Below are 55,790 nucleotides of genomic sequence, written 5' to 3'. Positions count from 1 at the left end.
CGCCCGAAAGCTGTTTTCAACCTGCGCCGCATTGGCGCCGTTGGCGAGATTGTCGATCGCGCTCTCCTCCCGCCCGTCACAGGCGGAAAGGAGAAGCAGCGACAGCATTGCAACAGCGGCACCCCGCATCAATCACGCCGACCCCAGCCGCGGCGCGAACGTCCGTCACCGCCGGATTGGGTCCCCCATCCGCGCTCCTTGCTCCAGGTGGCTCTTGGTGCAGTCATATCCGATCGTCCCCTTTCTGACGGAGCCGCCTGAGTGTTCGGCCGAGGGGCGACATAGCCGCCCGATCCGTCCGAGCCGCGACGCCCGCTCCAGCTTCTACGGGAACGGTCATTATCGTTTCCTGCCCGTTCACGCCAGGATTGACGTGGCGCGGTGCCGCTCCACGCGGGCCGGTCACGATCGTTGCGCCGGCCCTCCCAATAGCGGCGCTGCCCATCGTTCCACCGATGGCGGCGCCCGCCACGGTCGTAAACATAATAGCCGCTGCCGGGGTAGTAGAAGCCATTATACCAGCCGCTATAATAGCCGGGGTTGTAATAGCCCGACCCGTAATAGCCCGGGCCATAATAATCATCATAATAGCCGCCGCCATAATAGCCCGAGCCGACACTCACGCCGCCATAATAGCCGTCGTCATAGGCACAGCCGCCGAGGGCGAGAGCCCCGGCAAGGCCGATCGCAGCCAGGAACTTCTGCCCAGTCCACGTCATCGCCTTTCTCCTCATCATCCAGATACGTTGAGCTTAACGCACGCCGGTTGAATTGGTTGTGAATGGCGACGACATGACGTCAGCCGCTATTGCGCAGCGCGGTCGCGATTGCGTTGATGGACAGTTCGATGCCTTCCTTGATGCGCGGATCATCCTCCCCGCCGCGATGGCGCTTCATCAGTTCGACCTGCAGCAGGTTGAGCGGCTCGATATAGGGCAGCCGCAGGCGGATGGAGCTGTCGAGCTTCGGGCTCTTCTCCAGCAGGCGCGCCTGGCCGGTCGCGACCAGCAGGCCGTCATGCGTCTTGTCCCAGCCGTCGCGGATGCGGTCGAAGATCGTCTGACCACCCGCCTGATCCTCCACCAGCGGCAGATAATGCGCGGCGATGCCGAGGTCGGACTTGGCGAGCACCATCTCAAGATTGGCGAGCGCGGACTTGAGGAACGACCAGCTCTGCGCCATGTCGGTGAGCAGGGCCTTGTCCTCGAACGCCGCGAGCGCATGGCCGACGCCATACCAGCCGGGCAGCATGACCCGCGCCTGCGCCCAGCTGAACACCCAGGGAATGGCGCGCAGATCCTCGATCCGCGTGCTCTTGGTGCGGCTGGCCGGGCGCGATCCGATCTTGAGGCCGGAGATTTCTTGGATCGGCGTCAGTTGGCGGAAGAATTCCTTGAAGCCTTCCGTGCCGTAAACCAGGTCGCGATAGGCGGTGAAGGCGGTCTTCGACAGTTGGTCCATCGCCGCGGCGAAACGAGCCGCATCGCGGTCCGAAATCCCCTCCGGCTCCAGGCTGGCGAGCAGAGTCGCGCTGGTCATCGCCTCCAGATTGGTCATGGCCGCGTCGCGGGTACCGAATTTGGCCGCGATCACCTCGCCCTGTTCGGTGATGCGGATGCGGCCCTGCACCGTTCCCTTGGGCTGCGCCTGGATCGCCGCGAAGGAGGAGCCCCCGCCGCGCCCGACCGCGCCGCCGCGCCCATGGAACAGCTGCATCGCCGTCCCCGCCTCGGCAAAGACGGGGGCGAGCGCCTTGCTCGCCTGATGCAATCCCCAGGTCGAGGTGATGTAGCCGCCATCCTTGTTACTGTCGGAATAGCCGATCATCACTTCCTGATGACCGCGCTGCCGCACCACACCGCCAATCTCCGGCAGGCCGAAATAGGCCGACATGATCTTGGGCGCGGCCTCCAGGTCGGCGATGGTTTCGAACAGCGGCACCGCCATGATCGCGGCTTCCGGCGGCGCGCCATCGCTGCCGGCGCGCCACAGGCCCGCTTCCTTAAGGAGGATATTCACCTCCAGCAGGTCGGACACGCTCTCCGCCTTGGAGATGATATAGTGGGTGATGCAGGCGGGGCCGTAGGTGCGATGAGCCTCTGCCGCGGCCTGCACGATCGCGAGTTCGGAGGCGGTCTCCTCCGTATATTCGGAAAAGCGGGTGCCGAGCGGGCGATTGATCGCCAGTTCCCGGCGAAGCAGCGCGATGCGGGCATATTCGTCAAGAGCCGCATAGTCTCCCTCGACGCCCGCTACTTTCAGCAGTTCGGCCACCACGCGCTGGTGGACATCGCTATTCTGCCGCATGTCGAGCGTTGCGAGGTGGAAGCCGAACGTCTCGACCGCGCGGATCAGCCGGCCCAGCGCGCCGCCGGTCGCCAGCGCGCCGCTGCCTTCGCTTGCCAGCCCCTGCGCGATGGTGACGAGGTCGCGGCGCAAGTCGGCGGGCATCGCATAGCCCTCCCCCTTGAGCGTCGAGGGGCGCGGCGGCTCCTTGCCCGTCAGCGTGCGGTAGGTCGCCGCGAGCCGCGCATAGATGCCCGACAGGGCGCGGCGGTAAGGCTCATCCTGGCGACTGCGCGACTGGTCCCCACTGCCGTCGGCCAGGTCCAGCACCGCCTGCGGCACATGGGCCAGTTCGGTCGAAAGCGACAGCTCGGCGCCCAGCGCGTGCACCGCCTCCATATAATAGCCGAGCGCCGCCTCGCAGCCGCGCGCCAAGGCGGAACGCAGCTGCGGCGCCTGCACGAAGGGGTTGCCGTCGCGGTCGCCGCCGATCCAGTTGCCGACCCGCAGGAAGCTTTGCGGGCGTGCGCCCAGCACTCGCTCCCAACGCGCGTAAAGGGCGGGCAGCACGGGCAGGAACACGTCGCGGAAATAGGTCAGGACATTGTCGATCTCGTCCTGCACGAACAGCTTCTCCCGCCGCAGTGGGCGGGTCTGCCACAGCAGCGCGATCTGGCGGGAGATCGCTTCGTCCAGATTCTCGCCCTCGTCCGTATCGCTGCGGCCGGCATCCTTCAGCAGCATGAGGTCGGCGATGCGGTTCTTGTGATCGATCATGCTCTTGCGCCGCACCTCGGTCGGATGCGCGGTGAGCACCGGCACGATCAGCGCATGGGAGAGCAGGTCGAGAACGGCGGCCTTGTCGATCCCGTGCGATTCGAGCCGGGCGACGACCGACGCCAGATCGGCGCCCGGCTCGGCCTCCACGCCCTGCCGGTCTTCGGCAAGATTGGCGAGCATCGAGAAGAGCATGAAGCCGCGCACGAAGGAGAGCGTATCGTCCAGGCTGAGCGCGCCGAGCCCCGTATCCACCAGGTCCGCACCGTCGATCCCCCGCGCCCGGTCGACGGAGGCGGAGCGGATATATTCCGTCTGCTTGTAGAGCTTCTCGCCCCCATAGGCCCGGATCACGTCGCCAAGGAGACGGCCGAGATAGCGGATGTCAGGATTTTGCGTGACCGCGGGCGCGGAACCGGATGCAAGAGTCGCCATGATGATCGATGCTGCGCCGCAACAATCGCCGGGTCAAGAGTTTCGACAACTTGGCCGATCAGCATGCCGTGATCCTGCGGAGAGAGGAGCACAGGGCGCCGTTCTGAGGCTTGCGCGAATCCCTCCCCATGGGCCAAAGGACATCCGTGACAGCCAGCATCAGCATAGGAAATGACAGCAACGGCAACGCCGTTCTGGTCGACGTCGAGGAATTGCTTGCCACCCGCCTGCTCGTCCAGGGCAATTCGGGGTCCGGCAAGTCGCACCTGTTGCGTCGGCTGCTGGAGGAAAGCGCCGCCCTCGTGCAGCAGGTGGTAATCGACCCAGAGGGCGATTTCGTCACGCTGGCCGACGAATATGGCCATGTCGTGATCGACGCGGGCGACTATAATGAGCGCGAGATCGTCAAGATGGCCGCTCGCATCCGCGAGCATCGCGCGTCGGTGGTCCTCAGCCTCGAATCGCTGGAACTGGAGGCGCAGATGAAATGCGCCGCGACCTTCCTTTCGACGCTGTTCGACGCGCCGCGCGACCATTGGTATCCTGCGCTGGTGGTCGTGGACGAGGCGCAGATGTTCGCGCCGGTCGCAGCGGGCGATGTGTCGGACGAGGCGCGGCGGCTCAGCCTGGCGGCGATGACCAACCTCATGTGCCGGGGGCGCAAGCGCGGCCTGGCCGGGGTGATCGCGACGCAGCGCCTTGCGAAGCTCGCCAAGAATGTCGCGGCCGAAGCGTCAAACTTCCTGATGGGGCGGACCTTCCTCGATATCGACATGGCGCGCGCCGCCGACCTGCTAGGCATGGAGCGGCGACAGGCGGAGCAGATCCGCGATCTGGAGCGAGGCCGGTTTCTGGGGCTGGGCCCCGCGATCGCGCGCCGGCCGGTCGCGGTGAAGATCGGAACGGTGAAGACCGGCACGCGCGGCGGTACGCACAAGCTTATGCCGCCGCCGGTTGCTGCGACGGGTGATTTGCAGGAATTGCTGTTTGCCGGCGCAGGCGACGAGGAAGTGCTGCCCGCTCCCGCTCCGCGCGCCGACCCGCCGCCTCTTCCCGCCGAGGAATTGATGCGCGCGCTCGCAGCCGCGCCTTCCGCCAAGCCCGCCGCGCCGGAACTGGATTTCGGCCAGAATGAGCCGATCGTCGTCGCGGTGCTCGAGGAGATCGTCGCCGACCTTGGGGAGGCGCAGCCCAGCGTTTCGACCCTCTATCAGGATTTCGGCGTGCGCTGCCGGATGAAGGGCCTGCGCACCCCGCCGCTCGACCTCCCCGCCTTCCGCAAGCGCTTCGCCATGGCGCAGGCGGGCATGTTCGATGCCGACGACCCGCGCTGGAGCGACGCTATGAAAGCGGCCGAGCCTGTCCCAGAAGATATGCTCGCTCCCTTCCTGCTGATCGCGCGCGCCGCAATGCAGGGCCTGCCCTGCCCCGACGACGCCGCGCTCGCCCGCGCCTATGGCACCAGTTCGCCCGGCAGGGTGCGCCGCCTGATCGATTATATGGAGAAGCTGGGCGTCATCGTCGCGCGCACGGATTTCGGCGGCAGGCGCTCGATCGGCGTGCCGCAGCTTGGTCTTAGCACAGCGGCGGCGGAAGGATGAGCATGTCCGTCCTGTTCGTCTGCCTTGGCAATATCTGCCGCTCGCCACTCGCCGAAGCCGCGTTGCGCGCTGAGGCGGAGAAGGCCGGCATCGCGCTCGAACTGGACTCGGCCGGCACGGGCGACTGGCATATCGGCTCACCGCCCGACCGGCGCGCGCAGGCCGTGGCGCTGGGGCACGGCATCGATATCTCCTCCTATCGCGGCCGGCAGGTGAGCCCAGAGGATTTCCGCCGCTTCGACCATATCTTCGCGCTCGATGCGGAGAATCTCAAAAACCTCCGCCGCATTCGGCCCGCTGACGGAAAAGCCGACCTGCGCCTGCTCATGGACCTGGTGCCGGGCCGCGAAGGCAGCGATGTCACCGATCCCTATTTCGGCGAGGATGCCGGGTTCGACAGGACCTGGGGCGACGTCACCCGCGCCGGCCGCGCCATCGTTGCGATGCTGCGCAAATAGGACTGACGAAGCGCGGCTTGCCCCGCCCCGGACTGCGGGCCTATAGGCGCGGCCATGACCAGCGAACCCTTCCGCTCTCAACTGGCGGCGCTTGAGAAGCGCGGCCGGCTGCGTCGGCTGGTCCCGCGCGCCGGCCGGGACTTTGCCTCGAACGATTATCTCGGCCTCGCCTCCGATCCCATCATCGGGCAGGCTGTGGCCGACGCCGTCGCGCGCGGCGTGCCGGTGGGCTCGGGCGGATCGCGCCTGCTGCGGGGCAATGCGCCCGAACATGAAGGGCTGGAGGCGAAGGCTGCCGACTTCTTCAAGACGCAAGCCTCCTTGTTCCTCGCCAACGGCTTTGCCGCCAATCTCGCGCTCTTCTCCACCTTGCCCCAGCGCGGCGACCTGATCGTCGCGGACGAGCTTATCCACGCCAGCGTCCATGACGGCATCCGGATGTCGAAGGCGGTTGCCGTCTTCGCCCGCCATAGTGACGCGCAGAGCTTCGCCGACCTGATCGCCGCCTGGCGTCAGGAAGGCGGCAAGGGGCGTGTCTGGATCGCGGTCGAGACGCTTTATTCCATGGACGGCGACATGGCGCCGCTCAGCGACCTGGCGGCGATCGCGGCACGACATGACGCCATGCTGATCCTCGATGAAGCCCATGGTACGGGCGTATTCGGTCCCTCCGGACGCGGCCTCTCGACCGGGCTCGACGGGCTGCACAATGTCGTGACGCTGCACACCTGCGGCAAGGCGATGGGCGTCGAAGGCGCGCTCATCTGCGGTCCGCGCATCATCATCGATTATCTGGTGAATCGCGCCCGCGCCTTCATCTTCTCGACCGCACCCTCGCCCCTGATGGCGGTTGCCGCATCGGCCGCGCTCGATCGGATAGAGCAGGCCGGCGACCTGCGTACCCGGCTCCAGACTCTCCGCGTGGATGCGGCGGAGGCGATCTGCGCCCCGCTCGGCCTGCCCGCGCCACGCAGCCAGATCATCCCCGTCATTTTGGGCGAAGACCGCCGCGCCATGGCCGCCGCCGCCGCGCTGCAGGAGGCAGGGTTCGACATACGCGGCATCCGCCCGCCCACCGTACCGCCGGGCACCAGCCGCCTCCGCATCTCGCTGACGCTGAACGTCGGCCGGGCAGACATCAGTGCCTTGGGCAGCGAGTTGCAGCGGGCGCTGGCATGAGCCGCTTCATCGTCACCGGAACGGATACCGACATTGGCAAGACGGTGTTCGCCGCCGGCCTCGCAGGAGCGCTGAAGGCTCATTATTGGAAGCCGGTGCAGGCCGGCATCGAGCCGCAGGGCGACCGCGAAACGGTCGCCTGCCTGTCAGGCCTTCCCGCCTCGCAGATCCTGCCCGAAGCTTACCGCCTCACCACCCCCGCCTCGCCCCACCTGGCCGCGCGGATCGACGGGGTGGAGATCAGCCTCGACCGCCTCGCTTTGCCGGAGGTCGACGGCCCGCTGGTGGTGGAGGGCGCGGGCGGCCTGCTCGTGCCGGTCAGCGAAACGCTGCTGATGGCCGACCTCTTTGCCCATTGGGGCTTGCCCGTCATCCTCTGCGCGCGCACCGGACTCGGCACCATCAACCACAGCCTGCTCAGCATAGAGGCGCTGCGGTCGCGCGGCATCGCCATTGCCGGCATCGCCTTCATCGGCGACCCGCATGATGAAAATGAGCGGATCATCCCCGCCCTGGGCAAGGTGCGAAGCCTCGGCCGCCTGCCCCTGCTCGACCCTCTCACCCCCGAAACGTTGCGCGCGGCCTTCGCGGCCTCCATCCGCCTGCCCTGATTTTTTCGGCTGCAGACATGGACTTCCTCGTCCGGGCGCGCTCAAATCCTGGCGATCGATGAAGCAAGGGACGGCTTTCATGAAATATCTCTTCTTCGGCGCGGCGGCGATAGCGCTGGCGGCCGGCGTTTCCGTCGCCCAGACCAGCCCGGCCGAACACGCCGCAGCAAAGCCCACCTATGGCAGCTATGGCTTCGACACCAAGGGCATGGACCCGTCGGTCAAGCCCGGCGACGATTTCTATCTTCATGCCAATGGCGGCTGGGCAAAGGCCACGCCGATCCCGCCCGATAAATCCAATTACGGCGCCTTCAACGTGCTGGACGATCTGTCGCGGGAGCGCACGAGAGGCATATTGGAAGCAGCCAAGGCCGACCCTGCCAGCAAGATCGGCGCGGCCTATGCCAGCTACATGGACGCGGCAAAAGTCGAGGCCAAGGGCCTCGCCCCCATCAAGCCGTGGCTGGCGAAGATCAGGGCGGTCAAGGACAAGGCCGACTATGCCCGGCTGGCCGCAGAGGCGGCGCGGGCGGGGATCAGCGGCCCCTTCTCCTTCAATGTCGGGCAGGATGACAAGGATCCGGAAAACTACATCCTGATCCTGCGCCAGAGCGGGCTCGGCCTGCCCGATCGGGACTATTATCTGGAGCCCGATGAGAAGATGGCGGCGATCCGCACCGCCTATGTCGCTCATCTGGAAAAGATGCTGGTGCTGGCGGGCGAAGCGAATGCCAAGGCCCGCGCCGCCGCGCTGATGGCGTTGGAGACGGAGATCGCCAGGGTCCACTGGACCCAGGTCGAGAGCCGCGACGCCGACAAGACCTATAACAAGACGACGCTGGCCGACCTGCAAAAGTCCGCACGCGGCTTCGACTTCACCGGCTATTTCGCCGCCAACCGCCTGAAACCCGCCGCGCTGCTGGTGTCCCAGCCAAGCGCCGTGACGGGTGAGGCTGCTCTTATCGCCCGCACGCCCCTTGCCGTGCTGAAGGACGCGCTGCTCCTGCGCAGCCTGCACGCCTATGCGGACTATCTTCCCGACAGCATCGCCAATGCGGACTTCGCCTTTTACGGCACGACGCTTTCGGGCACCCCGCAACGGGAGGAGCGGTGGAAACGCGGGGTCGATTTCCTGAAGGGATCGATGGGCGATGAGGTCGGCAAGGCCTATGTCGCCCGCTACTTCCCGCCGGAAACCAAGGCGGCGATGGACCAACTGGTCAGGAATGTGATCGCCGCCATGGGGCGCCGCATCGAGGGGCTGAGCTGGATGAGCGATGCCGCCAAGGCGCGGGCGCACAAGAAGCTTGCCACCTTCACGCCGAAGATTGGCTATCCCGACAAGTGGCGCGATTATAGCGGCCTAACCGTCAAGGCCGACGACCTGTTCGGCAATGCGCAGCGGTCCAACGCCCATGAATTCGACTATCAGATGGGCAAATTGGGCAAGCCGATCTACCGCTGGGAATGGCAGATGACGCCGATGGAGATCAACGCCTATGCTGATTTCGGCATGGTGGAGATCGTCTTCCCCGCCGCCATCCTGCAGCCGCCCTTCTTCGATCCCCATGCCGATCCGGCCGTCAATTATGGTGGCATCGGCGCGGTTATCGGCCATGAGCTCAGCCATCATTTCGATGATCAGGGCGCGAAATATGACGAAACAGGCAAGCTCAACCAGTGGTGGAGCGATGCCGATGTCGCTGCTTTCAAGGCCCTCACCGACAAATTGGTCAAGCAATATGACGCCTATGAACCCTTGCCCGGGGCGCATGTGAAGGGCGCCTTCACATTGGGCGAGAATATCGGCGATCTGGCCGGCGTCGCGGTGGCGCTGGACGCCTATCACGCCTCCCTGGGCGGAAAGCCCCCCCCGGTGATCGACGGCACGACGGGGGATCAGCGTTTTTTCTTCGGCTGGGCACAGGTCTGGCGGCGGAATTATCGCGAGCCCAATCTGCGTCAGCGCCTGGTCACCGATCCACATGCGCCTTCACAATATCGCGCTGATACCGTGCGCAATTTCGATCAGTGGTATTCCGCGTTCAAGCCTGAGACTGGGGGCAAAATCTATTTGGCGCCAAAGGATCGGGTGAAGATCTGGTAACGCTTTGCAGCGGGCAGACAGACATTCGGCCGCGCCATTTCGAAACCGCAATGATTCGGCCCGTCGATCAATTGTTCATTTGAGCCGGCAAACTGCTGTTTCCTTGTTGACTGTCTCTAAAATGCAACGCTTTGCCGGAATGAACTTTTCTCTCCCGTCGCGCTTTAACAGCTTGGCTTCATCAAGTTGAGGAGAAGCGTTTTGACGGGTTTGAATTCCATCTATCTGAAAACGGGTATTGCATCCATCGCCCTTGCCTTTGCTGGTTCGGCTCTGGCCCAGGCCGCTGCGGCTCCTGCTGCTCCGGCAACGGCAGCCCCGGCTGCACCAGCCGCTGGCGCGTCCAATTTCTCGGATGCGGATATCAAGCTGTTCGCGGCTGCTGCGGTCGAGGTGACGAAGATCCAGTCGGACGCGTCGATCGCGGAAGCGGAAAAGCAGCCCAAGATGCTGGCTGCTCTCCAGGCTTCGGGTATTGCACCGGAAAAGTTCAACCAGATCGGTCAGGCTGCGGCGGCTGATCCCGCGCTCCAGCAGCGAATCCAGGCAGCGGCCCCGGCTTCGCCGGCCGCGCCCGCCGCTCCGGCAACGCCTGCAGCGCCCGCTACTCCGGCCAAATAAGCGCCGCTTACTCAGGGGAGGTTCTTGGCCTGGCGCGCCTGACGCTCTAAGCCTGCGCCATGACCTCCCCTGTCTGGCACCCCTTCACCCAGCATGGCCTGAACGAGCCGATCCCCCGGGTCGAGTGCGCGGAAGGCGCCTTGCTGCACCTCTCCGGCGGCGGCACGCTGATCGACGCCATTTCCAGCTGGTGGGTGACGACCCACGGCCACTGCCACCCGCGCATCGCCGCCGCAATCGCAGAACAAGCGGGCAAGCTCGACCAGCTCATTTTCGCCGGTTACACCCATGGACCCGCCGAGGAGGTGGCCCGCGGCCTGATCGATCTCGCGCCCCGCGCCCCCGGCTGCGATCCGCTGGCCCATGTCTTCTTCTCGGACAGCGGCTCGACGGCGGTCGAGGTCGCCCTGAAGATGGCGCTCGGCTATTGGCATAATCTGGCGCTCGACGGACAGGCCGAGGCGCGCCACCGCATCCTGGTCCTCCAGCACAGCTATCATGGCGATACGATCGGCGCGATGTCGGTGGGCGAGCGCGGCGTTTACAACGCGGCCTGGTCGCCCCTGCTGTTCGATGTCGGCACCATTCCTTTCCCGGCGGAGGGCAAGGAGCAGGCGGCGCTGGACGCGCTGGAGACCGCATGTCGGGAAAAGCCGGCTGCCTTCATCGTCGAGCCGCTGATCCTCGGCGCCGGGGGCATGCTGATCTACCCGGCTTCTATCCTGCGCGAGATGGCGGCGATCTGCGCCCGGCACGACGTGCTCTTCATCGCGGACGAAGTCATGACGGGCTGGGGCCGCACCGGAACGCTGTTCGCCTGCGAGCAGGCTGGCATCGTGCCGGACATCATGGCCGTGGCCAAGGGGATCACGGGCGGCGCCATTCCGCTGGCCGCGACACTCGCGACCTCGCCCATTTTCGAGGCGCATCGCTCGACCGATCGCGCCCGCCTCTTCTACCACTCGTCCAGCTACACCGCGAACTCGATCGCCTGCGCCGCGGCGGCGGCCAACCTTGCCATCTGGCGGGAGGAGGATGTGCTTGGCCGGATCGCCGCGCTGGGAGGCGGCCTCTCTCAGCGAATCGCCTCGCTCGCCGCCTCGCCCGCCTTCGCCAATCCCCGGCAGCTGGGGACAATCGCCGCCATCGACCTGATTGCGCCGGATGCCGGCTATCTCTCCGACATCGCGCCACGGCTGCGCGCTTTCGCGCAGGAAAAGGGCCTCTTGCTGCGGCCGCTCGGCAACACCATCTACCTCATGCCGCCCTACTGCCTTGACCCAGATCAGCTGGATCACGTCTTTGCGGTCCTTCAAGAAGCGGGAGAAAAGTTCGGTCTTTCGGCCTGACTTTCTTTTTCAGCATTTTGGCGCTATGGCGGCGCGATTTTTCGGTTTCCCAGGATATTATGGCAAAAGAAGAACTGCTTGAAATGCGCGGACAGGTTGTGGAGCTCCTCCCCAACGCCATGTTCCGCGTGCGGCTAGAAAATGATCACGAGATCCTCGGCCACACCGCCGGCAAGATGCGCAAGAATCGCATCCGCGTACTGGTGGGCGACGAAGTGCTGGTCGAACTCACCCCCTACGACCTGACCAAGGGTCGGATCACTTACCGCTTCAAATAAGCCGCCTTTTTCGATGCGGCTCATTCTTGCTTCGGCTTCCCCCAGACGGTGTGAACTTCTGGGCCAGATCGGTGTGTCACCCTGTGCGGTGGACCCCGCCGACATTGACGAAACTCCTCTCAAGGGTGAGTTGCCCGCCGCCTATGCCGCGCGCGTAGCCGCCGACAAGGGGGTGCTGGTGGCACGGCGTCACCCCGGCGCGTTGATATTGTCCGGCGACACCGTCGTAGCAGCCGGCCGCCGCATCCTGCCCAAGGCGGAAAGCGAGGGGCAGGCGCGCAAATGTCTCGAACTCCTCTCCGGCCGCCGGCATCGCGTCCTTAGTGCGATCACGCTGATCGACGCAGAAGGCAAGGCCCGCCACCGCCTCTCCACCAACATCGTGATCTTCAAACGCCTCGAACGGGCGGAGATCGACGCCTACATCGCTTGCGAAGAATGGCACGGCAAGGCAGGCGGCTACGCGATACAGGGCCGCGCCGCCGGCTTCATCCGCGCGATCCAGGGCAGCCACAGCGCGATCATGGGCCTGCCTCTCTACGAAACCCGCGCGCTGCTCAAGGCAGCGGGCTATCCATTGGACTGACCGAGTGATTTCAAGGGAAATGGCACATTTCCCGGCTCGGAAATCGCGATCAACAGGAATATGCTCATGGCCGAATGGCTTTATGAAGAAGGCATTGGCGAGGCCCGCGCCGCGCTGATCGAAAAGGGCAAGCTGGTCGAGGCGCAGATTGAGCGGGAAAGCGATCTTGCCCGCGCCGGCGCCGTGATTCAGGGCAAGCTCGTTCGAACCGTGATCCCCAGGAAACGCGGCATCGCCCGCCTGATCTCCGGCGAGGAAGTGCTAGTCGAACCGATCCCGCCCAAGATTGCGGAAGGCGCGACCGTCCTGCTCGAAATCCTGCGCGAAGCCATTCCCGAGGAGGGCCGCGCCAAATTCGCCAAGGCGCGCATCGCCCAGCCCGGGTCCAAGGCGCATCCCGCTCCCAGCCTGCTCCAGCGGCTGCGGGCGACCGCCATTCCCATCACCCCCTGCCCCGCGCATGAGGAAGACCGTTTCGAGGCCCACGGCTGGAGCGAACTCATGGAAGAGGCGATGTCAGGCGAGATCGGCACGGAGGAAGCCGCGCTGCGCGTCTTTCCCACCCCGGCGATGATCCTCATCGACGTCGATGGCTCCCTGCCGCCGGCCAAGCTGGGTCCCAAGGGCGCGAAACTGGCGGCGCAGGCGATCCGCCGCATGGGCCTGACCGGCTCGATCGGGGTCGACCTGCCGACGATGAACAACAAGGACGAACGCGCCGTCGCTTCGGCCCAGATCGACAAATATCTGCCACTGCCCTTCGAGCGCACGGCCGTCAATGGCTTCGGCTTCATCCAGATCATCCGCCGCCGCGAGCGCATGAATCTTATGGAACTGCTGCGCGCCGACCCGGTCGAAACCGCCGCGCTGGCGCTGCTCCGACGGGCAGAGCGGCATGGCAACGGCGGCCCCGCAACGATCACCGCCGCGCCTGCCCTCATCGACCGTCTGCACAAGGCGACCGACTGGATCGAACAGCTCGCCCGTCGGCGTGGCGGCCCGATCAGCTTGAAGGCGGACGCGGCGCTTGCCATATCAGCAGGCCATGTCGCCTAAAGCTTCCGCCTGCCCGGTCTGCGGCCAGCCTTCGCACCCGGAGACGCGCCCGTTCTGCGGCAAAGCCTGCCGCGATCGCGACCTTCTGCAATGGCTGGGCGAGGGTTACCGCGTGCCAGGCACGCCGGCCGCGGAAGAGATGAAAAAAAGCGACGATTATGGGCTGGACAGCGACGCGGATTGACGCCTATAGGCACGCCTCTCGAAGCAGCCAGTGGTTCTCACCGGCACGCGCGCCCGGGTAGCTCAGTTGGTAGAGCATGCGACTGAAAATCGCAGTGTCGGCGGTTCGACTCCGTCCCCGGGCACCATTTCCCTGATCATTTCGACACTCAGCGGCGCCTGACGAAGCGGTAGCCCATCGCCGAAGCGATGAGCTAGCTTGCTTTTCGATCAGCCGCCGTGGGCGAGGGCTGCTAGCAGCAGCAGGGCCACGATATTGGTGATCTTGATCATCGGGTTGACGGCGGGACCGGCGGTGTCCTTGTAGGGATCACCAACTGTGTCGCCCGTGACGGCGGCTTTATGCGCCTCACTGCCCTTGCCGCCATGATTGCCGTCCTCGATGAACTTCTTGGCATTATCCCATGCACCTCCGCCCGAGGTCATGGAGAGGGCGACGAACAGGCCCGACACGATCACCCCCAGCAGCAGCGCGCCGAGTGCCGCAAAGCCGTTGGGGGTACCCGCCACGGCCGAGATCGCGAAATAAACCGCGATTGGCGCCAATACAGGAAGCAGGCTGGGGATGATCATTTCCTTGATCGCGGCGCGAGTGACGAGATCGACGGTGCGGGCATAATCGGGCCGCGACGTGCCTTCCATGATGCCGCGATTGGTGGCGAACTGTTCGCGAACATCCTTCACCACGTCGCCCGCCGCACGGCCAACGGCGGTCATTCCCATCGCTCCGAACAGATAGGGCAGGAGCGCGCCGAGCAGCAGGCCGACAATGACATAGGGGTTGGAGAGGCTGAAATCGACCGGCTCGGTCAGGCCGAGGGCGGAGTTGTAGAATTTCAGATCCTCCGTATAGGCACCGAACAGCACCAAGGCGGCAAGGCCGGCCGATCCGATCGCATAACCCTTCGTCACCGCCTTGGTCGTGTTGCCCACGGCGTCGAGCGCGTCGGTCTTGACCCGGACGCTGTCGTCAAGATGCGACATTTCCGCGATGCCGCCCGCATTGTCGGTGACCGGGCCGTAGGCGTCGAGTGCTACGACCATGCCCGCCAGGGCCAGCATGGCGGTCGCAGCGAAGGCAATGCCGATCAGGCCGGCAAGCTGATACGCCACGATGATGCCGACGACGATCACGAGCGTGGGCAGCGCGGTCGCCTCCAGACTGACCGCCAGCCCCTGGATGACGTTGGTGCCATGGCCGGTTTCTGAAGCCCGAGCGATGCTGCGCACCGGGCGGTAGTTGGTGCCGGTATAATATTCGGTGATCCACACGATAAGGCCCGTCACCGCCAAGCCCACCATCATCGCCCAGAACAGTGCCATGCCGGTATAGCCGCCCTGCCCGTCCAGATCGGTGCCGAAGCGCGCGTTGAGATCACCGAGCGCCCAATGGGTGACAGCATAGAGGGCGGGGATCGACAGGATCGCCGTGGTCCAGAAGCCCTTGTAGAGCGCGCCCATGATCGACTGGCTGGAGCCCAGACGCACCATGTAGGTGCCGATGATCGAGGTGATGATGCACACCCCGCCCACGATCAGCGGCAGCGACATGAGCTGCATCAGGAAGGCGTTGTCCACCCCCTTCACCAGCAGCGCGGTGAGCACCATGGTGGCGCCAACGGTGACGACATAGGTTTCGAACAGGTCCGCCGCCATGCCGGCGCAGTCGCCCACATTGTCGCCGACATTGTCCGCGATGACGGCGGGATTGCGTGGATCATCTTCCGGGATGCCGGCTTCCACCTTGCCGACAAGATCGGCGCCGACGTCCGCGGCCTTGGTGAAGATGCCGCCCCCCAGACGCGCGAAGATGGAGATGAGGCTTGCCCCGAACGCCAGTGCGACAAGCGAGTCGATCACCAAACGGTCATCGGGCGCATGGCCGGCTGGCCCGGTCAGGTACCAGAAAAAGACGCTGATCGCGAGCAATGCCAAGCCCGCCACCAGCATGCCGGTGATCGCACCCGCACGAAAGGCAACCGTGAGGCCGCTTTGCAGCGTACCCCGCGCGGCTTCGGCGGTACGCACATTGGCGCGAACCGAGATGTTCATGCCGATGAAGCCCGCTGCGCCCGACAGCAGCGCCCCGATCAGGAATCCAATGGCCGATGTCGCGCCCAGGAAGAAGAAGACCAGCGCCGCGACGACGACGCCGACCATGCCGATCGTCGTATATTGGCGGCCGAGATACGCCTTCGCCCCTTCCTGGATCGCCCCTGCGATCGCTTGCATGGTTTCGTTGCCGGCGGAGGCCGCCAGCACCTGTCGACTGGTGAACAGGCCGTAGAGCACGGCCAGCAGGCCGCACCCTATGGCAATTGAGACAATCTGCATGAATGTTCCTCTCCCCCTGTTATCCCTGTCATCGGCCGCTCCGCAGGGAATGACGGGCGGGCGAAAGGCGCACAGGCGGGCGACCGGGATTCACGCATCCGGCATCAGGCACCGCGTCAATCAGCATCAGGCTCACGCGCATCATGCGCTCCAACCAGCTGAGAATAGGAGTGGATCAAGCTACAGGGCGGATGGGCGACGTCAACCCGTCACGATATTGAGGCAGATCAGCCCGCTTCAGCCATGTTCCCAGCCGAGCCGGTCCGGGAGTGGCACGGCAACCCCGTCGATCAGCAAGGTGAGCCCGCTTCCTTCGGAGAAATAACCAACGGGTATGGCGCGCACTGGCGGCTTGGCGGCGGGGGGCAGCGTAAAAAGCAGTTCGTAATCGTCTCCAGCGCGGGCGGCAGCGATCTGAACCGCATTGCTGGCACCCCGGACCTGCTCCAGCGCCGGCGACAGGGGAATATGGTCGATGGTGACGGCAAGACCACTCGCCGCCGCCATGCGCGCCGCATCGATCAGCAGGCCGTCCGACACGTCCATCATCGCATGAACCCGCGGGGCCAGCAGCGCCCCTTCGGCCAAACGGGGGCGCGGACGGCGATAGGCATCAACCAGCGGCCCCGACGCGCCGCGTGTCGAGCGCAGCAGTTCCAGGCCGACGCCCGCATCGCCCACCGGGCCCGTGAGATAAAGCCGGTCGCCCGCTCTTGCGCCGCCGCGCACCGGGATCGGCCCGCTTGCTTCGCCCAGGGCGGTCAGGCTGTAGCTGCGCGGCGCGCCCATGGGCATCTGCACCGTGTCGCCGCCCAGCAGGGGCATGGCGTGCCGCGCCAGGGCTTCCCCCAGCCCTTCTAGAAAAGCGGCGTCCCATGCATCATCGCCGGACAATGCGTAGTTGAGCAGGCAGCCGATCGGCTTCGCACCCTTGGCCGCTAGGTCGGACAAGCTCACCGCCGCCAGCTTCCAGCCGATATCCGCCGGCGGATCAGCGGCCAGATAATGCACTCCCTCCACCATCGTATCGCTGGTCAGGATCAGGCGCGCGCCACCGACTGACAGCACCGCCACGTCATCCTGAAGCCCCTGCGCGCCAGGATCATTCGCCAGCAGGCGGAGCAAGGTCAGGAATCGCGATTCAGCGGACATGTTTTTTGAGACGCCGTGCTCCTGCGGAGGCAGAAACCCAGACCCACGGTCTGAACTGGGCTCCTGCCTTCGCAGGAGCACGGCGATAATGCTGCGCTATTTCCGCACATCCTTCGCGACGGCATCGAGCAGGCCATTCACGAATCCCGCCTCGCGCTTGTCGTAAAAGGCGTGCGCCACATCGACATATTCGCTGATAACGGTGCCCGTCGCCACATCCTTGCGGGCGAGCAGTTCATAGGTTCCGGCGCGCAGGATCTGCCGCATGGGCCTGTCGAGACGTTCAAGGCTCCAGCCGCTGGAGAGCCGCGTCGTGATCAGGCCGTCAATCTCTCCCCGGCGACGATCAACGCCCTGCACCACATCGTCGAAGAAGCTCTCCTCGGCCTGCGCATAGGTCACGTCCTCGATCGTCGCACCCAGCCGGTGCTGGTGGAATTCATGCAGGAGCAGATGGAGCGGTGTACCCTCCATTTCCAGCTGATAGAGCGCCTGAACCGCAGCAAGGCGCGCGGCGGAGCGGGATTTGGAGCGGTCGTTCATAGGTGCCCCCTACTCCGTTCGGTTCGAGCTTGTCGAGAACTCTGCACGATGTTCTCGACAAGCTCGAACCGAACGGCTGTTGAGTCAAGACAGCCGCAAAGCCACTGAAGCGGCATGCGCTGGCAGCCCCTCCGCTTCCGCCAGAGCGACGGCGGCAGGACCGATGGCATCGATCCCGGCCTGGTCAAGGCTCAGGAAGCTGGTCCGCTTCATGAAATCGAGCACCGACAGTCCCGAGGAAAAACGGGCGCGGCGGCCGGTCGGCAGCACATGGTTCGGCCCGGCGACATAATCGCCAACCGCCTCCGGCGTCATGCGGCCAAGGAAGACCGAGCCGGCATGGCGGACTTGAGCGAATAGGCGATCCGGGTCGTCCACCGCCAGTTCCAGATGCTCGGCGGCCAGTCGGTCGACCAGCGGCATCGCTTCATCCAAGTCGCGCACGATGATGATCGCGCCATTGGCGTTCCAGCTGGTTCGCGCCACCTGCTGCGTCGCCAGCTGGCCGAGGCGGCCCTCCACCGCTTTCTCGACTTCGGCCGCGAAAGCCGCGTCGTCGGTAAACAGGATCGACTGGCTGGTCGGATCATGTTCCGATTGGCTCAACAGGTCGGCGGCAATCCAGTCGGGATTATTCTTGCCGTCGGCCACTACGACGATCTCCGAGGGGCCGGCGACCATGTCGATACCGACGACCCCATAAAGCTGCCGCTTGGCCTCCGCGACCCAGGCGTTGCCGGGCCCGGTGATGACGTCTACCGGCCTGATCCGATCCGTGCCATAGGCAAGCGCGGCCACCGCCTGCGCCCCGCCCACGCGCCAGATTTCCTCTATGCCGGCGATCTGCGCGGCGGCGAGGACGAGCGGGTTGATCTCGCCATTGGGCGTCGGCGTCACCATGGCGATGCGCGACACGCCCGCCACCTTGGCCGGGATCACATTCATCAGCAGCGAACTGGGATAGGCTGCCCGTCCGCCCGGGACGTAGAGGCCGGCTGCATCGACTGCGTTCCAGCGCGCGCCAAGGCGGATGCCCGCCGCGTCGATGGTGTCGCTGTCCTGCGGCTTCTGCTTTTCATGATAGGCGGTGATGCGCGCCGCCGCGAGTTCCAGCGCATCGCGCAGCCTGGTCGAGAGCGTGTCGAGCGCGGCTCGGGTTTCCGCCGGCCTGACCGCCCAGCCGCTGACGTCAAGATCATGCCCGTCGAACCGCGCGGTATAGTCGGCGAGCGCCGCATCGCCCTCCGCCCGCACCCGCTTCAGGATCGCGGTGACATCACGCGACACATCCTCGTCCGCTTCGCGCCTGGCGTCGACCAGCGCGGTGAAGGAAGCGGCGAAGTCCGCGCTGCGGCTGTCCAGCCTAAGCGGCATCCTTCACCCCCACGGCCGTGCGGAACGCCTCCACCAGCGGCACCAGTTCGGCCGAGCGCATCTTGTAGGCGGCGCGGTTGACGATCAGCCGCGCCGACACCTGCATGATGATGCTGGTTTCGACCAGGCCATTGGCCTTCAGCGTCGCGCCGGAAGAGACAAGGTCTACGATCCGCCGCGACAGGCCGAGCGAGGGCGCCAGTTCCATCGCGCCGTTCAGCTTTACGCATTCCGCCTGGATGCCCCGCGCCTCATAATATTTGCGCGTGAGGTAAGGATATTTGGTGGCGACACGCACATGGCTCATCGCCGCCTCATCCTCGTCCGCAAGGCCGACCGGCTCCGCGACCGACAGGCGGCAATGTCCCATGTCGAGGTCGACGGGCGCGTAAATCTCCGAATAATCGAACTCTTCCAGCACGTCCGATCCGACGATGCCGATCTGCGCCGCACCATGCGCGACGAAGGTCGCCACATCGAAGGCGCGCACGCGAATGATCGATACGTCCGGGCGATTGGTGGCGAAGCGGAGCGCGCGGCTCTTCTTGTCATGAAATTCCGCCTCCGGCTCGATACCGGCTTTGGCGAGCAGGGGCAGCGCCTCATCGAGGATGCGCCCCTTGGGGATGGCGAAGGTGAGCGGACGAGTCATGACCGGCGCGCCTTACCCGTGCGCGGCATAAAGGACAATATTCATGCCGCCTCCGCCAGCGCCGCCTCGGTCGCCGCGATCCAGCCGCCGCCCAGCACCCGGTCGCCTGCGTAGAGTACCGCCGCCTGCCCTGGCGCGACGCCATATTCCGGCGCGTCGAACAAAAGCCGATCTCCGTCCAGCCGCGCCGGAACCGGCTTCGCCATCGAGCGCACCTTGGCTGTCAGGGGTCCGGAAAAACCGCCGCCCAGCCAGTTGATCTCGCTCAACCGTGCCGCCGACACCGCCAGCGCCGCCTTCGGCCCGACGATCACCCGCCGCCCCTCGGCATCCAGCCGCACGACGTAGAGCGGTTCGGCCTGTCCGCCAATCTCCAGCCCCTTTCGCTGGCCGACGGTGTAGTGGATCATTCCCTTGTGCGTGCCCATGACGCGACCGTCGATATGGACGATCTCGCCCCCTTCGTCGGCATCGGGACGCAGCTTGCGGACGATCTTGGCATAGTCGCCATCGGGCACGAAGCATATGTCCTGGCTGTCCGGTTTCATCGCCACGGAAAGGCCGAGTTCCGCCGCGATCTCGCGCACCTGCGGCTTGGGCAGGCCGCCCAGCGGGAAGCGGAGATAATCGAGTTGCGCCTGCGTGGTGGCGAAAAGGAAATAGCTTTGGTCGCGCGCAGGATCGGCGGCGCGATGCAGCTCCGCGCCCCCGACTCCTTTAACGCGGCGGACATAATGGCCGGTGGCGAGACAATCCGCTCCCAGATCGCGTGCAATCTGGAACAGATCGGTGAACTTCACCCCCATATTGCATTTGACGCAGGGAATGGGTGTGCGCCCGGCCATATATTCGTCGGCGAAATCGGCGATCACCGAATCGCGAAAGCGGCTTTCATAATCAAAAACATAGTGGGCAATGCCGATCCGGTCGGCGACCGCTCGCGCGTCACGGATGTCCTGTCCCGCGCAGCAGCTGCCGGTGCGGCCCACCGCCGCGCCATGATCGTAAAGCTGAAGCGTCACGCCGATGGTTTCAGCGCCCGTGCGCGCGGCCAGCGCGGCGACCACGCTCGAGTCCACGCCGCCCGACATGGCGACGACGATCCGCCGCGCATCGAGCGGCTCGGCAAGCTGGAACTGGGGCTGCATGGGCGCGCATATAGTCGCGCGCGCGCCGACGTTCCAGCAAGGAATGCTTGGCAGGACCCGGCTGCCCTGTTTGCCGCAACAATATACTCAAATTGGGGACGAGTTTACCGGACCTTATCCTTTCGCCCGTAGAAGCCCTGCATGGACTTCGGTTTTCTTCGGACAGGCGGGCTCAAACCCGGCCTTGTCAGGCCTGCGGGTCGGCCTCGCGTGCCGGTCTGGGCGTTGCTGCGAGCGGCATCTGCCGCGGCGCAGGCGGCCAGCCCCACCGCGCAGGCGGTCGCGGGCGTCCTGCGGGGGCAGGAAGAGGAAGGCGACTGGGTTCAGGAACTGGCCGATATTCTCGCGCCCCGTTCCGGCGGTGGCATCGACGCCGAAGCTCTCGCGGGGAGCTTTAACCCGTTGGTCGCAAACCGATTAAGGGTGGGGAAAGGATGATGAAGGGGGCGTTTACCGTGGCGCTTTAGCCCCTGTTCAGGGCTTGCGCCGCAGACAGTCCGCACTGCTGAAAATCGGCAACGCCAGATGCCGCTTATTGAGGGTGATAATGATCGAAAACCAGAAAATCCGGCCAGCTCAGGTCGTCGGGCCGCTCGGGGAACCCCTTACCCTGGAGAGTTTGCCCCCGGCCGATACCACGCGCTGGGTTGTCCGGCGCAAGGCGGAAGTCGTCGCGGCCGTGAACGGCGGGCTGCTGACCGTGGATGAGGCCTGCGCGCGCTATTCGCTGACGCTGGAAGAATTCGCCAGCTGGCAGCGGGCGGTCGACCGCTCGGGCATGCACGGCCTGCGCGTCACGCGAATTCAGTATTACAAGTCGCTCTACGAACGGCAGCAGAAATATTGATGGGTCGCCGGCGGGACGACCTGTCCCGCCACAGAGATGAAAGGGGCCGCCGGATCTGGCATCCGGCGGCCCCTTTCTGTAATCTGCGCGCTCTCCTTGCGCCCGATGATTCACCTATGAGGGAACGCAAAGCCCCGTTCGCCGTTGAACACTCAGCCGACCCGGAAGGGGATATGGTCCAAGGAGAGTAAAAATGGGCATCATTTTGTGGCTTGTCGTCGGAGGCATCATCGGCTGGCTCGCCAGCATGGTCATGCGTACCGATGCGCAGCAGGGCATTCTTCTGAACATCGTCGTCGGCATCGTCGGCGCGTTCATTGGCGGCCTGATTTTCAGCGGCGGTTCGATCAACGACGGCCTGACCCTCTACAGCTTCCTCGTGTCGCTGGTGGGTGCGATCGTCCTTCTCGCGATCGTCAACCTGGTGCGTCGCGGCTCGGTCCGCTAAATAGTTTTCTATCTCAAAAGGGCTGCGCCCCGACGGGCGTGGCCCTTTTTCGTGTCTTCAGCGGCGGCCGGCGAAAAAGCGGTAGATGACCAGCACGCCAACCGATCCGAGCACCGCGGCGATGAAACCGGCCGTCTCGCCCGGCCCGTAAATGCCCAGCAGCCGTCCAAGATAACCCGCCAGCAATGCGCCGGCGATGCCCAGCAGGATGGTGACCACGCAGCCGCCGGGATCGCGGCCGGGCATCACCAGCCGCGCGATCGCGCCCGCAAACAGGCCCAGTATGATCCAGCCGAGCAATTCCATGTCGCGCACCCCTCCACCCTTTCACCTAAGTTATATATAGCGCCAAGTCGGATGGCATTGGCAATTCCGGGGACGATATTTCGCGGCCTCATCACATGAGATATAGGGGATTGAGGATAGTGATCTATTCATATAATACAGCACGGCCTGCGGCATAGGGCGAAAGATGGATTCAGGATGAACTACGAAACCCCGCTCATCGGAGACGCTCCGGCCGACATGCTCGACGACAGATCTGCGAAGCGGCGGCGTGTGCTGGTGATCGCTGCCATGGTCGCAATCGTCCTGATCCTGCTCGCCCTGTGGATCAGCATGCGGGGTGACGGCGCGCGGCCAGCCGCTGCCGCGCAGGTGCCGGTGGTAACCGTGATCTCTCCCGGCCAGTCGGTCGTCGCGCATCAGATCAACGCCACCGGCTCGCTTGCTGCACGCGTGGAGATGCCGGTCGGCGTGGTCGGAGAAGGCGGCGCGGTCACGCGCGTCCTCGTTCAGCCGGGCGACTGGGTTCGTGCGGGGCAGATCCTGGCGGTAATCGAGCGGTCCGTGCAGACCGAGCAGATCCGCTCGCTCGCGGCCCAGGTGGAGGCGAACCGCGCCGATGCGAAGCTCGCCCAGGCGCAGTTGGACAGAGCGAAGGCGCTCGTGTCGCGCGGTTTCATCAGCCAGGCCGACATCGACCAGCGGACCGCCACGCGCGATGCCGCCAAGGCGCGCGTCAACATCGCCGCCGCTCAGCTGGCCGAGCAGCGCGCCCGCACTGGCCGACTGGACATACGCGCGCCCGCCGCAGGGCTGGTGCTTACCCGTGACGTCGAGCCGGGCCAGATCGTCGCGGCCGGCAGCGGCATCCTGTTCCGCATGGCGAAGGACGGGGCGATGGAGATGCTGGCGCAGGTCAGCGAAGGCGACCTTGCAGCGCTCAGCACGGGGAACAGCGCCACCGTCACGCCGGTGGGAGGGAAGGCGCAGTTCACCGGACGGATTTGGCAGCTTTCCCCGGTCATTGACGCGCAGAACCGTCAGGGCATCGCGCGCATCGCCTTGGCGTATAATCCTGCCATCCGTCCCGGCGGCTTCGCTTCGGCCACCATCGTGAGCGGCACCCGTTCCGCGCCGATGCTCCCGGAATCGGCGGTGCAGAGCGATGAGAAGGGCAATTATGTCTACCTCATCAACAGCCGCAACGAGGTTGAACGGCGTGCGGTAACCGTCGGCCAAGTTTCCGACCAAGGCGTGTCGATCATGGGCGGTATCAGCGGCATTGAACGCATCGTCGCTTCGGCCGGCGCGTTCCTGACGCCGGGCGAGAAGGTCAAGCCGGTGGCGCGGACGACGAGCTGAGCAGATCGGCGCGGGACCGGCCGATGCGCCGGATCGCAGGGCAAGGAAGGCCAATATGAGTTTCCGCAACATCTCCGCATGGGCAATCCGCAACCCGGTGCCGCCGATCGTGCTGTTCGTGGCTCTGCTGCTGGCGGGCGTGGTCAGCTTCTGGCGGATGGACATCAACCAGAATCCCGACATCAGCTTTCCGATGGCGCAGGTCATCGTGCTCCAGCCGGGCGCGGCGCCGACAGAGCTGGAAACACAGGTGACCCAGCGCATCGAAGCAGCGGTGCGCGGCATCAGCGGCGTCGATGAGATCACATCCGTGGTGTCGGAAGGACAGTCGCTGACGAACGTCCAGTTCCAGATCGGAACGCCCGTCGATCGTGCCGTCAACGATGTGAAGAACGCCGTCGACCAGATCCGCAGCGACCTTCCTGAAGGCATTTTGGAACCCCAGGTCAGCCGCGTCGACATCGACGGCGGCCCCATTGCCTATTTCAGTGCCGAAGCCACCGACATGACGCTGGAGGAGCTGTCCTGGTATGTCGACAATACCGTAGCGAAACGCCTGCTGGCGGTGCCCGGCATGGCGGCGGTGAAGCGCGGCGGCGGGGTCACCCGCGAAATCCGCGTCATCCTGGACCCGGTCAAGCTGCAATCCCACGGCGTTACTGCGGCGCAGGTCAACCAACAGCTACAGCAGGTGAACCTGAACGCTGCGGGCGGGCGCACGGAAATCGCCGGCGCCGAACAGTCGATCCGGGTGCTGGGCAACGCCAAGGACGCCTATTCGCTCGGCCAGTCGCAGATCGCCCTTCCCGGCGGCCGCACGGTCAAGCTCGCCGATCTTGCCGATGTCCGCGACATGTATGCCGAACAGCGCTCTCTCTCGCTGATGAACGGGCGGCAGGTAACCAGCTTCAGCATGGAAAAGGCCAAGGGGTCGTCCGACGTCACCGTCTTCGAAGAGGCGACGAAGGTGCTGGACCAGTTGAGGAAGGAAAATCCCAAGGTCCAGTATAAGCAGCTCTTCACCAGCGTCGAATATACCAAGGGCCAATATCATTCGGCCATGCAGGCAATGATAGAGGGCGCCGTGCTGGCGGTCGTCATCGTTTTCCTGTTCCTGCGCGACTGGCGTGCGACGCTGATATCCGCGCTCGCTATCCCGCTGTCCGCGATCCCGGCCTTCTGGTTCATGGATATGATGGGCTTCACGCTCAACAACATCTCGCTGCTGGCGCTCAGCCTGGTGGCAGGTGTGCTGGTCGACGACGCGATCGTGGAGATCGAGAATATCGTCCGCCACATGCGAATGGGCAAGAGTGCCTATCAGGCCTCGATTGACGCCGCCGATGAGATCGGACTGGCCGTGCTGGCGACCACCATGGCGATCGTCGCGGTGTTCCTGCCCGTCGCGCTGATGCCGGGCATTTCAGGCCAGTTCTTCATCCAGTTCGGTATGACCGTGGTGATCGCGGTGCTGCTCAGCCTGGCGGTTGCGCGCCTGATAACCCCGATGATCGCGGCCTATTTCCTTAAGGCGCATGGACAGGAAAGCCATGGCGAAGGCTGGCTGATGGACGTCTATATGGACGTGCTGCGCTGGTCGCTCGATGAACGGCGGGCAATGGCCCATCGCGCACGCGGCGGCTCGGCTCGTTTGACAGCCTGGCTGCGGGATCATCGCCTTTGGACGGCCGGCATGGGTTTCCTGGCCCTGCTCGCGACGATCGGCGCCTTCGCAACCTTGCCCATGTCGTTCCAGCCGACCATCGATACCGATTTCAGCCAGGTGAAGATCGAGACGGTGCCGGGCAGCACGTTGGAACAGACGACCGCGATCACGCGGAAGGTCGCGGACATGCTGGCGTCGGACAAGGATTTTGTCGACGCCGCCTTTGCTGACATCGAGCCGACCGGAGCCAGCATCTATCTGACGCTGCGGAAGGATCGTCCGACTTCCTCGGTCGTCTGGGAGCGCAAGATGGCACCCCAATTCCAGCAGGTTGCGGATGCGAGGGTGAATTTCCAGTCGCAATCGGGCGGCGGGTTCGGCCGCGACATCACCATCATGTTCGGCAGCGACAATCCCCAACTGCTCGAGCAGACCGCCAACAAGCTGCTCAAGGAGATGACGCAAGTTCATGAGATCAGGGCGCCTCGCGTGCAGGGCGACATGAGCCGGCCGGAAATCCTTATCAAGCCGCGCTTCGATCTTGCCGCCAGCATGGGTGTGACCACCGCGGCGCTCAGCCAGACGATCCGCGTCGCGACGATCGGTGACATAGACCAGAACAGCGCCAAATTCTCGCTATCGGACCGTCAGATTCCCATCCGCGTCGCCCTGGCGGAAAACAGCCGCAAGGATATCGCCACAGTCGAGAATATGCCGGTGCCTACGGTCAGTGGCGGCTCCGTTCCGCTGAAAGTCGTCGCCGACATCAGCTTTGGCGCGGGTCCGACGCAGCTGCGCCGCTATAATCAGATCCGCCGCATCGTCGTGGACGCGGATCTTGCACCGGGCGTCGTCATGAGCGAGGCGATGAAGAAGATCGAGGCGCTGCCAACGATGAAGGCCGTCGCAGCCGGCAAGGTGGTGGGCGTAGAGAAGCTCAACACCGGCGAGAGCAAGTGGCAGGCGGAGATGATCCTGAATTTCGCTATCGCCGTGATTTCCGGCATCCTGCTGGTGCTGGCGGTCCTCACCCTGCTCTACCAACGGCTGATGCCGCCCTTCGTCAACCTGGGATCGCTGCTGCTCGCGCCGCTGGGCGGGGCGCTCGCGCTGCACCTTACCGGCAACCCTGTGTCGATGCCGGTCTTGATCGGCTTGCTGATGCTTCTCGGCATCGTCTGCAAGAACTCCATCCTTGTCATCGATTTCGCACTGGAGGAAATCCAGAAGGGGGTGCCGAAATTCGACGCGATCGTGGACGCCGGCCACAAACGCGCCCAGCCTATCGTCATGACCACCGTGGCGATGATCGCAGGCATGGTGCCCACCGCCCTGTCGCTGAGCGGCGACAGCGCGTGGCGATCCCCCATGGGCATCACGGTGATCGGGGGGCTGTTGCTTTCTACCCTGTTGACCCTGGTAATCGTGCCCGCGACCTTCAGCCTGGCGCTGGGCGTCGAGGAGTGGGTTGGGCCGCGCCTCAGCCGGCGGCTGCTCACCTATCGTCCGGGCGATGACGCCGCACATGCGGGGGTTACGCAGCCAGCAGAATAGGAAGCGCGAAAAGAAGCACTTGCCTGAACGAAACGGCGGCGTAACCGTTTGTCGGCCATGAAGCTGCTTTCCGTGCCTCGGCCCAACGATCCCGCCGCCCGCCCCGCGCAGCGCATGCGGCTCGTGGCGACGGGCATGCTGATCCTGATGGCGCTGCTGTTTCTGGCGGCGCGGGCGACGGTCGATCTGCATCCCGCGATCGGGTTCGTTCAGGCCTTTGCGGAGGCGGCGATGGTCGGCGGGCTGGCCGACTGGTTCGCGGTCACCGCCCTGTTCCGCCATCCGCTGGGCCTCCCCATACCGCACACGGCGATCATCCCGCGCAACAAGGATCGGATCGGGGACACGCTGGCTTTGTTCCTGCGCGACAATTTCCTCACCCCCGCCGTCGTCGCACGCCGGATGCAGCGGCTGGACGTTGCCGGCGCCGCCGGCCGCTTCCTTGCCAGCCCCTCTGGCGGCGACGAGCGCCTGCGCGAAGGTGCGTCCCGGCTCGCCGCCGACCTGCTCGCAGCTCTGGATCAGGAGCAGCTGGGCGGCATGGTAAAGGGGGCTATTGCGCAGCGCTTGCGGGCCATGAACCTGGCCCCGCTGATCGGTCAGGCGATCGAGGCAGCGATGCGCGACGGGCGGCATGCCCCGCTAATGGACGGCATCATCCTTTGGGTCGACCGCACGCTGGAGGCCAACGACCATCTCATCCGCCAGATGGTGCACGAGAGGGCGGGCAAGATCCTGCGCTGGACGGGCCTGGACGAGAGTCTGTCCAACGCCATCATCGACGGGCTGCGCCGGTTGCTCACCGAGATGGCCGCCGACCCCCAGCATAGTCTGCGGCTGAAAGCCGAGGAAGGCATGGCAAAGCTTGCCGCCGACCTGCAGTCCGACCCGCACATGCAGGCGCGAATCGCCCGCGTCCGCGATGAAATCATCGACAATCCGGCGATGCAGAACTGGATCGACGGGCTGTGGGAACAAGCTCGCAGCGGCCTGCTGCGCGCGGTCCGCGACCCCGGCAAGGCGATGGCCGGGCGCTTCGGCGAGGCGCTGAAGCAGTTGGGCGGCACATTGCAGGACAATCAGCGGCTGCGGCTGCTGATCAACCGTTTCGCGCGCCGCGCTGCCGTTGGCGCGACCGCGAGCTATGGCGACTCCATCGTCACCCTGGTCAGCGAGACGGTGCGCGGATGGGATGCCAGCACCGTCACCAGCCGGCTGGAAAATGCAGTCGGCCGCGACCTTCAATATATCCGCGTCAACGGCACGCTGGTCGGCGGGCTCGTCGGCCTTGCCATCCACGCCATCGACACGCTGCTTTAGTCATCAGCTGACGACAGAAGAAACGCCCATTTACCGCCCACCTCATGTCTGAAGTTTAATGTTGCAACATATCATCTAATTATGTTGTAACATACCATTCGCTCCCGAAGAGGGGCTATGTGGAAGGAGGATGCACGATGCACTGGATGCGTACCGCACAAGGTGAAATGGTTTCCGGCTATCGCGGCGGCAGCCGTTCTCCGCTGGGCGTGGGAGGAACGATCGCGGTTCACGCCCTGCTGGTGGGAGGCTTTCTGCTGATCCCGAAGGAAGTGATTCAGACTTTCACCGAAAAGCCCTTCACCACCTATGCCGTTGAGGAAAGCGCACCGCCGCCGCCCGAACCCATGCCGCCCGAAACCGACAGCAAGAAACCGCCGGTCGACCGCCCGCAACCCACAACCCTGGCTGATCCGCTGGTGGTTCTGCCCCGCACGGGCGACGCGCTCGATATCGACCCCGGTCCGATTACGGGCAGCGGCCCCGCGGCCGATCCGCTGCCTGAGACCATCGTTGCGCCGCCACCGCTGCCCGTGCTGATCCCTGCGGCGATCGACCCACACGCGCTGACGAGCTTCCAACCAGATTATCCTGCCGCCATGATCCGGCAGCAGATGGAGGGCAAGGTGACGGTGCGCGTCACCATCGGTGCCAATGGCCGCGTCGCGGATATCGAGAAATTGTCTGCGACCGACGAAGCCTTCTGGCAGGCAACGCGTCGCCATGCGCTGCGCCAATGGCGCTTCCGGCCGGCGACTCGGGACGGGCTGGCGGTCAGCAGCAGCCAGGTACTGACCGTCCACTTTACCCTGACAGATCGTTGATTTGGCGGGAAAGGGCCGGATGCTCATATAAGGCAGCAACGCCGCTTTTGCATCCGGCCCTGCCATCGCCTATATCTGCGCCATGGCGATCTTTCCCCGTCCCGTCTCTCCCAAAAACGCGCTCAGCGACCTTTGGGACTATTTTCGGCAGAACCGGCCGCACAAATGGCCCCTGCTGGGGCTTTCAATGGCGCTGACCTGGCTGATCATGTGGGTGTTCGTCATCGACGCCAACACCAATACCATGCCAACGCGCAACAAGATCATTTATGTGCAGAGCTGGGATGCGAACCGGTCGGACGCAGCCATTATCCTCCAGCAGAAAATTGACCTCGCCAAGCAGGAATCGGCGCTGAAGAAAAAGCAGAAGCAGATGCAGGGCTGGGCCGACGCCTTCGGCATCGATTGGCGTGAGGAAGAAGCGCGCAACAGCGCCCGGCGCAAGGAAGCGCTGAAAGAGATCAACGCACAGCTTGATGCGCGGCTCGCCCATGCGGAGGGCAAGGACAAAGCGGCGGCGGGAGCGCGCCAACCCTGACCGCCCGATCGAAAGCACCAAAGCCTGCCGCCGATCCTACCACTGACCGGCGCTTCATGGCTGCCGCCATCGCCCTGTCGGAACGCGGCCGCGGCCTTTCTACCCCCAACCCCAATGTCGGCTGCCTGATCGTCAGGGATGGCCGCATCGTCGGACGAGGCTGGACACAAAAGGGCGGCCGGCCCCATGCCGAATCCCAGGCCCTCGATCAGGCGCTGGACTGGGCGCGGGGCGCGACTGCCTATGTGACGCTGGAACCCTGCTTCCACCTTTCTCCGCGCGGGCCGCGCTGCGCCAATCTTATGGCGCGCGCGGGTATAAGCCGCGTCGTCATCGCGCTGCGCGATCCCGATCCCCGCACCGACGGGCAGGGCGCCGCCTTCCTGCGCGAGCATGGATTGAAGGTCGAAATGGGGCTCATGGCTGAAGATGCTGCCGTCGCGATGCGCGGCTTCGTCCTGCGCCAGACGCTTGGCCGGCCCGCCGTAACGTTGAAGCTCGGCTTGTCGCTCGATGGCCGAATAGCGCTGGCCGACGGATCGAGCCGCTGGATCACGGGGGAGGCTGCGCGCGCCCATGCCCATGTAGAGCGCGCCCGGCATGATGCGATTTTGGTGGGTGGCGGAACACTGCGCGCCGATGCGCCGCGTCTGGATGTCCGGCTGCCGGGCCTCGCGGATCGCTCCCCGCGCAAATTGCTGCTCAGCCGGAACGATCCGCCCGAAGGCTGGGAAAGAATTGCCCACCCCGAAGATATCGCGTCGCTAGACCATGTCGATCATCTACTGGTGGAAGGCGGAGCGGACACTGCGGCCGCTTTCCTGCGCGCCGACCTGGTCGATCGTCTGCTGCTCTATCGCGCGCCGATCCTGATCGGCGCGGGACTGGCCGGGATCGGCGACATCGGCCTTACCGATCTTGCTGAGGCGCATGGCCGCTGGCGGCTCAGTGACGAGCGTAAGCTCGGGGACGACCGGCTGGAGGTTTACGATCGGGTGCGGAGCGCCTAGATCACCGCCAGACATTATGCCGTTCGCCGACAGCGAACGCAGGCAACGGGGCTCAGACAGGACCATGTTCACCGGCATCATCACTGACATCGGCACCATCCGCAGCCACGAGCAGCGCGGCGACCTGCGCCTTGTCATCGGCTGCGGCTATGAAATGGAGACGGTCGCGATCGGCGCGTCGATCGCTTGTTCCGGTGCCTGCCTGACCGTCGTGGAAAAGGGGGACGACTGGTTCGCGGTCGATCTGTCGGCGGAAACCGTGGCGCGCACCGCGCCTGGTCTTTGGAGCCAGGATGGTCGGCTCAACCTTGAACGCGCGCTCAAGGTTGGCGACGAACTGGGCGGCCATATCGTCACCGGCCATGTCGACGGCATCGGCACGCTCGTGTCGGCCACGTCGGAAGGCGATTCAGTCCGGCTGGTCATCGCGGCGCCCGCTGCGCTCGCCCCGGCACTCGCGGCCAAGGGTTCGATCACTGTCGATGGCGTATCGCTGACCGTCAACGCGGTGGAGGATCAGCCAGAGGGCAGCGTCCACTTCGGACTCAACATCATTCCCCATACCGCCGAAGCGACGACTCTCGACCAGTTGACCGTCGGCCGCAGCTTCAACCTGGAGATTGACGTTCTCGCCCGCTATCTCGACCGTATGCAGAGCCTGCGTACGCGCCCGATGTGAATGGGGCTTGCTAAAATCACATTGCAGTGTGATAGCCAACTCACCTTTGCAGGGCCGGAGCTGATCCCATGTCTTCCTCTCTTATCGATACCGTTCGCTCTCTCGTGACCGATGGGGGCATGTCCCGGTCGGGCCTCGCCCGTGCAGCCGGCCTTCACGCCAATTCGCTGCGCCGCCTGGGTGACAGCGACTGGAACCCGACTGCCGATACGCTGGGCAAGCTGGAAACCTATATTCTGAAACGCGAAGGCGGCACCGCGCTGGCCTCTCCGGAAGAGATCATCAACGAGGCCCGAAACGGCCGCATGTTCATTCTGGTCGATGACGAGGATCGTGAGAATGAGGGTGATCTGGTCATCCCCGCGCAGATGGCGACGCCCGACGCGATCAACTTCATGGCGACCCATGGACGCGGCTTGATCTGCCTCGCTCTGACGAAGGACCGGGTGGAGCATCTGGGGCTCGACCTCATGAGCCGCAACAACGGCACGCGGCATGAAACCGCCTTTACCGTGTCGATCGAGGCGCGCGAAGGCGTCACCACCGGCATCAGTGCGGCCGACCGCGCGCGCACCATCTCCGTGGCGATCGATGGATCGAAGGGCCGCGACGATATCGTCACGCCCGGCCATGTCTTTCCGCTGGTGGCGCGTGACGGCGGCGTGCTCGTCCGCACCGGCCATACGGAGGCGGCGGTGGATGTGGCTCGCCTGGCCGGCCTCAATCCTTCCGGCGTCATCTGCGAGGTGATGAAGGATGACGGTACGATGGCGCGCCTCGACGACCTCATCCCCTTCGCGCAGAAGCACAAGATGAAGATCGGCACGATCCGCGACCTCATCGCCTATCGCCGCCGCCATGACCATATGGTCGAGCGCCGTGCCGAAGCCACCTTCAACAGCCGCTGGGGCGGCGACTGGAGGGCGCTCAGCTTCTTCAACAAGGCGACCCAGACCGAGCAGCTGGTGCTGCAGAAGGGCCATGTCGTTCCGGACGAACCGACGCTGGTCCGCATGCACCAGTTGTCGCTGCTGGACGATGTCTATGGCGCCACCAGCGAGCGCACCGGACTGCTCTCCCGATCGATGGAGATCATCGCGGAGCATGGAAGCGGCGTCATCGTCGTCTTGACCTATCCGGCGCCGGGAGACTTTGTCAGCGCCATTTTGCGCCGTCATGCCGGACAGTCGGGGTCGGGCATGGACGAATTGCGCGACTATGGCGTCGGCGCGCAGATTCTGGCCGAATTGGGCGTGCACGATATGATCCTGCTTACCAATTCACATCACAGCCTGATCGCGCTTGACGGCTATGACCTCGCCGTGGTTGGGCAACGCGCCATCGAGCTTTAAGGGGAACCGACATGGCTAAATTCCTGATCGTCGAGGCGCGCTTCTACGACCATCTGAACGACCTTCTGATTGAGGGCGCGGTGAGCGCGCTGGAGGACGAAGGGCATAAACATGAGGTGGTCACGGTGCCCGGCGCGCTGGAAATCCCCGGCGCGGTCGCGCTGGCGGCGGAAACGGGCCGCTATGACGGCTTCATCGCGATCGGCGTCGTGATCCGCGGCGAAACTTATCATTTCGAGGTCGTCTCGAACGAGAGCGCGCGGGGCCTCATGGCACTCAGCATGGACGGCATACCGATCGGCAATGGCATTTTAACCGTAGAGAATGAGGCCCAGGCGCTGACCCGCGCCCGCCGCACCGAAAAGGACAAGGGCGGCGAGGCGGCGAAGGCGGCGATGGCGATGCTCAGCCTGCGCGAGAAATTCGCCGCCTGACCTATCGGAAAAAGGGCCGCCCTCCGAAAGAGCGGCCCTTCGTCTATCACGCCGCTGCGTTCAGCGCCGGATAGTCGACATAGCCGTCAGCGCCTTGCGTATAAAAGCTGGCCTCATGCGGCGTGTTGAGCGGCGCGCCGGCAGACAAGCGATCCGGCAGATCCGGATTGGCGATGAAGGGCCGACCAAAGCTGATCGCCTGCGCCAGGCCGCTGTCGAGGTCGGCCTGTGCGCTGTCCGCATCATAGTCGCTATTGAGCACCAGCGGCCCGCTGAAATGCTGGCGGATGAGCGGCGACTGGCGGGGCACGTCGCTCGCCCCTCGCGTCCCGTTCGGCTTGAGTTCACGCAGTTCGACAAAGGCGAGGCCGATCGGTTCGAGCGCCTGCGCCACCGCCAGCGACAGGGCAGCAGGATCGCTATCGTCGGTTCCCTGCGATCCGCCATTCAGTGAAAGGCGCACCGCCGTGCGGTCGGCGCCGATCGCGTCCGCCACCGCCTGCGTGATTTCGCGCAGCAAGCGCACGCGGTTGCGCGGGCTGCCGCCATAGGCATCCTCGCGCTGGTTGACGCCGTCGCGGAGAAACTCGTCGATCAAATAGCCGTTGGCGGCATGGATCTGCACCCCGTCGAAGCCCGCTTCCCGCGCATTATGCGCCGCCGTCACATAGGTCTGGACGAGCGCCGGTATTTCTTCGACCGCCAGCGCGCGCGGCGTTTCATATTCGCGATTGCCCTCATACGTATGGGCATGGCCGGGCGCGGCGATGGGGCTGGAGGACACGGGTTGCTCGCCCGTGACGCTGGAATGAACGAGCCGGCCCATATGCCAGAGCTGCGCGAAGATGCGCCCGCCCGCTTCATGCACGGCAGTGGTCACAGGCTTCCACGCCGCCACCTGCTCGGCCGACCATATGCCCGCCGCGTAGGGCCAGCCCAGCCCCTGCTGCGAAACGCCGATTCCTTCGCTGATGATCAGCCCTGCGGACGCGCGCTGCCCATAATAGTCGGCCATGATCGGGGTGGGCACATGATCGCGGGTCGCGCGTGCACGGGTGAGCGGCGCCATCAGCACGCGGTTTGGCGCGGTCACGGCACCAAGCTGAACGGGATCGAAGAGGCTGGACATGAAGGCTCCCTTATATGCAATCAGTTTTCAATTGAAACTATGTTCGTTGCTGCACCCAACTAGGTATCAGCGCCTGCCCGTTCAACCCCCGTGGCGCGATAAACCTGTCAGGCTGAAGCTTGTGCGCTCATGGGGGGGGAACTAGATAGGCTCGATGACCCCGACGCATGAAGACATGACACTGGACGAAGTGCGCGCCGCGCTCGGCCCGATCCTCCCCCGCCATGCGGCGTTCGACGGCTGGCGTGACGAAGCGGTGACGATGGCCGCGGCAGAATGCAGCATCGATGCTGATATCGCGCGGCTCGCCTTTGCAGGCGGTGCCCTGACGATGATCGACGCGTGGTTTGCCAGTATCGACACCCGCATGACGGCGGCGCTTCCGCCCGAACAGCTCGCCGCCATGCCGATCCGCCGACGCATCACCGATCTCGTCGAGGCGCGGCTCAAGCTGCTCGCTCGTGACCGGGAGGCGCTGCGCCGGGCGCAGGCCGTGCTCGCCATGCCCCAAAACGCCCTCCATGGCGCTCGACTGGGTTGGCGTGCGGCCGATGTCATGTGGAGAGCGGCGGGGGACACCTCCACCGACCTCAACCATTATAGCAAGCGCCTGACGCTCGCGGGCGTTTATGCCGCGACCCTGCTCGTCTTCGTCGATGATGAGAGCGATCATCAGGAGGAAACTCACGCTTTCCTCGCACGCCGGATCGAGGGGATCATGCGCTTCGAACGCGCCAAGGCCAGATGGAAGGGCGCTGGAGGCGGCGAGCGGCTCAGCCTTGCGCGTTTCATCGGAAGGCTTCGCTACCCGGCGATATGATCTGCCGCCGGGGCAAGGCGAATCAGACTCGCTTTTTGCAATCGGTATTGATAGTCACTCGCAGAAGCTTTCGACGAGTGAATTGCCCTTGCGCCTGACTGATCTGCCGTTGCGCCAGCCCGCCTATGTGGACCTGATCGACTGGAATGCCCTGTCCACATCGGATGGGCAGCGTCTGCGCGAGTTCGGTCTTTGCGAGGGCGCGGTGGTCGAGGCGCTGCATCATGGCGGGCTGCTCGGCCGTGGTCCCATCGCGTGCAAGGTCGGCCGCATGACGGTCGCCATGCGCCGCAACCATGCCGCGGCCATCACCGTCCGGCCCGGAGCGCGGGACGGCAGGGCATGAGCACATTGCCGCTGGTCGCGCTGGTCGGCAACCCCAATGCCGGCAAGAGCGCCCTGTTCAACGCGCTGACGGGCGCGCGGCAGAAGCTTGGTAACTATCCCGGCGTCACCGTGGAGCGCAAGGCGGGCCGCCTGCCCCTCTCGGATGGACGGCCGATCGAACTGGTCGACCTGCCCGGCACCTACAGCCTCAATCCCACCAGCCCGGACGAGCAGGTCACGCGCGACGTCGTGCTCGGCCGGCAGCACGGCGAGCGGCTGCCCGACGCGCTGGTGGTGGTGGTCGATGCCTCCAATCTCGACAACCATCTTCGCTTCGCGCTGGAACTGATCGCGCTTGGTCGGCCCACCGTGGTCGCGCTCAACATGGTCGATCTCGCCGCGCGCGATGGTCTGGAACTGGACCCGGAAGCGCTCGCGCGGGAACTGGGCGTTCCGGTGATTTCCACTGTTGCGGTGCGCAAGCGGGGGCTGGACACGCTGCGCACCGAACTGGAAGCGATGCTCGATGGCGCACCCTCCCGCCAGCGTCCACCCGCCGCGCCGGAGGCGTTCGACAGGCTTCGCGGCGAAGCCCGCCGGATTGCGCGCGCCGCTATCGTCCGGGAAACGCCTTCCCGCCGTCTCACCGCCGTGGTGGATCGGGTGGCGCTGCATCCGGTTTCCGGCCTTGCGCTGCTGCTCGCCCTGCTCTTCATCATGTTCCAGGCGGTCTATGCCTGGTCGGAAGCGCCGATTGCGATGATCGAGGGACTGGCGCAGGCCGCCAGCGATGCCGCCACCCAAGCGCTGCCCGATGGCCTGCTGCGTTCCTTCCTCGTCGATGGCGTCATCAACGGCGTGGGATCGGTCGTCGTCTTCCTGCCGCAGATCCTGATCCTCTTCTCCTTCATCCTGATGCTGGAGGCGACCGGCTATATGGTCCGCGCCGCCTTCCTTATGGACGGGCTGATGGCTCGCGTGGGTTTGTCAGGCCGCGCCTTCATCCCGCTGCTCTCTTCCTTCGCGTGCGCGGTGCCCGGGATCATGGCAACGCGCACCATCGCCGATCCCAAGGACCGGCTGACCACGATCCTGATCGCGCCGCTGATGACCTGCTCGGCGCGGCTGCCGGTCTATGCCGTGATCATCGGCGCCTTCATTCCGGCACGCGACGTGGGGCTCGGGATCGGGCTTCAGGGCCTGGTCCTCTTCTGCCTCTATGTCGCCGGGATCATCGGCGCGATGATGGCGGCGCTGGTTTTGCGGCTGACCGTCACCAAGGGCGCCAGTGGCGGCTTCCTCATGGAAATGCCGAAATATCAGTGGCCCCGTCCGCAGGACATTGCGCTGGGCCTATGGCAGCGCGCCGTCATCTTCCTGAAGCGCGCCGGCACCATCATCTTCACATCGACCGTTATCCTGTGGCTACTGCTTTCCTTCCCGAAGGCGCCGGCGGACAGCGGCATCAGCCAGGTCAATTATTCGGTGGCGGGGCGCATCGCCAACGGATTGAACGTCGTGCTCGAGCCGATCGGCTTCAATCGCGACATCAGCCTCGCGCTGATCCCGGCCATGGCCGCGCGCGAGGTTGCCGTCTCGGCGCTGGCGACGGTCTATTCGCTCGACGCCGACGAGGATGAGGCGAAGCTGGAGCGCAGCCTTGGCGATCGGCTCAAGGACAACTGGCCGCTGCCCACCGCTCTTGCCTTCCTCGCCTGGTTCGTCTTCGCGCCCCAGTGCATCTCCACCATTGCGGTGACACGCAGGGAAACCAACGGGTGGAAATGGCCGCTGTTCATGATCGGCTATCTTTTCGCCCTTGCCTATGTCGCGGCGGGCCTGACCTACTGGACGGCGACCGCGCTAGGCTTGGGATAGCTTTCACCTAGACGGTGAAAGCGGGGGGCTTATAAGGACCTCCTGATTCATCGGAGGAAACATGGCGGGCTCTGTCAACAAGGTCATTCTGGTCGGCAATCTGGGCGCGGACCCGGAAGTGAAGAGCTTCCAGAATGGCGGCAAGGTGTGCAACCTGCGCATCGCCACGTCCGAAAGCTGGAAGGACCGCATGTCGGGCGAGCGCAAGGAGCGCACCGAATGGCACACGGTCGCGATCTTTTCCGAAGGTCTGGCCGGCGTTGCGGAGCGCTTCCTCCGCAAGGGCAGCAAGGTCTATCTGGAAGGCCAGTTGCGCACCCGCAAATGGCAGGACCAGTCGGGCAACGACCGCTACACGACCGAAGTCGTGCTGCAAGGGCCGAGCGCGGTACTGACCATGCTGGACGGCGCGCCGGGCGGCGGCGGTCAGGGCGGCGGCTATGGCGGCGGCGGCGGCGGCCGCTCCCAGCAGGGCGTCAGCGACTGGGGCGCGAGTTCCGGCGGCTTCGGCGGCGGCAACGACTATGACGACTTCGGCAGCGGTGGCGGCGGCGGCTTTGGTGGTGGCAGCGGTGGCGGGCGCTCGCAAGGTGGGGGCCGGGGCAGCGCTGGCGGACCCAATTTCGACAATGATCTGGATGACGAAGTGCCGTTCTGAGCAGGGCTGCATCGTGGAATTGCTGAAAGGCGGCATCCTAGGGGGTGCCGCCTTTTTTATTGACCTCGGACGCATCCGATCCGGCGATTAAAGCCGGAAAAAAGGCAGATTTCCGCCGAAGTTCACACTGTATGCGCGCGCGTGCCTGGGCGCGCGTGTGCGAGGGGGCGTAAGCTGTCGGACGTTTCAAAGAGGGATGCGGGATAAACCGGCCGGAGTGAAATAGGACAGGTGAATATCGCGCTCTGTCGGAAAAATAGAATGTTTTCGGAGGGACATGTGACCATTGGGGCATGATCCTTGGAGGGCTCGATCGCCGACCTCAGTGCTGGGAAAGGGTCTGACGTCGACCAATTGCGGACCCAAGGCAACCATCACCCCGGGCTGGACCCGGGGTCCCGCTGCCTTGGGTCGAGCTCGGCCTTGGAAGAAAGCGGGACCCCGGATCAAGTCCGGGGTGACGAAGAAGAGAAGGTCCGCTAACCACTCTCACGAGCCATCGACCCATAGTGGGGGACACAAAAAGGCGGCCCGGCATAGACCGGACCGCCTTCCTTCGTGAACGACAATCAGGCCGCAGCGGCGATCGTGGTGATGCCCAGTTCCGACATAGCGAACTCGCGGATATGTTCGCCCAGATCCTCGCGCTCCAGCGCCAGCGCCAGATTGGCTTCGATATAGCCCGCCTTGGAGCCGCAGTCGAAGCGGCGGCCGTCGAAGGTGACGCCGTGGAAGGGCTGCTGGCCGATCATCGACGCCATCGCGTCGGTCAGCTGGATTTCTCCGCCGGCGCCCTTTTCCTGCGTTTCGAGGATCTTCATCACCTCCGGCTGGAGGATGTAGCGGCCTGGGAGGATCAGGTTGGAGGGCGCCGTGCCCGGGGCAGGCTTTTCCACCAGGCCCTTCACCTCGGTCAGCGCGCCGTCGCGCTTGCCCGGATCGATCACGCCATAGCTCGGCGTCTCGGCCATAGGCACTTCAAGGGCGCAGACCAGATTGCCGCCGACCTTGTCATAGGCCTCGACCATTTGCTTGAGGCATCCCCGGCCCGGGGCTCCTTTCATGAATTCGTCGGGGAGCAGGATGGCGAAGGGTTCGTCGCCCACGATGTCGCGCGCGCACCAGATGGCGTGACCCAGGCCCAGCGGCTCCTGCTGGCGCAGGAAGACCGCGTTACCGGGCAAAAGGCGCGTACCATCCAGCGCGGAGAGGTCCTTGCCGCGCTCGCGCTGGGTGGCTTCGGCCTCGAACGCCATGTCGAAATAATCCTCGATCGCGCCCTTGCCGCGGCCGGTGACGAAGATCATCTGCTCGATCCCCGCCTCCCGCGCTTCATCGACCGCATATTGAATCAGCGGACGATCGACGACAGGCAGCAGTTCCTTGGGAACCGACTTTGTCGCGGGCAGAAAGCGCGTACCGAGGCCTGCAACAGGGAAAACGGCTTTGCGGATGGGTTTGTAGGACATGAGGCTCCTATTTTGCTCGCGAAGGCGCAGGGGAAGGCTTCGCCTCCCCCGGCATAAAGATCAAGCGTGGAAGATTACCTAACCCGTTCAGACAGCCAGCAGGCGCTGCGCTATCACTTCGAGGGAGGCAATTTCCGCGTCAAGCTGCTCAAGCGAGACATGCGTCATGTTGTTCCGCGCATCGCGGCATGTAAAGCCGCCGGGCGCGGGCTGCTGAAAGCCGCCGATGATGAGCGACCGGAAACGGTCGATCCTCTGCATGTCGCGCTCGATATCCGAAATTTCCATGAGTGCGTCCGCGTTGCGGCGGTCACGCATGGCAACCATGGTTCGCAGTTCCGTCATCAACTTGGTCATGCCGGGACGGGTGCGCGCTCCCACCACGCGCACGTCGCCCATGGCTTCGCGCATCATGCCGATCTTCGCCTCCAGGCTCTGTTCCAGCATGGTCCAGCCACAGACCAGACGACCCACTGCGCACAGGAGCGCCGCATCCTCCGGCGCATAATCCTGCACTGACCTCACATTGATCTCAGCAACCACGTTCATTGTATCTGCGCCCCGAATTCTCTTTTCCGCTCAGGGCGAACCTGCCCGTTTTGCAGCGCAGAAGGCTAGGGTGACGGGCGACACCCCTCGCATCATCAGCACAGGCCATCGCGAGACGTGCCGAAATAGCGATGAAGCGTTAACCCTAATGGGCGGCACATCAAAAATCGATAGCGATTCCCTTGCGTTCCCAGTCCCCGTAGCGGACCGGGCTCATCTCCTCATCATGGGTGGAAGGCTTGTCCAGCGGATCGGGTTCCGGAACCGGCGGGCTCTTGGAAAGATGCTCGGGCGGCTTCACATGCGCAGGGCGCTTGCCGTTGTAGGTTCCCATTGCTTGTCCTTTCGATTGCGGGCGCGCGGCGATCACCCCATATTCATTCCTGCCCGGCTAATTGGGTCGCAAAGGAGATTTGTGCAAGTGAGCGGAATGAAGACCATGATGCTGCTGTCGGCGCTGACCGCGCTGTTCATGGCATTGGGTTACACATTGGGCGGCAGCGGCGGCGCGGTAATCGCGCTGCTGGTGGCGGCGGGCATGAACCTTTTCACCTTCTGGAATGCCGACAAGATCGTGCTGTCGATGCACAATGCACGGGAAGTCGATGACGAAAGTGCGCCGGAATTCTACCAGCTTGTCGCTGAACTGGCGGAGCGGGCCCGCCTGCCCATGCCGCGCGTCTACCTGATCGACGAGCCGCATCCCAATGCCTTCGCCACCGGGCGCGATCCCGATCATGCCGCCGTCGCCGCGACCACCGGCCTGCTCTCCATGCTGAGCAGGGAGGAAGTCGCGGGCGTAATGGCGCATGAACTCGGCCATGTGCGTAACCGCGACACCTTGATCATGACGATGGTGGCGACCATTGCCGGCGCCATTTCGATGCTCGCCAATTTCGGCCTGTTCTTCCGCGGCAATAATGAGGAGGGCGGCCACGGCAACATCGCCGCCAGCCTGCTCGCGGTGATCGTCGCCCCCTTTGCCGCGATGATCGTGCAGATGGCGATCAGCCGCACGCGCGAATATGGCGCCGACGCCGCCGGGGCCGAGATCAGCGGCAATCCCCGCGCGCTCGCCTCTGCGCTCGCCAAGATTTCCGGCAAGGCGGAGATGATCCCCAACCCGGTCGCCGCGCGCAATCCGGCCGCTGCCCAGCTCTATATCGTGCCGGTGCATGTGAGCGAGATTTTCTCCACCCACCCGGCGACGGAGAAGCGCATTGCGGCCTTGGAGGATCTTGCGCTGGCCATGGGTGGGGCGGCGCTGCCTCAGCGCGCCTCCGCGTTGTCGCCTGCGACACCAAAGTCGCGCAAGTCGAGCGCGCTTGATCCGCTTCGCCGGAACTAGCGCCTTGCGCTCCTGCGCAGGCAGGAGCCTGGTTCTCAGGTGGCCCTTGACGATCGAGAGCGGGACTGGGTTCCTGCCTTTGCAGCGACAGCGCTGTGCTTGGGGGGAGAGGGAGCGAAGAAAGGTTACTTTCCGACGCGATTTCCCCTAGGCGCGTCAAATGGCAAAACCCTCCCGTTCCGACGACGTCCCCGGCCTTCCCGCGCGCCGCGCCGCGCTCCGTCTGCTGGACGCGGTGCTTAGGCGGGGGGAGCCGCTGGAACTGGCGCTGCATGGCGCCGCGCAGGGCCTGCCGCCGGCCGACCGAGCACTGGTACATGCGATCGCGGCCGAGACGCTGCGCCACCTGCCGGATCTCGATGCGCTGATCGACGGCGCCACCCACCAGCCGCTACCCCATGACGCCAAGGCGCGCATGGTGCTGCGCGTCGCCCTTACTCAGCTGCTCGCGCTCGGCACGGCGCCCCATGCTGCGATCGCCACCGCGCTGCCGCTCGTCGATGGCGGCCCGCGCAAGCTGGTGCATGGCGTGTTCGGCACGCTCGCCCGCAGCGAACCCAGCCTGCCGCAGCCGCCTACCCTGCCCGCCGACGTCGAAACGCGCTGGGCCGGCCAGTGGGGCAAGGCAATGCCGCAGGCTGCCGCTCAGGCCTATGCGCTGCGTCCAGCGGTCGATCTGACCTTGCGCGATGCCGGGCAGACCGAGCAATGGACCGAGACGCTCGGCGGCGTCAGCCTTGCACCAGGTCATGTTCGCCTGCTCGGAGCGGCCTCCATTCCCGAGCTCCCGGGCTTTGACGAGGGCGCCTGGTGGGTGCAGGACCTCGCCGCCTCCTGCCCCGCCCGCCTGCTTGGGCAGGGCCAGGGCCGCACCGTGCTCGACCTTTGCGCAGCGCCGGGGGGAAAGACGATGCAACTCGCCGCCGCCGGGTGGCAGGTGACCGCTGTCGATCAGTCGAAGAAACGGCTGGAGCGGCTCAGCGACAATCTGCGCCGCACCGGGCTGAAGGCCGACGTGGTTCAGGCCGACCTGCGGCAATGGTCGCCTGCCGCGCCGGCGGACGCGATCCTGCTCGACGCACCCTGCACCGCGACGGGCATCTATCGCCGCCATCCCGACGTGCTGCACCGCATAGGGCCGCGCCAGATTGCCGAGCTGGCGGAACTGCAGGCCGAACTGCTCGCGCGGGCGGCGGAGTGGCTGAAGCCCGGGGGTACCCTGATCTACGCCACCTGCTCGCTGGAGCAGGCCGAGGGGGAGGAGCAGATCGCCCGCTTCATGGCCGCTCACCCCGGCTTCACGGCACAGGCCGCCACGGCAGCCGAACTACCGGGCGGGATCGACCCGACGCCGCAAGGCCATGTCCGCACCCTTCCCGCGACCCTGGCACAGCAGGGCGGGACCGATGGCTTTTTCATTGCGCGGCTGCGCCGTAGCGTCCACTAAGGATCAACCATCGTTCGATAGGGTTTCGCAGCCCTGAAGGAAGTCGCTTGCGCCCGACCGAACCGCTGCCCCTACATCACAGCTGGCCGCTCTATGCGCTGCGGGAGCATCTGGCACCCGTGCTGCTGGACGATCGGCTTGCCCGCAATCAGGAGGCGCTGGCGGAGCGCGGCCTTGGCCTGTGGCACTGCACCCTCGCGAACGACAGCCTGCGCTGGACATCGGGCGTCTATGATATTTTCGGGCTGGAGCGCGGGAGCGACATTCCTCGCGAACGCGCGGTCGCCTGCTACACGCCGGATTCCGCGCAGGCCATGGAGACGCTTCGCGCCTATGCGATCCGGCACCGGCGCGGTTTCACACTGGACGTCGATATCCTGCCTGCGGACGGCGGACGATGCGCGATGCGCCTGATCGCCGCTCCCATCGTGGAGGGAAATCAGGTCGTTGCGCTTCATGGCGTCAAGCAGTTGCTGTCAGGCGGCGCCTCCCTGCTGCCGTGCAGCGACGTCAGGCTTTTCGACCTGCCCTGACGGCAAGCCGCCCATGCCGGAAAAAGCCTGTGGATAGCGCGAAACATGCGTTGCGTGTCCCCTACGCCACCGTTAAGGCGAACGGTCAAATGACCAGCCCCATCCTCATCTCTCCGTCCATCCTTTCCGCCGATTTCGCCCGCCTGGGCGAGGAAGTGCGCGCCATCGACGAAGCGGGCGCCGACTGGATCCATATCGACGTGATGGACGGCCATTTCGTGCCCAACATCACGATAGGACCGGGCGTGGTGAAGGCGCTGCGCCCCCACACGAAAAAGCCCTTCGACGTCCATCTGATGATCTCTCCCGTCGATCAATATCTGAACGCCTTTGCCGAAGCGGGGGCCGACATATTGACCGTCCATCCGGAGGCTGGCCCGCATATCCATCGCTCAGTCCAGCATATCAAGTCGCTGGGCGTGCAGGCGGGCGTGGTGCTGAACCCCGGCACGCCGGCCAAGATGCTCGACTATCTGATCGATGACGTCGACCTCATCCTGGTGATGAGCGTCAATCCCGGCTTCGGCGGGCAGAGCTTTATCGAGAATCAGCTGCGCAAGATCGAAGCGATCCGCAAGATGATCGAAAAGTCGGGCCGCGACATCCGGCTCCAGGTCGATGGCGGCATCGATTTCACGACCGCGCCGCGCGCCATAGAGGCCGGCGCGGACGTGCTGGTCGCCGGCACCGCCACCTTCCGGGGCGGGGCGTCGGCCTATGCCGACAATATCCGGACGCTGCGCGGCGGGTGAGCGACCGCCGCCGCCTTTCCCCCCATTCCGTCCCCGAAGAGGCCGGACCCGGCCCCGAGGACGACGGAATCGAAGAGGGCAAGCGGCTCATCCGCGTGGCGGATGACAAGGGGCTTTCGCTGGCCCAGCGCATCGCCAACCGTTTCTATCTGCTGAGCTGGAAGACGCCGATCCACGGCCGCCGGCTGAAGGGCAAATATCCGCTCAAGCTGCTCGCCGTTCCCGACGATGAAATTCCCGGCAGCGCCCATGCGGGGCAAGCGATCCGCGCCGGCTATTTTCTCTTCCGGGGGCTGAAGCAGCCGGTCGACCGGCTCGACTTCGATCGGCTGGAGCTGCTGCCCGCCTTTGCCGACTATCTGCACGGCTTTCACTGGCTGCGCGACCTCGCCACCGTCGCGACGCGGGAACAGGCAGCGCCGGTGGCCGAGGGGGTCATGCGCAAATGGCTCGCGGCCCACGCCGATACACCCAGCGAGCCCGCCTGGCGCGCCGACAATGCGGGCTGGAGGCTGCTCTTCTGGTCGGCTCATGCGCCGCTGATCCTCTCATCGAGCGACCTTGTCTATCGCTCGCTGGTGCTGAATTGCATTGCCCGCACCGCCCGCCATCTCGATCGAAGCGCGGACAAGGCGCATGTGGGGCTGCCGCGCCTGGTGGCTTGGGGCGGCATCGTCGCCGCCTCCATGCTGCTGCCCGGCGGCGCGGCGCGCAAGCTGTTCGGCGAGGCAGGCCTGAAGCGCGCCATCGACAGCGGCCTGCACAGCGATGGCGGCGTCATCTCGCGATCGCCGATCGAGCAGCTTGAAGCGATCATGCTGCTCACCATGGTGTCAGCGGTTTATGAGGTGCGGCGCGAACAGCTGCCCCCATTCATCAAGGATGCGCTGGCCCGCGCGGTGCCGGCCCTGCTTGGCCTCGTCCATGGCGATGGCGGGCTTGGCAACTGGCAGGGTGCAGGTGCGATCGACCCGGCCATGATCCAGGCCGTGGTTCGCGCCAGCCGGGTGCGCGCCCGGCCGCTGCGACAGGCGAATGACTGGGGTTATCAGCGGCTGGCGGCCGGCGGCACCATCGTCCAGATCGACGCCGCGCCGCCGCCTGTCGCGCAACTGGCCGATGCCGGCTGCGCCTCGACCGGCGCGATCGAGATCAGTGACGGGCAGCAGCGGCTGATCGTCAATTGCGGCGGCGCGGCACTGCAGGGCGCGTGGATCAGCCGCGATCTGGCGCAAGGCCTGCGCACCACCGCCGCGCACAGCACGCTGATCCTCAACGACAGCAATTCGACCGCGCTGCTGCCTGACGGTACGCTGGGCAAGGGCGTGACCGAGGTCGAACTGCATCGGCAGGAGCAGGAAAGCGGCAGCCGGCTCGACATCAGCCATGACGGCTATGTCCGCCGCACCGGTTATGTCCACCGCCGCCTGCTGCTGATGAGCGGTGACGGCCGGGAAGTGCGGGGCGAGGATATGCTGACCCCTGCCGCCCGCCGCCGCAAGCCGGTCAAGCTGCCGGTCCAGCTGCGGTTCCATCTGGCGCCCGGGGTCGAGCCCACGCCAACGGCCGATGGCATGGGCGCGCTGCTGCGCATCGACACGGGCGCGACCTGGCAGTTCCGCGCCAATGCGGGCAAGCTCGCCATAGAGGAAAGCCTCTGGACCGACAGCGAGGGCCGACCGCATGGCACGCGCCAGCTGGTCGTCGCCAGCGAGGCGCTGCCCGGTGGATCGACGATCGGCTGGTTGTTCAAGAAGGTCGGCTGACCGCCGCTCCAGCCCTCCACTGGCGCACCTCCTGCCAGCGCCGCAGCCAGCGGCGGCACGGCCGCTCCAGCCAGTCATGCAGCATCCAGGACAGGCAGATCACGATCAGCGCCGATGAGAGCAGCGCAACGGGCGCGCCGATTGCGCGCGGCATGCCCATGGCCAGCAGACGCCCGTTGATCGCCAGCAAAAGGCCGATCGCCTTGAAGTGGGTGAGGTAGATGGGAAAGGACAGCCGCCCCAGGAAATAGACGGGCCGCGACGCGAACAGGCGTGTCAGCATGCCCTGCTCGGCACTCAGGCACAGCATGAGCGCGATAAGGGCAAGATAGACGAGAAAGTCCGATCCTTGCACGCTCATCATCGCCAGGCCGAGCGTGGCGACCAGCGCCTGCACCGCATTGCGGGAGGTAAGCCGGGAAAGCCTGGCATTGTCATGGACCCGCCAGATGAGCTGGCCGATCGTAAAGCCCGCAAGGCAACGGAGGATCGTATAGGGCGAATAGAAAAGGTCGAGCGGACCGCGTGACACTGGCGCTCCGATCCGATGGAGCGAGGCAAGCAGCGTTAGGGTCAGGATCGCGGCCAGGGAGAGCATCCCCGCCGCTGATGCCAGCGCCGCTCGGCCTTTGAGGCACAGCATCGCCAGCAGCGGGAAGAGGAGGTAGGCGAGCAGTTCCACGCTGACGGACCAGGCAGGCGGATCGATGCTCGGCCAATTGCCGAGCGACTGTAGCATGACCATGTTGGACAGGATCGTACCGGCATCAACCCCGGCATCGCGCGCGCGCAGCCACTCCATCGCCAGGATCGCGACCGTCGCGGCCAGATAGAGCGGATAGACTCGCGCGATCCTGTGCCAGAGGAAGGCGCCGAAGCTGAACGTCCCCTGCCGCATCGCTGGTCCATAGACATGCGAAAGCACAAAGCCGCTCAGGATGAAGAACAGATCGACCGACAGATAGCCATGGTCGAGCAAGCTGGGTACGCCGCCACGGCCCTGCAGATCATTTTCGAAATGATAGATCATGACGAAGGTCGCAGCCGCGCCGCGAATGCCTGTCATCGCCCGGATCTCACGCACGATCATGATAAGGCCCCCGCGTTTCAGGCCGGACGCCACTTTATCGCAGACTCGCGCCTGATCCCACGCCGACTACACCCCCCGCATTTTACCGGATGCATGCAGCGGCGATTTCGCGACCCGTGAAATGTTCCCTTTCGCCGGGAATCGCTCTAGAGGCCTGCGGCAAGCCTGAGCGGCACCCGAAAAGCAGGAACAGCTTCATGTCAGACGTCACCATCAAACGCGCCCTTCTTTCTGTGTCGGACAAGTCCGGGCTGATCGAACTGGGGCAGGCGCTGGGCAAGCATGGCGTCGAACTGGTGTCGACCGGCGGCACCGCCAAGGCGCTGCGTGAGGCGGGTCTTGAGGTCAAGGACATCTCTGATCTCACCGGCTTCCCCGAGATGATGGACGGGCGCGTCAAGACGCTGCACCCCAAGGTCCATGGCGGCCTGCTCGCGGTGCGCGACAATCCGGAGCATGTCGCGTCGATGAACGAGCATGCGATCGGCGCGATCGATCTCGTCGTCGTCAACCTCTACCCGTTCGCCGCGACCGTGGCCAAGGGCGCGGACCGCGAGGAGATCATCGAGAATATCGACATTGGCGGCCCTTCGATGGTGCGCTCCGCCGCAAAGAATCATGAGAGCGTGGCGATCGTCACCGATCCGGCCGACTATGCCCGCCTGATCGCGGAGATGGAGCAGAAGGGCGGCGCGACCAGCTACGACTTCCGCCGCATTTTGGCAGCCAAGGCCTATGCCGCGACCGCCGCTTATGATTCGATGATCGCCAGCTGGTTCGCCTTTGTCGATCAGGGGGTCGATTTTCCCGAAACGCTGGCCGTTTCCAGCAAGCTGGGATCGACGCTGCGCTATGGTGAAAACCCGCATCAGTCGGCCGCGCTCTATTTGCCTGTCGGGCCGACTGCCAACGGCATCGCGCAGGCGCAGCAGATCCAGGGCAAGGAACTCAGCTACAATAATTATAACGACGGCGACGCCGCGCTGGAGCTGGTCAGCGAATTCCGCGATGGGCCGCCGACGGTGGTGATCGTCAAGCACGCCAATCCCTGCGGCGTCGCGACCGGCGATACGCTGATCGAAGCCTATGAAGCCGCGCTGGCCTGCGACAGCGTCTCGGCCTTTGGCGGGATCATCGCCGTCAACCGCCCCCTCGACGGCCCGACTGCCGAAGCGATCAGCGGCATCTTCACCGAGGTGGTCGCCGCGCCGGACGCTGATGAGGATGCCAAGGCGATCTTCGCGAAGAAGAAGAATCTGCGCCTGCTGCTGACCGGCGAGCTGCCTGATCCCGCGCGCCCGGGCCTAATGATGAAGAGCATCGCCGGCGGCATGCTGGTGCAGAGCCGGGACAATGGCCGGATCACGCGCGATCAGTTGAAGGTCGTGACCAAGCGCGCGCCCAGCGAACAGGAACTGGCCGATGCGCTGTTCGCCTGGACCGTCGCCAAGCATGTGAAGTCGAATGCCATCGTCTATGCCAAGGACAACAGCACCGCCGGCATCGGCGCCGGGCAGATGAACCGATTGGAGTCGGCACGCATCGCAGCGTGGAAGGCCAAGGACGCTGCCGAAAAGGCCGGCTGGTCCGAGGCGCGCACCATCGGTTCGGCAGTGGCTTCGGACGCCTTCTTCCCCTTCGCCGACGGGTTGCTGGCGGCGGTCGATGCGGGCGCGACGGCCGTGATCCAGCCGGGCGGTTCGATTCGTGACGAGGAAGTGATCGCCGCGGCGGACGAAGCCGGCCTCGCCATGGTCTTCACCGGCATGCGCCACTTCCGTCACTGACGGACGGCGGATGCGGAGGGAAGTCCTTTCGCATCCGCAAAAGCTGCGCTTTTCAGCCAGTTTCCTTGAATTGGCCTCTTTCCATCAGCTTGCACGGCTTCTATTTTCTCCTCGACTCCACGCCCGCGCAGGCGTTGGGCAAGCCTATTGTTCGCAGGAGAAACAGGATGACCGGAAAGACGCTGGCGGCATTGGCCGCCACGATGACATTTGCCCTTCCCACGACCATCGCCTTTGCTGCCTCGACCGATGCCAATGTGGTGGTCGATGGCCGGACCGGCGCGGAAACCCGCAGCATCGAGGTTTCGGTGGCCGACCTCAACCTTGCCAGCGCACATGGTGCGCGCCTCGCCGACTCGCGGATCACCCGCGCCGCGAAGAAAGTATGCGGCTGGCAGAATGGCTCGATCATGCCCGCGACAAGGGACTATCGCACTTGTTTTGGCGATGCACTGGACGGCGCTCGCAGCGACCTGGGCGCGCTTGTACAGGGGCAGCGCCAGGGCTGATCTGTCGAGAAACGGCGTCGTTGGCTCAAGTCGGCGACGCCCCCACTTCTTGCATTGTTACCGGCCATTAACTACTCCTTAGAAGATTTCCTTCACCTAATCTGGCGAAGGATTTCATCGGGGGGCCTTGGATGCCGCGTAACGACCACAATGTGGATGTCGCCATTATTGGCGCGGGTCCGGCTGGCCTCACCGCCGCCTATCTTCTGACCAAGAAGGGCTATTCGGTCACCGTGATCGAAAAGGACACCGTCTATGTCGGGGGGATCAGCCGCACGGTCGAACTGAACGGTTTCCGCTTCGACATCGGCGGCCATCGCTTCTTCTCGAAATCGAAGGAAGTGGTCGATCTCTGGAGCGAGATACTGCCGGACGATTTCATCCAGCGCCCCCGGATGAGCCGCATCTATTATGAGGGGAAATTCTACAGCTATCCGCTGCGCGCGTTCGAGGCGCTGTGGAACCTCGGCTTCTGGCGCTCCTCGCTGTGCATGGCGAGTTTCGCCAAGGCCAGGCTGTTCCCCAACCGGAACGTCCGCTCTTTCCAGGACTGGACCGTCAATGCGTTCGGCCACAAGCTTTTCTCGATCTTCTTCAAGACCTACACCGAGAAGGTCTGGGGCATGCCCTGCGACGAGATGTCGGCCGACTGGGCGGCGCAGCGGATCAAGGGGCTGTCGCTCTGGGGCGCGGTGGTCGACGGCCTGAAGCGCTCGCTCGGCCTCAACAAACGTCCCAATGACGGGATGGCGACCAAGACGCTGCTTGAAAGCTTCCGCTATCCGCGTCTCGGCCCCGGCATGATGTGGGAAGCGGCTCGCGATTTCGTCGTAGAACGCGGCAATCGGGTGCTGATGGGCCATAGCCTGGACAAGCTGTCGCAGGATCAGGGCAGCGGCCGCTGGCGCATGACCGCGCGGAGCCGGGAGGGCGAGGTCGTCATCAACGCCGGCCACGTCATCAGCTCCGCCCCCATGCCGGAATTGGCCGCCCGTATCCATCCCCTGCCGGCGACGCTGGGTAATGCGATGGAACTGAAATTCCGCGACTTCCTGACCGTCGCGCTGATGGTGAGGGGCGAGGACATCTTTCCCGACAACTGGATCTATATCCACGACAGCAAGGTGCAGGTGGGACGCATCCAGAATTTCCGCAGCTGGTCGCCCGAAATGGTGCCGGACCCGGACCTCGCCTGCGTCGGCTTGGAATATTTCTGCTTCGAGGGCGACGGTCTCTGGTCGTCGAGCGATGCCGACCTGATCGCCCTGGCGACGAAGGAAATGGCGCTGCTCGGCCTCTGCGATCCAGACGATGTCGTCGGCGGGGCGGTGGTGCGGCAGGAAAAGGCCTATCCGGTCTATGACGACGCCTATGCCGCCAACGTCCTTGCCATGCGGACGGAGTTGCAGCAGCTCTACCCGACGCTGCATCTGGTCGGCCGCAACGGCATGCATCGCTATAATAATCAGGATCATGCGATGATGACGGCGATGCTGACCGTCCGCAATATCGAGGCGGGCGAGCAACTGTACGATATCTGGGCCGTGAACGAGGACGCCGAATATCATGAGGCGGGCGATGAGGGGCAGGACGTCCAGGGGCAGCGCGCGGCGCTGACCAGCGAGCGGCTCGTGCCGAGCCGATTGCAGGCGGCGTAGCGGATGCTCGACGGGCTGCGGCCGCTGTTGGCGCGATTCATGTTCGGCCGCTACCTTCTGGTGAGCGTCTGCGCCCTCTGCGCCGACATGGCGCTGTTCCTCACGCTTTCGCAGGCGGGACAGTCGCCCCTGGTTGCAGCGGCGGGCGGTTATATCGCCGGCCTTGCGCTGCATTGGCTGCTCAGTGTCCGGTTCGTTTTCCCGACAGAGGGAGGCCCTACCCATTTCCAGCGGCTGGCCTTCATCGCCAGCGCTTTCCTCGGCCTCGGCATCACGGTTGCGATGGTGACCGGGCTATGCGCCCTCGGCATGGCGCCCGCCGCTGCCAAGTCGCTTGCCATCCCGATCAGCTTCCTGTGCGTCTATGCAGTCCGGAAACATGGCATCTTCGCCAGCGCTTGAACTCCCCCCGGCACCGTCGCGCGCGCTTGCCGGACGGCTGATCGGCGGATGGGGGGCGTTCGCCGCCTGGCTGCTCTTTTGCGTCGCGGCGCTGTGGCTGTTCCGTCACGAGATTGCCGCACTCTCCTTTCGCGATCCCGATGACGCGCTCCGGCTTCAGCAGGTCCGCGACTGGATCGCCGGGCAATCCTTGTTCGATGTGACCCAATATCGCATCAACCCGCCCTTCGGCGGCCCGATGCACTGGTCGCGCATCGTCGATCTGCCGATCGCCGCCCTGATCGAGCTTGCCCGTCCCTTGATGGGCATGGAGCGAGCGGAGATATTCGCGTGCGCGGCAACGCCGCTGCTGCTGCTGGGAGCGACGCTGTGGGCCACCTATATCCTCACCAAGCGGCTGGGCGGCGCGGGGCTGGCGCTGATGGCGGGACTTCTGCTGCTGACCAGCCCGTCCATTCTGGTGCAGTTCACCCCGCTGCGGATCGATCATCATGGCTGGCAAATCCTGCTGGGCGCCATCGCTCTGGCGGGATTGTTCGATGACCGGCCCCTGCGCGGAGGGCTGATCGTCGGCATGGCGCTGGCGGTCTGGCTCCAGATCTCGACCGAAGCCCTGCCCTATACCGCGTTGTTCGCCGGATTGTTGGGCCTGCGCTTCCTTCTCTCTCCCGGTGAGGCCCGTCGCTTCGCCGCCTTCGCGTCCACACTGGGGAGCAGCGCGCTGCTGCTGCTGGTCATGACGAGGGGCTGGCAGGCTCCGCTGGCGCAATATTGCGACTCCCTGTCAGCCGCCTATATCTGGCCCCTGATCGCTTTCGGCGGGACCTCCGTGCTGGCGTGGCGGCTGATCGGCACTGCTTCGTACAGCCGACGCTTCGCCGTCCTGGCGGTCGGCGCAGGCGCTGCACTGCTCACCTTTGCTTTTGCAGGCGGTCCATGTTTGAGCGGCGATCCCTTCAAGGCGCTCGGCCCCTTCGCCTATAAATATTGGTATCTTCAGATCCGGGAAGGCCGACCGATCTGGGAACAGGATCTGGTGACCAGAGGCGTCATCATCCTGCCGCCCCTGATCGGCCTGATCGGCGCATGGCTGGCGGTGCAAAAGGCAGCGCCCCGCAGCGACCAGCGCTTCGCCTGGTGCCTGCTCGCCATGGTGATCATCGGGACGACAGCGGTGAGCTGCATGGTCATGCGGGCGCTATCATTCGCGCATGTCGCGGCACTGCCCGCGACGGCCTTTCTCTTCCTGCATCTGCTGAAGCGCGCGCAAGCGAGCCCCAAGGCCGTCGTTCGCGTGCTGGGATCGTCGGCTCTGATCCTGTTGAGCCCGGCTGGCCTGTGTGCCACCTGGGTTGCGGCGACATCGAAAAACGGCGGGATCGGGAACGGCGCTCTTGCCAGCTGCCAGACGGCCGAGGCGCTGCGCCCGCTCGCCAGCCTGCCGCGGTCGGTGGTGTTCGCGCCGATCGATCTTGGCCCCGACATTCTCGTCAAGACGCACCATAGCGTGATCGCGACGGGCCACCACCGCAACGCCGTGGGTATCACCGCCGTCATCAAGGGGTTCACATCCAATCCGCGGGCCGCGCACAAGCTGATCCGCGAGCTGAGAGGCGGTCGCGGCGCCGACTATGTCGTTTCCTGCAACAGCATGAACGGCTTCCTCTATTATTCGGAAATCAGCCCCCACGGGCTGGGCGCCATGCTGGAAAAGGGGCGTCACCCCGACTGGCTGAAGCCGGTCCCGGCGACGGGAACGCTCCACATCTACAAGGTCCTGCCCTAGACGGGCGCGAAGGTCATGGCCGCGCCGTTCATGCAATAGCGCTTGCCCGTAGGTCTTGGCCCATCATCGAACACATGGCCGAGATGTCCGCCGCACCGGGCGCAATGCACCTCCGTCCGTGGATAGCCGAGTTCGAAATCGCGTGATGTCCCGACCGCCTTGGGCAAGGCTGCCCAGAAGCTTGGCCAGCCGGTGCCGCTGTCGAATTTGGTCTTGGAACTGAACAGCCGCTGATCGCATCCGGCGCAGCTGAAGGTGCCGGCGCGATGTTCCTTGTTGAGCGGGCTGGTGAAGGCACGCTCGGTCGCATGGCGGCGCAGAACCCGATAGGCCATCGGGTCAAGCCGCTTGCGCCACTCCGCGTCGCTCAGCGTGAAGGGATAGGCTGCCTCAGCCTCACCCAGGCCGAAATGCCATAGCGCGACCGCCAACGCCGCGCTTGCGCCGGCACCCAGGAACTGCCGCCGATTCATGAGCCTTCTCCTACGCCGATTACCCTGTCGCGCCCCTGAACAACTGCTTCCACCAGCGGCCGCCCGACTTCAGCACATGGCGGCGGAACAATATGACGCCGATCCGGATGATCAGCCCCACCCACAGCGTCTGCCAGACGATTGCCAGCAGGTGCGGCCAGAGCGCCCCATCCTGCGCCGCGCGCGCAATCATGGAGAAGGGCGAGGAGAAGGGCATGATGGCGGCCGCAATCTCCGGCGGCGATCCCATCTTGTCCACGGCGTAGGTGGCGAAGAAGAAGATCAGCATCTGCCCCATGGTGACCGGCATGTTGAGCGTCTGCACCTCCCGCACCGTCGCCGCCTGCGCCCCGATGCCGAGGAAGAGGGAACCGAGCAGCGTGTAGGCCATGGCGAAGTAGATGACCGCCAGCATCAGGAAGAGCGGCCAGCCGATCGCCGGATCAGGCAGCGCCGCGCCGGCGGGGCGCAGCGCCAGGAATACGCAAAGTGCAGTCGATCCCCAGAAGCAGATGCCGACGAAGCTCATCGCGAGCATGGCGATCAGCTTGCCGAGGAAGATCGCATCCACGGGAACGGCGGCAGCCAGGATCTCGATGATCTTGTTGGTCTTTTCCTCCACCAGATTGGAAAGGATCATGCCCGCCAGCAGGATCGTCAGGAAGAAGATGACCACCTGCGCGATGCGGCCGATCGCCAGCCGGCCCTGCATCTGGGCGCCAACGCTGGTCGAAACCGGCTCCGCTTCGACCCGCACCATGTGAAGCGCCTGTTCGGCGAGCGCGGCGGTGGCAATCAGGCTGATGTCGCCGCGCAGCCGTTCGACGTCGGATGGCTTGCCGGCGAGGATCGGCCGCGCGATCGTCCCCGACACGATGACGATCATGTCGGCATCGGCCTGCGCGAGTTGGACGCGGGGCGCCGGCGAAAGGGGAACTCGGTGGAAGGTCGGCAGCGCCTCTGGCTGCATCCGTTCGGCAAGGCGCTTGAGCGCGCTCTCCATCCGCACGGCGTCTGCCGGGGTCATGGCCAGGCCAACCACCGGCCGCAGATCCGTGCGGGATATCTTGTCGCCCAGCCCCCCGAACGCCATGCCGATCAGGATCGGCAGCAGCGGCCCCAGCAGGAACAGGATGAAGGTGCGCGAGAGAACGACGGCGGAAAAGTCCCGCCGGGCGATGACCAGCGCGGCGCGCATTATTTCCTTCACGCCGCTTCCTCCCTTTCCTTATCTTCCTGCATCTGCCGGGCCGCCGCCTCCCCGGCAATGGCGACGAAGGCGTCATGCAGGCCAGGCCGCTCGATCGATAGGCTTTCGATGCCCGCATTGCCGTCCAGCAGCGCGCGGAGCAGCGGCTCGATCCCCTCTTGAGGCAAGGCGAAATGCCAGGCGCCATCCTCCGCGAAGGTTTCCGCCGGCAGGGCACGGCGCCATGCGCCATCGCTGGCGCGGGTGCGCAGCCGCACCTGCGGGCGCAGCCGGTCGCGCGCTTCGCTGACCGTCCCTTCGAACCGGATGCGGCCGCGCGCGACGATCGCCACGCGTTCGCACAGCCGTTCGGCATGGGCGATCACATGCGTGGAAAAGAGCACCGTCACGCCGCGCCGCGCCTGATCGCGGATCAACGTCTCCAGCTTGCCCTGATTGATCGCGTCCAGCCCCGAAAAGGGCTCGTCCAGCACGATGAGGCGGGGTTCGTGGATGATGGTGCCGAACAGCTGGACCGTCTGCGCCATGCCCTTCGACAGCTGGCGGATGGGCTTTTCCATCGAGGCGCCCATGCCATATTCCGTCAGCATGAGGCGGGCACGTTCCCGCCCGATCTTCAGCGGCAAACCGCGCAGCGCACCCATGAAGGCTATGGCCTCGAACGCCTTCATCGAGGGATAAAGACCGCGCTCCTCCGGCAGATAGCCGACGGAGCGGGCCTGCCGCAGCGGCGCGCCATCGCCGAGCAGGCTGCGATGACCCTCGTCGGGATCGATGATCCCAAGCAGGGTGCGCAGCAAAGTCGTCTTGCCAGCGCCATTGGAGCCAAGGATGCCATAGATCGATCCGGCCGGAACGGCTATATCGATGCCATCGACCGCCCGGAAATCGCCGAATGTCTTGACAAGACCATGGCCTTCGACGGCATAGGTCGGGGGAGGAGCCGGAACGTCACCGATCATCCGCTCCTGATAGTCGCACACTATGCCAACGCAAACCGAAACCTTGGAACAGCGCCTGAAGGCGGAAGCGCGGCGGCTGGGTTTCGCCGCCTGCGCCATTGCGCCTGCCGACGCGGCCCCCCTGGCGAGGGAAAGGCTAAAATCCTGGCTGGAGGCGGGCCATCATGGCGAGATGCTGTGGATGGAGG

Annotated in this window: 56 protein-coding genes and 1 tRNA gene (2 of these 57 running past the window's edge); 39 read left to right on the top strand and 18 right to left on the bottom strand. The window is 65.0% G+C overall.

The features are described from left to right. The 3 genes from L858_RS0107350 to ppc form a co-directional block, all read right to left on the bottom strand. On the bottom strand, nucleotides 1-129 hold the beginning of the coding sequence (locus L858_RS0107350) for a hypothetical protein (RefSeq protein ID WP_022682508.1). Its footprint begins 543 nt before the window's first position; 129 of the gene's 672 nt are visible here — the first part of the coding sequence; it begins with the start codon at nucleotides 127-129; the stop codon falls past the left edge of the window. Next, complete coding sequence (locus L858_RS0107345) at nucleotides 129-719, bottom strand: hypothetical protein (protein WP_022682507.1); 591 nt, start codon at nucleotides 717-719, stop codon at nucleotides 129-131. Before L858_RS0107345 ends, L858_RS0107350 begins: the two co-directional genes overlap by 1 nt. A 79-nt stretch (nucleotides 720-798) precedes the next feature. Beyond that, nucleotides 799-3,498, bottom strand: coding sequence for a phosphoenolpyruvate carboxylase (gene ppc / locus L858_RS0107340; protein ID WP_022682506.1), 2,700 nt, complete (start codon nucleotides 3,496-3,498; stop codon nucleotides 799-801). Between the two features lie 146 nt (nucleotides 3,499-3,644). On the opposite strand from ppc, the gene L858_RS0107330 reads away from it, so the two are divergent. The 12 genes from L858_RS0107330 to L858_RS0107275 all read left to right on the top strand — a co-directional run bounded on the left by L858_RS0107330 (nucleotide 3,645) and on the right by L858_RS0107275 (nucleotide 13,655). Then, complete coding sequence (locus L858_RS0107330) at nucleotides 3,645-5,099, top strand: helicase HerA domain-containing protein (RefSeq protein WP_022682504.1); 1,455 nt, start codon at nucleotides 3,645-3,647, stop codon at nucleotides 5,097-5,099. Then, a complete protein-coding gene (locus L858_RS0107325) occupies nucleotides 5,096-5,557 on the top strand; it encodes a low molecular weight protein-tyrosine-phosphatase (protein WP_022682503.1) in 462 nt (153 codons plus the stop codon). The genes L858_RS0107330 and L858_RS0107325 overlap by 4 nt, the downstream gene beginning before the upstream one ends. A gap of 54 nt (nucleotides 5,558-5,611) precedes the next feature. After that, complete coding sequence (locus L858_RS0107320) at nucleotides 5,612-6,736, top strand: 8-amino-7-oxononanoate synthase (RefSeq protein WP_022682502.1); 1,125 nt, start codon at nucleotides 5,612-5,614, stop codon at nucleotides 6,734-6,736. Further along, a complete protein-coding gene (bioD, locus tag L858_RS0107315; protein ID WP_022682501.1) occupies nucleotides 6,733-7,347 on the top strand; it encodes a dethiobiotin synthase in 615 nt (204 codons plus the stop codon). The genes L858_RS0107320 and bioD overlap by 4 nt, the downstream gene beginning before the upstream one ends. 79 nt (nucleotides 7,348-7,426) lie before the next feature. Continuing rightward, on the top strand, nucleotides 7,427-9,454 hold the full coding sequence (locus L858_RS0107310; protein WP_022682500.1) for a M13 family metallopeptidase: 2,028 nt from the start codon (nucleotides 7,427-7,429) through the stop codon (nucleotides 9,452-9,454). A gap of 201 nt (nucleotides 9,455-9,655) precedes the next feature. Further along, nucleotides 9,656-10,075 carry a DUF4168 domain-containing protein gene (locus tag L858_RS0107305; RefSeq protein WP_022682499.1) on the top strand — a complete coding sequence of 140 codons (420 nt, stop codon included), beginning with the start codon at nucleotides 9,656-9,658 and terminating at the stop codon, nucleotides 10,073-10,075. A 59-nt stretch (nucleotides 10,076-10,134) separates the two neighbouring features. After that, nucleotides 10,135-11,424, top strand: a complete 1,290-nt coding sequence (locus tag L858_RS0107300; RefSeq protein ID WP_022682498.1) for an adenosylmethionine--8-amino-7-oxononanoate transaminase — start codon at nucleotides 10,135-10,137, stop codon at nucleotides 11,422-11,424. Nucleotides 11,425-11,483: 59 nt separating this feature from the next. Then, entirely contained in the window at nucleotides 11,484-11,702 is a 219-nt protein-coding gene (gene infA, locus L858_RS0107295; RefSeq protein WP_003049127.1) for a translation initiation factor IF-1, read from the top strand. Between the two features lie 13 nt (nucleotides 11,703-11,715). Beyond that, a complete protein-coding gene (locus tag L858_RS0107290) occupies nucleotides 11,716-12,288 on the top strand; it encodes a Maf family protein (RefSeq protein ID WP_022682497.1) in 573 nt (190 codons plus the stop codon). Nucleotides 12,289-12,354: 66 nt separating this feature from the next. Continuing rightward, the gene (locus tag L858_RS0107285) at nucleotides 12,355-13,344 is read left to right on the top strand and encodes a hypothetical protein (protein WP_022682496.1); all 990 of its coding nucleotides are present in this window, start codon (nucleotides 12,355-12,357) and stop codon (nucleotides 13,342-13,344) included. Next, nucleotides 13,334-13,528 carry a DNA gyrase inhibitor YacG gene (locus L858_RS0107280; RefSeq protein WP_022682495.1) on the top strand — a complete coding sequence of 65 codons (195 nt, stop codon included), beginning with the start codon at nucleotides 13,334-13,336 and terminating at the stop codon, nucleotides 13,526-13,528. The genes L858_RS0107285 and L858_RS0107280 overlap by 11 nt, the downstream gene beginning before the upstream one ends. A 51-nt stretch (nucleotides 13,529-13,579) precedes the next feature. After that, nucleotides 13,580-13,655 (top strand) — tRNA-Phe (locus L858_RS0107275). Between the two features lie 82 nt (nucleotides 13,656-13,737). Here L858_RS0107275 and L858_RS0107270 read toward each other — a convergent pair. From L858_RS0107270 to mnmA, 6 genes are all read right to left on the bottom strand, one after another. Continuing rightward, nucleotides 13,738-15,861 carry a sodium-translocating pyrophosphatase gene (locus tag L858_RS0107270; RefSeq protein WP_022682494.1) on the bottom strand — a complete coding sequence of 708 codons (2,124 nt, stop codon included), beginning with the start codon at nucleotides 15,859-15,861 and terminating at the stop codon, nucleotides 13,738-13,740. A 237-nt stretch (nucleotides 15,862-16,098) separates the two neighbouring features. Then, the gene (gene thiL / locus L858_RS0107265) at nucleotides 16,099-17,013 is read right to left on the bottom strand and encodes a thiamine-phosphate kinase (RefSeq protein WP_022682493.1); all 915 of its coding nucleotides are present in this window, start codon (nucleotides 17,011-17,013) and stop codon (nucleotides 16,099-16,101) included. A gap of 96 nt (nucleotides 17,014-17,109) precedes the next feature. Next, nucleotides 17,110-17,556 (bottom strand): transcription antitermination factor NusB, encoded by a 447-nt coding sequence (gene nusB, locus L858_RS0107260; protein WP_022682492.1) that lies wholly within the window; start codon nucleotides 17,554-17,556, stop codon nucleotides 17,110-17,112. A gap of 84 nt (nucleotides 17,557-17,640) precedes the next feature. After that, nucleotides 17,641-18,930 (bottom strand): histidinol dehydrogenase, encoded by a 1,290-nt coding sequence (gene hisD, locus L858_RS0107255; RefSeq protein WP_022682491.1) that lies wholly within the window; start codon nucleotides 18,928-18,930, stop codon nucleotides 17,641-17,643. Then, nucleotides 18,920-19,582 (bottom strand): ATP phosphoribosyltransferase, encoded by a 663-nt coding sequence (gene hisG / locus L858_RS0107250; RefSeq protein ID WP_022682490.1) that lies wholly within the window; start codon nucleotides 19,580-19,582, stop codon nucleotides 18,920-18,922. The genes hisD and hisG overlap by 11 nt, the downstream gene beginning before the upstream one ends. Before the next feature lie 41 nt (nucleotides 19,583-19,623). Continuing rightward, nucleotides 19,624-20,730: a tRNA 2-thiouridine(34) synthase MnmA gene (gene mnmA / locus L858_RS0107245; RefSeq protein WP_022682489.1), complete on the bottom strand. Its 1,107-nt coding sequence runs from the start codon at nucleotides 20,728-20,730 to the stop codon at nucleotides 19,624-19,626. 141 nt (nucleotides 20,731-20,871) lie between these two features. On the opposite strand from mnmA, the gene L858_RS0107240 reads away from it, so the two are divergent. The 3 genes from L858_RS0107240 to L858_RS0107230 all read left to right on the top strand — a co-directional run bounded on the left by L858_RS0107240 (nucleotide 20,872) and on the right by L858_RS0107230 (nucleotide 22,025). After that, complete coding sequence (locus L858_RS0107240; protein ID WP_022682488.1) at nucleotides 20,872-21,168, top strand: hypothetical protein; 297 nt, start codon at nucleotides 20,872-20,874, stop codon at nucleotides 21,166-21,168. Nucleotides 21,169-21,277: 109 nt separating this feature from the next. After that, a complete protein-coding gene (sciP, locus tag L858_RS0107235) occupies nucleotides 21,278-21,577 on the top strand; it encodes a CtrA inhibitor SciP (RefSeq protein WP_022682487.1) in 300 nt (99 codons plus the stop codon). Between the two features lie 193 nt (nucleotides 21,578-21,770). Then, on the top strand, nucleotides 21,771-22,025 hold the full coding sequence (locus L858_RS0107230; protein WP_022682486.1) for a GlsB/YeaQ/YmgE family stress response membrane protein: 255 nt from the start codon (nucleotides 21,771-21,773) through the stop codon (nucleotides 22,023-22,025). 57 nt (nucleotides 22,026-22,082) lie between these two features. On the opposite strand, the gene L858_RS0107225 is transcribed toward L858_RS0107230, so the two are convergent. Beyond that, nucleotides 22,083-22,331 carry a GlsB/YeaQ/YmgE family stress response membrane protein gene (locus tag L858_RS0107225; protein ID WP_028055901.1) on the bottom strand — a complete coding sequence of 83 codons (249 nt, stop codon included), beginning with the start codon at nucleotides 22,329-22,331 and terminating at the stop codon, nucleotides 22,083-22,085. A 177-nt stretch (nucleotides 22,332-22,508) separates the two neighbouring features. Here L858_RS0107225 and L858_RS0107220 point away from each other — a divergent pair, with 177 nt between their 5' ends. The 9 genes from L858_RS0107220 (at nucleotide 22,509) to ribH (ending at nucleotide 33,049) form a co-directional block, all read left to right on the top strand. Continuing rightward, nucleotides 22,509-23,672 carry an efflux RND transporter periplasmic adaptor subunit gene (locus tag L858_RS0107220; protein ID WP_022682484.1) on the top strand — a complete coding sequence of 388 codons (1,164 nt, stop codon included), beginning with the start codon at nucleotides 22,509-22,511 and terminating at the stop codon, nucleotides 23,670-23,672. 55 nt (nucleotides 23,673-23,727) lie between these two features. After that, entirely contained in the window at nucleotides 23,728-26,892 is a 3,165-nt protein-coding gene (locus L858_RS0107215; protein ID WP_022682483.1) for an efflux RND transporter permease subunit, read from the top strand. A 57-nt stretch (nucleotides 26,893-26,949) separates the two neighbouring features. Then, complete coding sequence (locus L858_RS0107210) at nucleotides 26,950-28,212, top strand: DUF445 domain-containing protein (RefSeq protein ID WP_028055900.1); 1,263 nt, start codon at nucleotides 26,950-26,952, stop codon at nucleotides 28,210-28,212. A gap of 137 nt (nucleotides 28,213-28,349) precedes the next feature. After that, entirely contained in the window at nucleotides 28,350-29,036 is a 687-nt protein-coding gene (locus tag L858_RS0107205; protein ID WP_022682481.1) for an energy transducer TonB, read from the top strand. 82 nt (nucleotides 29,037-29,118) lie between these two features. After that, complete coding sequence (locus L858_RS0107200) at nucleotides 29,119-29,574, top strand: hypothetical protein (RefSeq protein WP_022682480.1); 456 nt, start codon at nucleotides 29,119-29,121, stop codon at nucleotides 29,572-29,574. Then, nucleotides 29,571-30,584, top strand: a complete 1,014-nt coding sequence (ribD, locus tag L858_RS0107195) for a bifunctional diaminohydroxyphosphoribosylaminopyrimidine deaminase/5-amino-6-(5-phosphoribosylamino)uracil reductase RibD (RefSeq protein WP_274518599.1) — start codon at nucleotides 29,571-29,573, stop codon at nucleotides 30,582-30,584. The genes L858_RS0107200 and ribD overlap by 4 nt, the downstream gene beginning before the upstream one ends. Before the next feature lie 64 nt (nucleotides 30,585-30,648). Beyond that, a complete protein-coding gene (locus L858_RS0107190; protein ID WP_022682478.1) occupies nucleotides 30,649-31,263 on the top strand; it encodes a riboflavin synthase in 615 nt (204 codons plus the stop codon). A gap of 68 nt (nucleotides 31,264-31,331) precedes the next feature. After that, a complete protein-coding gene (gene ribB / locus L858_RS0107185) occupies nucleotides 31,332-32,615 on the top strand; it encodes a 3,4-dihydroxy-2-butanone-4-phosphate synthase (RefSeq protein ID WP_022682477.1) in 1,284 nt (427 codons plus the stop codon). Between the two features lie 11 nt (nucleotides 32,616-32,626). Continuing rightward, nucleotides 32,627-33,049, top strand: a complete 423-nt coding sequence (gene ribH, locus L858_RS0107180) for a 6,7-dimethyl-8-ribityllumazine synthase (protein WP_022682476.1) — start codon at nucleotides 32,627-32,629, stop codon at nucleotides 33,047-33,049. Between the two features lie 46 nt (nucleotides 33,050-33,095). On the opposite strand, the gene L858_RS0107175 is transcribed toward ribH, so the two are convergent. After that, nucleotides 33,096-34,178, bottom strand: a complete 1,083-nt coding sequence (locus L858_RS0107175; protein WP_022682475.1) for an alkene reductase — start codon at nucleotides 34,176-34,178, stop codon at nucleotides 33,096-33,098. 154 nt (nucleotides 34,179-34,332) lie between these two features. On the opposite strand from L858_RS0107175, the gene L858_RS0107170 reads away from it, so the two are divergent. From L858_RS0107170 to ssb, 4 genes are all read left to right on the top strand, one after another. Further along, nucleotides 34,333-34,998, top strand: a complete 666-nt coding sequence (locus tag L858_RS0107170; protein ID WP_022682474.1) for a COQ9 family protein — start codon at nucleotides 34,333-34,335, stop codon at nucleotides 34,996-34,998. An 88-nt stretch (nucleotides 34,999-35,086) separates the two neighbouring features. Next, nucleotides 35,087-35,344: a FeoA family protein gene (locus tag L858_RS0107165; protein WP_028055898.1), complete on the top strand. Its 258-nt coding sequence runs from the start codon at nucleotides 35,087-35,089 to the stop codon at nucleotides 35,342-35,344. Beyond that, entirely contained in the window at nucleotides 35,341-37,203 is a 1,863-nt protein-coding gene (gene feoB, locus L858_RS0107160; RefSeq protein ID WP_022682472.1) for a ferrous iron transporter B, read from the top strand. Before L858_RS0107165 ends, feoB begins: the two co-directional genes overlap by 4 nt. A 61-nt stretch (nucleotides 37,204-37,264) precedes the next feature. Further along, nucleotides 37,265-37,861, top strand: coding sequence for a single-stranded DNA-binding protein (gene ssb / locus L858_RS0107155; RefSeq protein WP_022682471.1), 597 nt, complete (start codon nucleotides 37,265-37,267; stop codon nucleotides 37,859-37,861). Nucleotides 37,862-38,430: 569 nt separating this feature from the next. On the opposite strand, the gene L858_RS0107150 is transcribed toward ssb, so the two are convergent. The 3 genes from L858_RS0107150 to L858_RS21225 all read right to left on the bottom strand — a co-directional run bounded on the left by L858_RS0107150 (nucleotide 38,431) and on the right by L858_RS21225 (nucleotide 40,213). Next, a complete protein-coding gene (locus L858_RS0107150) occupies nucleotides 38,431-39,330 on the bottom strand; it encodes a UTP--glucose-1-phosphate uridylyltransferase (RefSeq protein ID WP_022682469.1) in 900 nt (299 codons plus the stop codon). Between the two features lie 87 nt (nucleotides 39,331-39,417). Continuing rightward, the gene (locus L858_RS0107145; RefSeq protein WP_022682468.1) at nucleotides 39,418-39,879 is read right to left on the bottom strand and encodes a hypothetical protein; all 462 of its coding nucleotides are present in this window, start codon (nucleotides 39,877-39,879) and stop codon (nucleotides 39,418-39,420) included. 160 nt (nucleotides 39,880-40,039) lie between these two features. Continuing rightward, entirely contained in the window at nucleotides 40,040-40,213 is a 174-nt protein-coding gene (locus L858_RS21225; RefSeq protein ID WP_022682467.1) for a DUF1674 domain-containing protein, read from the bottom strand. 87 nt (nucleotides 40,214-40,300) lie between these two features. On the opposite strand from L858_RS21225, the gene htpX reads away from it, so the two are divergent. The 5 genes from htpX (at nucleotide 40,301) to L858_RS0107115 (ending at nucleotide 45,725) form a co-directional block, all read left to right on the top strand. After that, the gene (gene htpX, locus L858_RS0107135; RefSeq protein ID WP_022682466.1) at nucleotides 40,301-41,227 is read left to right on the top strand and encodes a zinc metalloprotease HtpX; all 927 of its coding nucleotides are present in this window, start codon (nucleotides 40,301-40,303) and stop codon (nucleotides 41,225-41,227) included. A gap of 160 nt (nucleotides 41,228-41,387) precedes the next feature. Next, nucleotides 41,388-42,674, top strand: a complete 1,287-nt coding sequence (locus tag L858_RS0107130; RefSeq protein ID WP_022682465.1) for an RsmB/NOP family class I SAM-dependent RNA methyltransferase — start codon at nucleotides 41,388-41,390, stop codon at nucleotides 42,672-42,674. Nucleotides 42,675-42,721: 47 nt separating this feature from the next. Beyond that, nucleotides 42,722-43,207 carry a hypothetical protein gene (locus L858_RS19815; RefSeq protein ID WP_022682464.1) on the top strand — a complete coding sequence of 162 codons (486 nt, stop codon included), beginning with the start codon at nucleotides 42,722-42,724 and terminating at the stop codon, nucleotides 43,205-43,207. Nucleotides 43,208-43,296: 89 nt separating this feature from the next. Continuing rightward, a complete protein-coding gene (gene rpe, locus L858_RS0107120; RefSeq protein ID WP_022682463.1) occupies nucleotides 43,297-43,959 on the top strand; it encodes a ribulose-phosphate 3-epimerase in 663 nt (220 codons plus the stop codon). Continuing rightward, a complete protein-coding gene (locus L858_RS0107115) occupies nucleotides 43,956-45,725 on the top strand; it encodes a heparinase II/III family protein (RefSeq protein ID WP_022682462.1) in 1,770 nt (589 codons plus the stop codon). Before rpe ends, L858_RS0107115 begins: the two co-directional genes overlap by 4 nt. Here the strand turns inward: L858_RS0107115 and L858_RS0107110 are convergent. Then, nucleotides 45,709-46,815, bottom strand: a complete 1,107-nt coding sequence (locus L858_RS0107110) for an acyltransferase family protein (RefSeq protein WP_022682461.1) — start codon at nucleotides 46,813-46,815, stop codon at nucleotides 45,709-45,711. The genes L858_RS0107115 and L858_RS0107110 overlap by 17 nt on opposite strands. A gap of 197 nt (nucleotides 46,816-47,012) precedes the next feature. Here L858_RS0107110 and purH point away from each other — a divergent pair, with 197 nt between their 5' ends. The 5 genes from purH (at nucleotide 47,013) to L858_RS0107080 (ending at nucleotide 52,957) form a co-directional block, all read left to right on the top strand. Beyond that, entirely contained in the window at nucleotides 47,013-48,602 is a 1,590-nt protein-coding gene (gene purH, locus L858_RS0107100) for a bifunctional phosphoribosylaminoimidazolecarboxamide formyltransferase/IMP cyclohydrolase (RefSeq protein WP_022682459.1), read from the top strand. Between the two features lie 167 nt (nucleotides 48,603-48,769). After that, nucleotides 48,770-49,111: a UrcA family protein gene (locus tag L858_RS0107095; RefSeq protein ID WP_022682458.1), complete on the top strand. Its 342-nt coding sequence runs from the start codon at nucleotides 48,770-48,772 to the stop codon at nucleotides 49,109-49,111. A 131-nt stretch (nucleotides 49,112-49,242) separates the two neighbouring features. Further along, a complete protein-coding gene (locus tag L858_RS0107090) occupies nucleotides 49,243-50,769 on the top strand; it encodes an NAD(P)/FAD-dependent oxidoreductase (protein ID WP_022682457.1) in 1,527 nt (508 codons plus the stop codon). Nucleotides 50,770-50,772: 3 nt separating this feature from the next. Further along, entirely contained in the window at nucleotides 50,773-51,171 is a 399-nt protein-coding gene (locus L858_RS0107085) for a GtrA family protein (RefSeq protein WP_022682456.1), read from the top strand. Continuing rightward, nucleotides 51,149-52,957: a hypothetical protein gene (locus L858_RS0107080; RefSeq protein WP_022682455.1), complete on the top strand. Its 1,809-nt coding sequence runs from the start codon at nucleotides 51,149-51,151 to the stop codon at nucleotides 52,955-52,957. Before L858_RS0107085 ends, L858_RS0107080 begins: the two co-directional genes overlap by 23 nt. Here the strand turns inward: L858_RS0107080 and msrB are convergent. Genes msrB through L858_RS0107065 form a run of 3 tightly spaced genes read right to left on the bottom strand, consistent with a single transcriptional unit; the run spans nucleotide 52,954 to nucleotide 55,602 of the window. Beyond that, a complete protein-coding gene (gene msrB / locus L858_RS0107075) occupies nucleotides 52,954-53,430 on the bottom strand; it encodes a peptide-methionine (R)-S-oxide reductase MsrB (protein ID WP_022682454.1) in 477 nt (158 codons plus the stop codon). The two genes, L858_RS0107080 and msrB, sit on opposite strands and share 4 nt — an antisense overlap. A 19-nt stretch (nucleotides 53,431-53,449) precedes the next feature. Then, entirely contained in the window at nucleotides 53,450-54,640 is a 1,191-nt protein-coding gene (locus L858_RS0107070) for an ABC transporter permease (RefSeq protein ID WP_022682453.1), read from the bottom strand. Beyond that, on the bottom strand, nucleotides 54,637-55,602 hold the full coding sequence (locus L858_RS0107065) for an ABC transporter ATP-binding protein (protein ID WP_022682452.1): 966 nt from the start codon (nucleotides 55,600-55,602) through the stop codon (nucleotides 54,637-54,639). The genes L858_RS0107070 and L858_RS0107065 overlap by 4 nt, the downstream gene beginning before the upstream one ends. Nucleotides 55,603-55,624: 22 nt before the next feature. Between L858_RS0107065 and queG the strand changes: the two genes are divergently transcribed. Then, nucleotides 55,625-55,790, top strand: partial view of a tRNA epoxyqueuosine(34) reductase QueG gene (queG, locus tag L858_RS0107060; RefSeq protein ID WP_022682451.1) — the 5' end (the start) only. It continues 884 nt past the right edge of the window; 166 of the gene's 1,050 nt are visible here — the first part of the coding sequence; its start codon is at nucleotides 55,625-55,627; its stop codon lies off the right edge, out of view.

The organism is Sphingobium bisphenolivorans, from assembly GCF_000412635.1.
Lineage (GTDB): Bacteria > Pseudomonadota > Alphaproteobacteria > Sphingomonadales > Sphingomonadaceae > Sphingobium > Sphingobium bisphenolivorans.
The sequence above is the reverse complement of the archived record's forward strand: the minus strand, read 5'-3'. Positions and strand labels throughout refer to the sequence as shown.

Excerpts from the sequence above, each read along its gene's own strand:
- L858_RS0107345 (WP_022682507.1), bottom strand. The coding sequence starts at position 719 with ATGACGTGGACTGGGCAGAAGTTCCTGGCTGCGATCGGCCTTGCCGGG.
- ppc (WP_022682506.1), bottom strand. The coding sequence starts at position 3,498 with ATGGCGACTCTTGCATCCGGTTCCGCGCCCGCGGTCACGCAAAATCCT.
- L858_RS0107325 (WP_022682503.1), top strand. The coding sequence starts at position 5,096 with ATGAGCATGTCCGTCCTGTTCGTCTGCCTTGGCAATATCTGCCGCTCG.
- L858_RS0107320 (WP_022682502.1), top strand. The coding sequence starts at position 5,612 with ATGACCAGCGAACCCTTCCGCTCTCAACTGGCGGCGCTTGAGAAGCGC.
- bioD (WP_022682501.1), top strand. The coding sequence starts at position 6,733 with ATGAGCCGCTTCATCGTCACCGGAACGGATACCGACATTGGCAAGACG.
- L858_RS0107310 (WP_022682500.1), top strand. The coding sequence starts at position 7,427 with ATGAAATATCTCTTCTTCGGCGCGGCGGCGATAGCGCTGGCGGCCGGC.
- L858_RS0107300 (WP_022682498.1), top strand. The coding sequence starts at position 10,135 with ATGACCTCCCCTGTCTGGCACCCCTTCACCCAGCATGGCCTGAACGAG.
- infA (WP_003049127.1), top strand. The coding sequence starts at position 11,484 with ATGGCAAAAGAAGAACTGCTTGAAATGCGCGGACAGGTTGTGGAGCTC.
- L858_RS0107290 (WP_022682497.1), top strand. The coding sequence starts at position 11,716 with ATGCGGCTCATTCTTGCTTCGGCTTCCCCCAGACGGTGTGAACTTCTG.
- L858_RS0107285 (WP_022682496.1), top strand. The coding sequence starts at position 12,355 with ATGGCCGAATGGCTTTATGAAGAAGGCATTGGCGAGGCCCGCGCCGCG.
- L858_RS0107280 (WP_022682495.1), top strand. The coding sequence starts at position 13,334 with ATGTCGCCTAAAGCTTCCGCCTGCCCGGTCTGCGGCCAGCCTTCGCAC.
- L858_RS0107270 (WP_022682494.1), bottom strand. The coding sequence starts at position 15,861 with ATGCAGATTGTCTCAATTGCCATAGGGTGCGGCCTGCTGGCCGTGCTC.
- thiL (WP_022682493.1), bottom strand. The coding sequence starts at position 17,013 with ATGTCCGCTGAATCGCGATTCCTGACCTTGCTCCGCCTGCTGGCGAAT.
- nusB (WP_022682492.1), bottom strand. The coding sequence starts at position 17,556 with ATGAACGACCGCTCCAAATCCCGCTCCGCCGCGCGCCTTGCTGCGGTT.
- hisD (WP_022682491.1), bottom strand. The coding sequence starts at position 18,930 with ATGCCGCTTAGGCTGGACAGCCGCAGCGCGGACTTCGCCGCTTCCTTC.
- hisG (WP_022682490.1), bottom strand. The coding sequence starts at position 19,582 with ATGACTCGTCCGCTCACCTTCGCCATCCCCAAGGGGCGCATCCTCGAT.
- mnmA (WP_022682489.1), bottom strand. The coding sequence starts at position 20,730 with ATGCAGCCCCAGTTCCAGCTTGCCGAGCCGCTCGATGCGCGGCGGATC.
- L858_RS0107240 (WP_022682488.1), top strand. The coding sequence starts at position 20,872 with ATGGACTTCGGTTTTCTTCGGACAGGCGGGCTCAAACCCGGCCTTGTC.
- sciP (WP_022682487.1), top strand. The coding sequence starts at position 21,278 with ATGATCGAAAACCAGAAAATCCGGCCAGCTCAGGTCGTCGGGCCGCTC.
- L858_RS0107230 (WP_022682486.1), top strand. The coding sequence starts at position 21,771 with ATGGGCATCATTTTGTGGCTTGTCGTCGGAGGCATCATCGGCTGGCTC.
- L858_RS0107225 (WP_028055901.1), bottom strand. The coding sequence starts at position 22,331 with ATGGAATTGCTCGGCTGGATCATACTGGGCCTGTTTGCGGGCGCGATC.
- L858_RS0107220 (WP_022682484.1), top strand. The coding sequence starts at position 22,509 with ATGAACTACGAAACCCCGCTCATCGGAGACGCTCCGGCCGACATGCTC.
- L858_RS0107215 (WP_022682483.1), top strand. The coding sequence starts at position 23,728 with ATGAGTTTCCGCAACATCTCCGCATGGGCAATCCGCAACCCGGTGCCG.
- L858_RS0107210 (WP_028055900.1), top strand. The coding sequence starts at position 26,950 with ATGAAGCTGCTTTCCGTGCCTCGGCCCAACGATCCCGCCGCCCGCCCC.
- L858_RS0107205 (WP_022682481.1), top strand. The coding sequence starts at position 28,350 with ATGCACTGGATGCGTACCGCACAAGGTGAAATGGTTTCCGGCTATCGC.
- L858_RS0107200 (WP_022682480.1), top strand. The coding sequence starts at position 29,119 with ATGGCGATCTTTCCCCGTCCCGTCTCTCCCAAAAACGCGCTCAGCGAC.
- L858_RS0107190 (WP_022682478.1), top strand. The coding sequence starts at position 30,649 with ATGTTCACCGGCATCATCACTGACATCGGCACCATCCGCAGCCACGAG.
- ribB (WP_022682477.1), top strand. The coding sequence starts at position 31,332 with ATGTCTTCCTCTCTTATCGATACCGTTCGCTCTCTCGTGACCGATGGG.
- ribH (WP_022682476.1), top strand. The coding sequence starts at position 32,627 with ATGGCTAAATTCCTGATCGTCGAGGCGCGCTTCTACGACCATCTGAAC.
- L858_RS0107175 (WP_022682475.1), bottom strand. The coding sequence starts at position 34,178 with ATGTCCAGCCTCTTCGATCCCGTTCAGCTTGGTGCCGTGACCGCGCCA.
- L858_RS0107170 (WP_022682474.1), top strand. The coding sequence starts at position 34,333 with ATGACCCCGACGCATGAAGACATGACACTGGACGAAGTGCGCGCCGCG.
- feoB (WP_022682472.1), top strand. The coding sequence starts at position 35,341 with ATGAGCACATTGCCGCTGGTCGCGCTGGTCGGCAACCCCAATGCCGGC.
- ssb (WP_022682471.1), top strand. The coding sequence starts at position 37,265 with ATGGCGGGCTCTGTCAACAAGGTCATTCTGGTCGGCAATCTGGGCGCG.
- L858_RS0107150 (WP_022682469.1), bottom strand. The coding sequence starts at position 39,330 with ATGTCCTACAAACCCATCCGCAAAGCCGTTTTCCCTGTTGCAGGCCTC.
- L858_RS0107145 (WP_022682468.1), bottom strand. The coding sequence starts at position 39,879 with ATGAACGTGGTTGCTGAGATCAATGTGAGGTCAGTGCAGGATTATGCG.
- L858_RS21225 (WP_022682467.1), bottom strand. The coding sequence starts at position 40,213 with ATGGGAACCTACAACGGCAAGCGCCCTGCGCATGTGAAGCCGCCCGAG.
- L858_RS0107130 (WP_022682465.1), top strand. The coding sequence starts at position 41,388 with ATGGCAAAACCCTCCCGTTCCGACGACGTCCCCGGCCTTCCCGCGCGC.
- rpe (WP_022682463.1), top strand. The coding sequence starts at position 43,297 with ATGACCAGCCCCATCCTCATCTCTCCGTCCATCCTTTCCGCCGATTTC.
- L858_RS0107110 (WP_022682461.1), bottom strand. The coding sequence starts at position 46,815 with ATGATCGTGCGTGAGATCCGGGCGATGACAGGCATTCGCGGCGCGGCT.
- purH (WP_022682459.1), top strand. The coding sequence starts at position 47,013 with ATGTCAGACGTCACCATCAAACGCGCCCTTCTTTCTGTGTCGGACAAG.
- L858_RS0107095 (WP_022682458.1), top strand. The coding sequence starts at position 48,770 with ATGACCGGAAAGACGCTGGCGGCATTGGCCGCCACGATGACATTTGCC.
- L858_RS0107090 (WP_022682457.1), top strand. The coding sequence starts at position 49,243 with ATGCCGCGTAACGACCACAATGTGGATGTCGCCATTATTGGCGCGGGT.
- L858_RS0107085 (WP_022682456.1), top strand. The coding sequence starts at position 50,773 with ATGCTCGACGGGCTGCGGCCGCTGTTGGCGCGATTCATGTTCGGCCGC.
- L858_RS0107080 (WP_022682455.1), top strand. The coding sequence starts at position 51,149 with ATGGCATCTTCGCCAGCGCTTGAACTCCCCCCGGCACCGTCGCGCGCG.
- msrB (WP_022682454.1), bottom strand. The coding sequence starts at position 53,430 with ATGAATCGGCGGCAGTTCCTGGGTGCCGGCGCAAGCGCGGCGTTGGCG.
- L858_RS0107065 (WP_022682452.1), bottom strand. The coding sequence starts at position 55,602 with ATGATCGGTGACGTTCCGGCTCCTCCCCCGACCTATGCCGTCGAAGGC.